Origin of the sequence: Rhizobium subbaraonis (assembly GCF_900220975.1) — a bacterium.
GTDB lineage: Bacteria > Pseudomonadota > Alphaproteobacteria > Rhizobiales > Rhizobiaceae > Mycoplana > Mycoplana subbaraonis.
The window spans coordinates 1-57370 of sequence record NZ_OBQD01000023.1 but is presented as its reverse complement, the minus strand read 5'-3'; the positions used below and the strand labels follow the sequence as shown (position 1 = coordinate 57370).

At 62.3% G+C, this 57370-nt stretch carries 48 protein-coding genes and 2 pseudogenes (1 of these 50 cut by a window edge); 22 read left to right on the top strand and 28 right to left on the bottom strand.

The features are described 5' to 3' along the window. The 5 genes from CRO48_RS26185 to CRO48_RS26165 form a co-directional block, all read right to left on the bottom strand. Positions 1-802 carry the 5' portion of an AAA family ATPase gene (locus CRO48_RS26185; protein WP_097142715.1) on the bottom strand. 221 nt of this gene lie to the left of the window's left edge, so 802 of the gene's 1023 nt are visible here — the first part of the coding sequence; the start codon lies at positions 800-802; its stop codon lies off the left edge, out of view. Between the two features lie 75 nt (positions 803-877). Beyond that, positions 878-2917 (bottom strand): transposase domain-containing protein, encoded by a 2040-nt coding sequence (locus tag CRO48_RS26180; protein WP_245423675.1) that lies wholly within the window; start codon positions 2915-2917, stop codon positions 878-880. Further along, the gene (locus tag CRO48_RS26175; RefSeq protein WP_097142714.1) at positions 2917-3375 is read right to left on the bottom strand and encodes a hypothetical protein; all 459 of its coding nucleotides are present in this window, start codon (positions 3373-3375) and stop codon (positions 2917-2919) included. The genes CRO48_RS26180 and CRO48_RS26175 overlap by 1 nt, the downstream gene beginning before the upstream one ends. Next, positions 3372-4193 carry a ParB N-terminal domain-containing protein gene (locus CRO48_RS26170; protein WP_097142713.1) on the bottom strand — a complete coding sequence of 274 codons (822 nt, stop codon included), beginning with the start codon at positions 4191-4193 and terminating at the stop codon, positions 3372-3374. The genes CRO48_RS26175 and CRO48_RS26170 overlap by 4 nt, the downstream gene beginning before the upstream one ends. A gap of 3 nt (positions 4194-4196) precedes the next feature. Beyond that, entirely contained in the window at positions 4197-4553 is a 357-nt protein-coding gene (locus CRO48_RS26165; protein ID WP_097142712.1) for a hypothetical protein, read from the bottom strand. A gap of 213 nt (positions 4554-4766) precedes the next feature. Here CRO48_RS26165 and CRO48_RS26160 point away from each other — a divergent pair, with 213 nt between their 5' ends. Beyond that, positions 4767-5123, top strand: a complete 357-nt coding sequence (locus tag CRO48_RS26160; RefSeq protein ID WP_097142711.1) for a hypothetical protein — start codon at positions 4767-4769, stop codon at positions 5121-5123. A 150-nt stretch (positions 5124-5273) separates the two neighbouring features. Here the strand turns inward: CRO48_RS26160 and CRO48_RS26155 are convergent, their stop codons facing one another. Beyond that, positions 5274-5606, bottom strand: a complete 333-nt coding sequence (locus CRO48_RS26155; RefSeq protein ID WP_097142753.1) for a helix-turn-helix domain-containing protein — start codon at positions 5604-5606, stop codon at positions 5274-5276. A gap of 127 nt (positions 5607-5733) precedes the next feature. Between CRO48_RS26155 and CRO48_RS26150 the strand changes: the two genes are divergently transcribed. Next, positions 5734-6246, top strand: a complete 513-nt coding sequence (locus CRO48_RS26150) for a helix-turn-helix domain-containing protein (protein ID WP_097142710.1) — start codon at positions 5734-5736, stop codon at positions 6244-6246. 957 nt (positions 6247-7203) lie between these two features. Here CRO48_RS26150 and CRO48_RS26140 read toward each other — a convergent pair. After that, positions 7204-7479 (bottom strand): annotated as a pseudogene (locus CRO48_RS26140) (tyrosine-type recombinase/integrase); the annotation flags it as partial. 259 nt (positions 7480-7738) lie between these two features. Further along, positions 7739-8686, bottom strand: a complete 948-nt coding sequence (locus CRO48_RS26135) for a DMT family transporter (protein WP_097142707.1) — start codon at positions 8684-8686, stop codon at positions 7739-7741. 86 nt (positions 8687-8772) lie between these two features. Here CRO48_RS26135 and CRO48_RS26130 point away from each other — a divergent pair, with 86 nt between their 5' ends. After that, positions 8773-9252 (top strand): Lrp/AsnC family transcriptional regulator, encoded by a 480-nt coding sequence (locus CRO48_RS26130; RefSeq protein WP_097142706.1) that lies wholly within the window; start codon positions 8773-8775, stop codon positions 9250-9252. Between the two features lie 183 nt (positions 9253-9435). On the opposite strand, the gene CRO48_RS26125 is transcribed toward CRO48_RS26130, so the two are convergent. After that, the gene (locus CRO48_RS26125) at positions 9436-10341 is read right to left on the bottom strand and encodes a LysR family transcriptional regulator (RefSeq protein WP_097142705.1); all 906 of its coding nucleotides are present in this window, start codon (positions 10339-10341) and stop codon (positions 9436-9438) included. Positions 10342-10501: 160 nt separating this feature from the next. Here CRO48_RS26125 and CRO48_RS26120 point away from each other — a divergent pair, with 160 nt between their 5' ends. Then, positions 10502-12181, top strand: coding sequence for a GMC family oxidoreductase (locus CRO48_RS26120; protein ID WP_097142704.1), 1680 nt, complete (start codon positions 10502-10504; stop codon positions 12179-12181). 32 nt (positions 12182-12213) lie between these two features. After that, positions 12214-14718, top strand: a complete 2505-nt coding sequence (locus tag CRO48_RS26115; protein ID WP_097142703.1) for a CoA transferase — start codon at positions 12214-12216, stop codon at positions 14716-14718. A 104-nt stretch (positions 14719-14822) separates the two neighbouring features. On the opposite strand, the gene CRO48_RS26110 is transcribed toward CRO48_RS26115, so the two are convergent. The 3 genes from CRO48_RS26110 to CRO48_RS26100 are packed head-to-tail and all read right to left on the bottom strand — an operon-like array spanning position 14823 to position 18304. Continuing rightward, positions 14823-15188, bottom strand: coding sequence for a cupin domain-containing protein (locus tag CRO48_RS26110; RefSeq protein ID WP_097142702.1), 366 nt, complete (start codon positions 15186-15188; stop codon positions 14823-14825). An 11-nt stretch (positions 15189-15199) separates the two neighbouring features. Continuing rightward, positions 15200-16834, bottom strand: a complete 1635-nt coding sequence (locus CRO48_RS26105) for a N,N-dimethylformamidase beta subunit family domain-containing protein (RefSeq protein ID WP_097142701.1) — start codon at positions 16832-16834, stop codon at positions 15200-15202. 12 nt (positions 16835-16846) lie between these two features. Beyond that, on the bottom strand, positions 16847-18304 hold the full coding sequence (locus CRO48_RS26100; RefSeq protein ID WP_097142700.1) for an APC family permease: 1458 nt from the start codon (positions 18302-18304) through the stop codon (positions 16847-16849). 99 nt (positions 18305-18403) lie between these two features. Here CRO48_RS26100 and CRO48_RS26095 point away from each other — a divergent pair, with 99 nt between their 5' ends. The 3 genes from CRO48_RS26095 to CRO48_RS26085 all read left to right on the top strand — a co-directional run bounded on the left by CRO48_RS26095 (position 18404) and on the right by CRO48_RS26085 (position 19929). Next, positions 18404-19024, top strand: coding sequence for a TetR/AcrR family transcriptional regulator (locus tag CRO48_RS26095; RefSeq protein ID WP_176526906.1), 621 nt, complete (start codon positions 18404-18406; stop codon positions 19022-19024). 370 nt (positions 19025-19394) lie between these two features. Then, positions 19395-19811, top strand: coding sequence for a DUF3604 domain-containing protein (locus CRO48_RS26090; RefSeq protein ID WP_097142698.1), 417 nt, complete (start codon positions 19395-19397; stop codon positions 19809-19811). Then, the gene (locus CRO48_RS26085) at positions 19747-19929 is read left to right on the top strand and encodes a DUF3008 family protein (protein ID WP_097142697.1); all 183 of its coding nucleotides are present in this window, start codon (positions 19747-19749) and stop codon (positions 19927-19929) included. Before CRO48_RS26090 ends, CRO48_RS26085 begins: the two co-directional genes overlap by 65 nt. Positions 19930-19978: 49 nt before the next feature. On the opposite strand, the gene CRO48_RS26080 is transcribed toward CRO48_RS26085, so the two are convergent. Then, positions 19979-20236 carry a hypothetical protein gene (locus CRO48_RS26080; RefSeq protein ID WP_097142696.1) on the bottom strand — a complete coding sequence of 86 codons (258 nt, stop codon included), beginning with the start codon at positions 20234-20236 and terminating at the stop codon, positions 19979-19981. Between the two features lie 201 nt (positions 20237-20437). Here CRO48_RS26080 and CRO48_RS26075 point away from each other — a divergent pair. The 4 genes and pseudogenes from CRO48_RS26075 to greA form a co-directional block, all read left to right on the top strand. Continuing rightward, positions 20438-20653, top strand: a pseudogene (locus CRO48_RS26075) (low affinity iron permease family protein); the annotation flags it as partial. A gap of 157 nt (positions 20654-20810) precedes the next feature. Then, complete coding sequence (locus CRO48_RS26070; RefSeq protein WP_097142694.1) at positions 20811-20993, top strand: hypothetical protein; 183 nt, start codon at positions 20811-20813, stop codon at positions 20991-20993. 623 nt (positions 20994-21616) lie between these two features. Continuing rightward, positions 21617-23113: an ATP-grasp fold amidoligase family protein gene (locus tag CRO48_RS26065; protein WP_097142693.1), complete on the top strand. Its 1497-nt coding sequence runs from the start codon at positions 21617-21619 to the stop codon at positions 23111-23113. Positions 23114-23264: 151 nt separating this feature from the next. After that, positions 23265-23747 carry a transcription elongation factor GreA gene (gene greA / locus CRO48_RS26060; protein WP_097142692.1) on the top strand — a complete coding sequence of 161 codons (483 nt, stop codon included), beginning with the start codon at positions 23265-23267 and terminating at the stop codon, positions 23745-23747. A gap of 89 nt (positions 23748-23836) precedes the next feature. Here greA and CRO48_RS26055 read toward each other — a convergent pair whose 3' ends face one another. The 5 genes from CRO48_RS26055 to asnB form a co-directional block, all read right to left on the bottom strand. Beyond that, positions 23837-24805, bottom strand: coding sequence for a thioesterase domain-containing protein (locus tag CRO48_RS26055; protein WP_176526905.1), 969 nt, complete (start codon positions 24803-24805; stop codon positions 23837-23839). Between the two features lie 21 nt (positions 24806-24826). Continuing rightward, entirely contained in the window at positions 24827-25822 is a 996-nt protein-coding gene (nadE, locus tag CRO48_RS26050) for an NAD(+) synthase (RefSeq protein WP_097142690.1), read from the bottom strand. After that, complete coding sequence (locus CRO48_RS26045) at positions 25819-27372, bottom strand: class I adenylate-forming enzyme family protein (protein WP_097142689.1); 1554 nt, start codon at positions 27370-27372, stop codon at positions 25819-25821. The genes nadE and CRO48_RS26045 overlap by 4 nt, the downstream gene beginning before the upstream one ends. A 67-nt stretch (positions 27373-27439) precedes the next feature. After that, entirely contained in the window at positions 27440-27715 is a 276-nt protein-coding gene (locus CRO48_RS26040; RefSeq protein WP_176526904.1) for an acyl carrier protein, read from the bottom strand. Next, positions 27712-29688, bottom strand: coding sequence for an asparagine synthase (glutamine-hydrolyzing) (asnB, locus tag CRO48_RS26035; protein ID WP_097142687.1), 1977 nt, complete (start codon positions 29686-29688; stop codon positions 27712-27714). Before asnB ends, CRO48_RS26040 begins: the two co-directional genes overlap by 4 nt. Positions 29689-30129: 441 nt before the next feature. Between asnB and CRO48_RS26030 the strand changes: the two genes are divergently transcribed. Beyond that, the gene (locus tag CRO48_RS26030; RefSeq protein ID WP_407071960.1) at positions 30130-30756 is read left to right on the top strand and encodes a N5-glutamine methyltransferase family protein; all 627 of its coding nucleotides are present in this window, start codon (positions 30130-30132) and stop codon (positions 30754-30756) included. A 69-nt stretch (positions 30757-30825) separates the two neighbouring features. On the opposite strand, the gene CRO48_RS26025 is transcribed toward CRO48_RS26030, so the two are convergent. Next, the gene (locus CRO48_RS26025; protein ID WP_097142752.1) at positions 30826-31608 is read right to left on the bottom strand and encodes a helix-turn-helix transcriptional regulator; all 783 of its coding nucleotides are present in this window, start codon (positions 31606-31608) and stop codon (positions 30826-30828) included. Positions 31609-32170: 562 nt separating this feature from the next. On the opposite strand from CRO48_RS26025, the gene CRO48_RS26020 reads away from it, so the two are divergent. The 7 genes from CRO48_RS26020 (at position 32171) to CRO48_RS25990 (ending at position 41260) form a co-directional block, all read left to right on the top strand. After that, entirely contained in the window at positions 32171-32845 is a 675-nt protein-coding gene (locus tag CRO48_RS26020) for a sugar transferase (protein WP_245423674.1), read from the top strand. A gap of 4 nt (positions 32846-32849) precedes the next feature. Then, entirely contained in the window at positions 32850-33758 is a 909-nt protein-coding gene (locus CRO48_RS26015; protein ID WP_245423673.1) for a glycosyltransferase, read from the top strand. Positions 33759-33870: 112 nt separating this feature from the next. Then, positions 33871-35232 (top strand): GumC family protein, encoded by a 1362-nt coding sequence (locus CRO48_RS26010; RefSeq protein ID WP_141402128.1) that lies wholly within the window; start codon positions 33871-33873, stop codon positions 35230-35232. Continuing rightward, on the top strand, positions 35229-36662 hold the full coding sequence (locus tag CRO48_RS26005) for an O-antigen ligase family protein (protein ID WP_097142684.1): 1434 nt from the start codon (positions 35229-35231) through the stop codon (positions 36660-36662). The genes CRO48_RS26010 and CRO48_RS26005 overlap by 4 nt, the downstream gene beginning before the upstream one ends. A gap of 1 nt (position 36663) precedes the next feature. Beyond that, positions 36664-37758, top strand: a complete 1095-nt coding sequence (locus tag CRO48_RS26000; protein ID WP_097142683.1) for a glycosyltransferase family 2 protein — start codon at positions 36664-36666, stop codon at positions 37756-37758. Further along, positions 37755-40040, top strand: coding sequence for a family 16 glycosylhydrolase (locus CRO48_RS25995; protein ID WP_176526903.1), 2286 nt, complete (start codon positions 37755-37757; stop codon positions 40038-40040). The genes CRO48_RS26000 and CRO48_RS25995 overlap by 4 nt, the downstream gene beginning before the upstream one ends. Continuing rightward, positions 40037-41260, top strand: coding sequence for a polysaccharide biosynthesis/export family protein (locus CRO48_RS25990; protein WP_097142681.1), 1224 nt, complete (start codon positions 40037-40039; stop codon positions 41258-41260). Before CRO48_RS25995 ends, CRO48_RS25990 begins: the two co-directional genes overlap by 4 nt. Before the next feature lie 16 nt (positions 41261-41276). On the opposite strand, the gene aguB is transcribed toward CRO48_RS25990, so the two are convergent. The 7 genes from aguB to CRO48_RS25955 all read right to left on the bottom strand — a co-directional run bounded on the left by aguB (position 41277) and on the right by CRO48_RS25955 (position 49072). Next, positions 41277-42149 (bottom strand): N-carbamoylputrescine amidase, encoded by an 873-nt coding sequence (aguB, locus tag CRO48_RS25985; protein ID WP_097142680.1) that lies wholly within the window; start codon positions 42147-42149, stop codon positions 41277-41279. Positions 42150-42160: 11 nt separating this feature from the next. Beyond that, complete coding sequence (locus tag CRO48_RS25980; protein WP_097142679.1) at positions 42161-43831, bottom strand: amidohydrolase; 1671 nt, start codon at positions 43829-43831, stop codon at positions 42161-42163. Positions 43832-43850: 19 nt separating this feature from the next. Then, on the bottom strand, positions 43851-45032 hold the full coding sequence (locus CRO48_RS25975; protein WP_097142678.1) for a serine hydrolase domain-containing protein: 1182 nt from the start codon (positions 45030-45032) through the stop codon (positions 43851-43853). Between the two features lie 149 nt (positions 45033-45181). Continuing rightward, positions 45182-46216, bottom strand: a complete 1035-nt coding sequence (locus CRO48_RS25970) for an extracellular solute-binding protein (protein ID WP_097142677.1) — start codon at positions 46214-46216, stop codon at positions 45182-45184. A 22-nt stretch (positions 46217-46238) separates the two neighbouring features. Continuing rightward, on the bottom strand, positions 46239-47051 hold the full coding sequence (locus CRO48_RS25965; protein WP_097142676.1) for an ABC transporter permease: 813 nt from the start codon (positions 47049-47051) through the stop codon (positions 46239-46241). Continuing rightward, positions 47044-47970, bottom strand: coding sequence for an ABC transporter permease (locus tag CRO48_RS25960; protein WP_097142675.1), 927 nt, complete (start codon positions 47968-47970; stop codon positions 47044-47046). The genes CRO48_RS25965 and CRO48_RS25960 overlap by 8 nt, the downstream gene beginning before the upstream one ends. Before the next feature lies 1 nt (position 47971). After that, positions 47972-49072, bottom strand: a complete 1101-nt coding sequence (locus CRO48_RS25955; protein WP_097142674.1) for an ABC transporter ATP-binding protein — start codon at positions 49070-49072, stop codon at positions 47972-47974. A 250-nt stretch (positions 49073-49322) separates the two neighbouring features. Here CRO48_RS25955 and CRO48_RS25950 point away from each other — a divergent pair, with 250 nt between their 5' ends. After that, positions 49323-50021 carry a GntR family transcriptional regulator gene (locus CRO48_RS25950; protein WP_245423672.1) on the top strand — a complete coding sequence of 233 codons (699 nt, stop codon included), beginning with the start codon at positions 49323-49325 and terminating at the stop codon, positions 50019-50021. Between the two features lie 274 nt (positions 50022-50295). Here the strand turns inward: CRO48_RS25950 and CRO48_RS25945 are convergent, their stop codons facing one another. Both CRO48_RS25945 and CRO48_RS25940 read right to left on the bottom strand, forming a co-directional pair. Further along, complete coding sequence (locus CRO48_RS25945; protein WP_097142673.1) at positions 50296-53487, bottom strand: efflux RND transporter permease subunit; 3192 nt, start codon at positions 53485-53487, stop codon at positions 50296-50298. Beyond that, a complete protein-coding gene (locus CRO48_RS25940; protein WP_097142672.1) occupies positions 53484-54653 on the bottom strand; it encodes an efflux RND transporter periplasmic adaptor subunit in 1170 nt (389 codons plus the stop codon). Before CRO48_RS25940 ends, CRO48_RS25945 begins: the two co-directional genes overlap by 4 nt. 965 nt (positions 54654-55618) lie before the next feature. On the opposite strand from CRO48_RS25940, the gene CRO48_RS25935 reads away from it, so the two are divergent. After that, a partial coding sequence (locus CRO48_RS25935) for a cadherin domain-containing protein (RefSeq protein WP_210202028.1) occupies positions 55619-57370 on the top strand: 1752 nt, incomplete at its 3' end.

Sequence of the window (57370 nt, the reverse complement as noted above, 5' to 3'; positions counted from 1 at the left end):
GATCGCGTTTTAGATTCTTGTCGATACGGCTGAGGATCTGGTCACGGCTGGCGGTCTGGTCGATCGCCTGCGACATCTTCTTGCGAACTTCCTCGTTGCCCACCAGGGCGATGCCGACACGATAATTGTCGGAGAAGTACCGCAGCTGGTTGACGCTCTCAGCACTTGCGTGCTGCGCCTCATCGATGATGAGAAGCGCGCGATCGCCTGCCCGCGACAACCGCTCGCCGACCACATCCACGAGTTCGGCCGGATTGTAGACGCGCACCCCGAGCCGGCGGGCGAGCAGACTCATGACGCCGTGAACCGACTTCACCTTCGGGTTGAGGGTGACCATATGCACATGCGGCTTGACGCGATGATACTCGCGGCATGCTGTCGTCTTGCCTCGCCCGGCGACCAGGGTAATGGTCACGAATCCGGTCATGGTCTGCGCCAGAAGCAAGGTGGCGTGGATTTCCCGCGCGGCCAGCGTCCGCAGGAAGTTCGGCCCTTCGGGCATTGCAGCCTCGACCGCGGCGCTTTCCTCGACCGCGTCGAGCCAGCGCTCGACGATGCTGTTCTGGTTGTCGAGGACGCCCAGGAGGGTGCCCGACAACCACTGCGAGAACGAGCTTTCCGCCATGCCGATGCGTCGGCCCGTCTCGACTTTGGTCCAGCTATTTTTCGCTGCTATGGTGGCAACGCTCTCGCGCAAGCGTTCCCAAGTGGCCACTTCCTCGGCCGAGTGCTTGGCGACGAACTTCGCCACCGGTTCAGGCAGGTCCCATGTGGCAGGGATTGCATTTATAAGATCAAGCATTACAAAGGTTCCTATTGAGCTATCGATTGGGCGGGTTTCACGGACCCGCCCGATTTTTTGTCGGAACCGTACTCACTACTTTTCGGTTCTGCGCTTGCGGCCGGACGCGCGACTTGCCGGCCGATCCCCTTGCGGGAATGGTATGATCGAGCTGTCGCCCGAAATCAGGGAAAGGCCGCGGGCAAGCCCGGCCTCGTATTCGTCCGCCGTCATGACATCGGTATCCGCGATCGCCTCTACGGCGAGGTTTCCGGTCACGAGGCGGGTGATGGTGGGGCGGATCGGCTCGGCCTTGGCCGGCGTCTCGTCCATGTAGAGTTCGCCGAGTTGCGATGGCGTGAGCTGCTTGTGCAGCTTCGCCTTGGCCTTGTTGAGCTTGACGAGGTTGCGGCGGTTGCGCTCATGGCGGGCGGCCGCGGCCTGCTCGTTGAAGCCTGCTTTCTCGGTGCAGGGCGCATCGCAGATGAAGCGGCCGTCCGGATCATAGACCTTGACCGGTTGGTGCAGCTTGTCGGGATCGAAACGGACGGTCACATGTCGGCCCATCCATTCGTTCAACTCCGGCGCCCAATAGACGTTGCGCTGGAAGTGGATTTCTCCGTTGCGCGCCCGCGTCTTGATGACCTTCGCGGCAAGCATCCAGAGCGAGCGCTGCGCCTCTGTCGCCCGGCGCACGATCGTGGCGGGATGACGCATGCTTTCTGCAAACGTTTCGTCGAAGCTGCGGCCCTTCGCCGTCTCAGACCGGCGGCCGGGGCGGGCGTTGTGCTCGGCGATCCGCTCGGCCACATGCCGTTCCAGAACGTCGAGAGGGACGGCCCACTGGCGATAATTTTCGGGCTTGTTTTCCGGCTTGTTGCCCGTATAGGCGCCGGACATGGCAGGGTGCTTCGAGATCTCCTCGGCCAGATCCTTCCAGGCGCGCTCGATCGGCTTCGATTGGCCCGAATACGGCTTCGTGAAATGCGGCTCGATGTCGAGCGTCTTCAATAGACCGGCTACTTCGCCTTCGATCTTCTTGAACCGGTTGCGGCTGGCGGCGCGGCCCGAAATCATCTTCGACGCGAAGGCCCGACCGTTGTCCATGTAGAGGTGGTCGGGAATGCCGTAGTCTTCGACCATGTCGCCGACGCAGGCGCGCACGACGTCCCACGTCTCGGCCTCGCATAGCCGCCAGGACAGGATCTTGCCGGAGTAAATATCCTGAATGCCGAGCAGGATGACGCGATCCGTCACCTTGCCCGACGCTTCGGCGGACTTCCACGGCACCTGCACAAACAGGTCGAGCTTGTGGCCGTCGGTGTTGGTGATCTCCATCGCGTGCAGGTGCGACTTGGTGCGGATCTGGCTCGGATACAGCTGCTCGGCGCGCTTGCGGCCTTCCCGTGTCAGGATCTGCACCGCACGCGGCACTTCCGCTTCCATGCGACGGCGAAGTGTGCGCTCTTCGGGGATTGGGGCCCAGCCGTTTTTCTCGGCAGCAGCCTTCATGCGCCGGTAGCAAGACGAAAACGTCGGCTTTTCTGAGCGCAGGTAATCGGACTTCAGCGCAGACCATGCCAGTTCGTGGCAGGGTGCGGTGTTCGAAACGGTGCCGTCCTCGGCATAGGCAGGCGCGAGGGCAGGCAGCCAGTCTTCGCGAGGGACCGCAGAAAGCTTCTTCCGCAGGTCGTAATAGGTCGACGAAGATACCCCGAACTTCCGCAGAACCGGTGCCAAGGTCTCTTCAACAGTCAGCAGCGAACCGGCAGCTTCACGCTTTGCCAAGGCGTCTTCGGCAGAAATGATCAGCGCGTGGCGCTGATGCGCCACCTGCCGGTGTTCTTCCGTCATGGCCTCGAAGGTTTTCCAATAGAGAGCCCGGCGCGCCTCGCGCGTTTCGGCCAGCGTGGCGTCACGCTGCGCCATCTGTGCAAGCTTCGCCTGGGCAAGGCTAGGAAGCAGCGAGACATGATATTCCCACGCCGGCTTGGTGCTGGTCGGCACCTGCCGGGCAAGGTCCGGCCGGCTGCGCCAACCGGCCTCGTTCACGAGGCGCTTCAGGCTGGAAATGCTGGCGGGCAGACCCGGCAGGCGCAGATCGAACAGGGCATCAATCGTAAACCAGCGATCCATCAGCGCTTGCCCCGCGATTGCAGACGGATCGGTTTCGCCGTGAGCCGCTTAAGCTCCGCGTCGAGGCGCCGCCGCTCCTGGCGGCAGAAGGCAATCTCTGCGAGCACGGCCTCTTCGCCGATCAGCACCGTGACGCCCTGAAGGGATGCGGCCTCGTCCCAAAGCCACAGCGCATCGGTGGCGTGAGCAAGGGCGGCGAAGCGCGGCAAGGTGATATCGTGGTTCTTGCTCTCGGCGGTGTAGGCGTCCAGGCTGGCCTTGTTGATCGACGGGAGGCCTAGATATTGCGCCATGCGGGCGGCGATGGTCGGCCTGTCATAGGGGCATTCGCGGATGGCGCGCGCCATCGCCCGTTTCAGTTTGGCGCGGTAGCGGTCGAGGTCGAGTTTCTGCGCCGGGTCGCGAACCGGGAATACCGGTTCCAGGAAGAAGTCGAGCTGGGTGTGATCGCGCTTCATGCCGCGGCCTCCAGGAAGGAAAGGTCGGAGGTCTCGCCGATATGGTCGAGCACGCGGCGGATCGTGGCGTCGTCGGCCTTTTCGAGCAGCTTGCAGACCTTGGCGAAAATCGCCTCCTGCGCATCGACGACGGCCTTCGGAGCCTTGTCCGTCGCCAGAACTTTCTTCAGGTCCGGCTCGAATTTCAGCGCGGCGGCAATCCCGGTTTGCTCGTGAACTGGCATGCCGGCCAGCTTCAGCAGAAGCTTCTGATCGTGCTCATAGCCCGTGCCGCGCAGGGCGGCGCGCAGCATGGGGTGCAGCTTGAGGCCGATCTTTGTGACGTTCTTGTAGGTGCTCGCACCAAAGCCGAGGCGGTCTTGAACCCTCTGTGAAAGCTCCTTGCCGGGAGCGAAAATAACTGGCCAATCGTTGGCCTGTTTTTTCGGCCGCCCGCCCTTCGGGTCGATCCTGCCGTGTTTCTCTTCGAATATCTCGCGGAACTTCACGACGAAGATTGCGCGATCGAGTTTCGATAGATCGTTTCGAAATATGTTCTCAGAGAGTTCGATCAACTGCGCCTCGGCGGCGTCGGCCGAGACCACAATCGCCTCGATCTCCTCCCAGCCGTTCATCCGGGCAGCTTCCAGGCGGTGGCCGCCGGCAATCAGCGTATAGGGCGTCTTGCCACCACCGGCGGCGGGCGTCGCGCGTACGGTAATCGGGTTGATTAGGCCACGGTCGACCATGTTCCCGGCGATAGCCGCCGCGTGCTCTAGGTCCACCGGACGAGCACGGTCGCCGACAAGAATTTGGGTGAGGGGAATGGACTTAAGCATGGCTTACGCTGCTTCCTCTTGCGATGCGATCAGTGCCAGCAGCGAACGCGCGTGCTCCTTGATCGTCTGGTAATGGTTGGCAAAGCGCGGGTACTGCAGGCGGGCGTCGATGGTGCGCAGCGCTCGGTTGATGGCCTCGCGGGAACGCTCCTCCATCTCGACGACGCGCCGCTTCGGCCAGCCGCATTCCCGGATCATCAGGTGCATGACGACTTGGCGGGCGAGGGCGGCATCGAACCACTCGTGCGGCGGGTCGAGAATGTCCGCGGCGGACAGATGCGGGAAGCCATCACGCACCGCGACGGTGCAGACATGCATGCAGGCCTCATAGAGCGCCTTCTGGTCGTAACGGTTCACCATCACATCACCCGCATCACAAGAGAGGTGATCGCGGCCACAAGACCGGCCAGGGCTACGCAAAACAAAAGCACCTGGTCGGCTACCCGGCACACGGGTGAGCGGGATGGAATGAATGGGTTGCGGTTGTCTATTTCCGAGTGTCGTTTCGACATTGGCGAAGGCCCTGAAATCGGGGAGGGTCGGGGGACAGACAGCAAGTGAAAGGAATCGGGAATGGATGAAGATCGGCTGACGCGGGAGCAGATGTTGGAGGCGCGGATAGCCGGCCTTGAGCGCCGCATCGAGCAGTTGGAGCACTGGACGGGCGCTGATGAGGACGGGAACTGGACCGGAGCGGATGCGACTGTGGCAGATCGCTTGGAGATCCAGCAGATGATCATCATGCATCTGCTGCAGCATTTGCAGTATCTGATCCCCGAATTCACCGTTGAGAAGCTTAAGCGCGGCATCCACCTCATTGAGGACGGCATCCAGGCAGGCGCGTCGGCTGCTACCGATGCCCCGCCGGAAATCGTGCGATCAGTGGCTGAGAAGAGGCGTGAGATCATTGATGACTACCTTCCGGACTAGCCGAGGCAGCGGCGACCGCGGCCGAATAAAGCGCGGATATATCTTCGCCGGTGATGGAGCGGGCAGCGGCTTTTGCTGCGGCGGCATATGCTCGCCGCGCGCGCTTCTGGCGGGCGCTTGCTTCTCGTTCGTCGAGGTCCGCGCGGTCCATCACGCGGCCTCCTGCGCAGCATCCAAAGAACGACGGCGCGTATGGCGATAGTTCTCTGCCGGCTGGGGCGTGATGCGGCGGCCATCGGCGTGATAGCGCGTGCGCCAGAGATACTCGGGGCGGGTCTTAAGTGCCGCGGCGATGGCGCGCTCGCCCGCAAGATGGGGCTCGTGGACGGCATTGCCTGCCGTCCCTGCCGGAAGATTGTAGGCCTTGTCGATACCTGTAAGGGTGAGCTTCGCAAGGGTAAGGCGGCCGCGGATGCGGGCAACCTCTTCAAGACGGCGGCGTTCGGCGCGGCTGGTCTTGTCGCTCGTGGAGGCACGATGCATAAATAAATCCTTGATCCAGATGGGGAGGCCCTGGCCGGCCTCCTTTTTTGGGGTGATGTAGTCTGCGAACACAGAAAGGAGTAACCCAAAATGGGTGTCATGACAACACCCAAAATGGGTTCATTGAATGGCGACAGACAGGGAACTTTGGAAGGCTGCCGGCAAGCGCCTCGCTGCCGCGCGAAAACACGCCGGCTACGACCGACTGGCCTTCGCCAATGAAGTCGGGTTGGCGGAGCCGACCATCGCAAAGTATGAGCAAGGTGCTCGTGAAATACCGATTTCGCTGCTCCACTGGCTTTCCGAGAGCCACGGAGTGAACGGCAATTGGGTCATCACCGGGCATGGCAACATGCTCGGCGATCCGTCTAAGGGACCGGCGCCGAGCACCGGCGTCGATATCGTCCTGCTCCAGCAGCTCCACGACGCGGTCCAGGCCGTCTTCGTCGAGTGCAAGCAGACGCCGCCGCCTCGCGCTGTGACCGCCGAGGCGGGCGAACTCTACAATCAGCTGCTGGGGATGGTCGCGGACATTCGCGACAAGGCGGTGGTGACGGCTTTGATACCGGTGCTGCGCCAGCGCTTCAAGGAACGGATCGCTAATGCCGCGCCTGGTACTGGGAAACGCGAGGCCTCATGATTGTAAAACCATGTCTGAACGTTCGCGAATCTGGCGCAGAGCCGAGCGTTCCCGGTTATGCGAACCGGGTGAAATGCATCGACGAGATGGAAAGGGAAGCGTGAGCTTCCGAATGACTGGCGTATGCTGGTTATGCGATCAACTCTGAAATGCCCTCAAATGCCCATTAAGTATCTGTTAAGGCTAAGGTCTGGGCCAAAAGCATTCAAGAATGCTCTTAACCTCGTGGTAAACGCGGGAACTCTGGAGATTTGGACGCGTCGCCCTGGCCTCACTGCGATACCGGCAGTCGGCGCCGGAGCCGGGGGTTTATCACGCGCTTCACAGACACGCCGATGCGCTTTTAGCCGGAGCCTGGACATGGCACATCGCCCCCGGCCGAAAGGCCACGGCGAATGCGCCAGCCGCCAAGCTGCGCATGTGTTCGGCCGCCGCTACGGCGGCGCGCCTATGTGAAGTCAGGGTGTTCAAGCCCAGCACTTTTATGGAGGGCGGCCGCAAGCGAGCAAACCGATAAATCGGCTCCTGCGAGATTGCGGTTAATGGAAGCCGTGAACTTTTCTCTTCAGCCTCCGAACGAGGGTAAGGGACTGATTTTCCTATGCAATGTCGCTTTTCACATGGAAAAGTTCAGGTTGGGCTTTTCTAAATTGGAAAATCTGCCGGATTTCGGCGTTCAAGCTGCCCCGTGGACAAAATCCTTGATGCCGGCGAGTTCTATAAAAATCAATGCTTTGAAGACGCGTTGAAGGGCCTTTAAGGGATTTTCATGCCCGCGCTGGCCGGTTGCCAGTCTCCGCCTCGACGAGCGGCGATTTTGCCGCGTTCGGCCGCTCCTGGTGTCAAAGTCGCGATCTGGCGTGCCACGCTCCCTTCGCTGCAATCGTCTGATTTCTAAGGGTTTACCGGCTGTTCCCGCATATTCTCGGATATTCCCACGAATTCCGGAGATCAGTGTCAAACAGCACCACGTGGCTTTTTGAGTTGCAGGCTGCGGGTGAGGCGGGTCATGGCGTCACGGGCGAGTCGTTGCTGCTCAGCCTCGCGGCTGTAGAGTTCGGCGTGCTCGATATTATCATGTCCGAGCGTCTCCATGAGCTGCCGCGTGGTCGAGCCGGTCTCGGCCAGCATCTTGCCGAGCGACTTGCGCAGGCCGTGCATCGTGCAGCTCTTCGGCATGCCGGCGCTCTTCGTCCAGTCTGCCATCCGGCCCGTCAGGGACTTCTCGGAAAACTCTAGCCAAAATCGGTCCAGTTTGAAGGGCTCAGATCGCATTTACTCGCCTCCGATCTGATTTGATCGACGGTGAGCTTCGCCCATTTATCTGTGGATTGAAAGTTCGTTACGGTTAGCGTGACCTGCCGTTTGAATTCCATACTGTGAATGCGGTGTTTTGCCATGGGTTCCACTTTCGGAAGCCCGGCAAGCCCGGTCAATTCATCAAGCTTATCTGTCCACTCTCAGGGGCGCACTCCAATATCAGGCGCAAAAGTCAGATTTGTGCGACTGACATTTGCGACAAACTGGACGGCGCACGCGGTTTGCTGAAAACTGCGATGGCGGAACAGACGCCGACGAACTGCATAGCCGCTCCAATAGCCTCGGCGGGAGAAGGAAACCGGCCCTCGAACATGAATCCATAGGCGAGGCCGAAGACGGCTTCGGCAACGATAAGCTGGGCGGCGAGCGCCAGCGGCAGGCGACGGGAAGCGATGACCCAGCACCAGGTTGCAAACCACGAGCCGGCCAGCCCCATCACCAGCGCCCATGCGGCGAAGCGGGCGGTTTCTAAGGCGGATGCAGTGTCCGCGATGTCGAACGAGGCAAGCGGTAACAAGAGTAGGCTCCCGATCGCCGCGCCAATGCCTTGCAGCCCTGTCCATTGCAGACCGTCCGGCGCGTCGGCCGACCGCATGACAGCCGCGTTTGCCATACCGTAGGCGATCCAGATCACCAGCGCCGCCGAACTGGCCAGAACACCGAGGAAGATCGATGGCGTAGCCGCAGCGTCGGCCGTGCCGACCGTCGCGGCGTTTACGATCGCCACGCCGATCGCGACCAGCGCCAGGGGAAGCGCGAGCGCCTTCCATGGTGCGGATCGGTCCCGAATATTGGCGATGATCGCCAGGAACACCGGCATGGTCCCGATGATGACAGGCGGAACGGCCGCGCCGGCGAGCTGGACGGCAAAGGCCGTACTGATGAAGTATCCGACATATCCCACACCTCCCAAGATCAGTCCGAGTAGAACCCGTGAGGGGATAATCCCGATTGGCCGGAAACGTCGGTCGGCCATCAACAGCAGGCAGGCCAGGCCGAAGATGCCATAGCGGGCTATGGTCAAATCCCATGCCGTGAACGGCGCGATGGCGCGCGGTGCGATGAAAGTCAGCCCCCAGAGGGCGCAAGTGGTGAGGCCGGCGACAATTCCAAGCAGCATGATGTTCTCCTGTTGGAGCCATCATGCAATGCCGCTCGTCTCGATTTATATGGAAGGGTAAGAGCAAATCGCTTAGTTTGACCGCTATGTCGAAGGCAAAATCACCACATAACTTACAAACTGCAAAATCAACGCTGGACGCGACGGACGCCCGGATTCTTGCCGCACTCGATGCCGATGGTCGCCTATCGATGAGCGAGCTTGCCCGCCTTGTCGGCATGTCCGCGCCGAGCGTGTCAGAGCGCGTGCGCCGGCTTGAGGCCGCTGGCATCATCCGGGGCTTCACCGTCGATGTGGACACGCGCGCCATCGGCTACCAGATCAGGGCGATGGTGAGAATCCGGCCGCTACCCGGCAAGCTCCACCTTGTCGAGCGGCTTATTCAGGAGCGGCCGGAGTTCGTCGAATGCGACAAGATCACCGGCGACGATCCTTTCCTTGCTCGCCTCGTGGTGCACACGATCGAGCAGATGGACGATGTTCTCGAAGCCCTCTCCGAGCACGCGGTCACTAGCACAGCGGTCATCAAAGGGACGTCCGTCAATCGACGCCTGCCGCCCCTGTAGCAAAAGTCAGGATTTTCGCTACCATTTTGCCGACTGCGAATGACCGGTTTGGGCCAAGATGAGCCGTTTTTCCAAGTCTCTGAAGCGCCAATAGGAGACGTCAACGACGCATTAGCGGTCGGTCTCCACTGCGGCCCTATACCAAATTGGAACGAATTTCGAAGGCGGTGAAGGCTACCACTGCTATTGTGCCGAAGTTGGCGAAACTCTCGCAGAAATAGCCGTCAGAAGTTCGGCCGCGAGACGCGAATTGATGAAGTCTTCAGGTGCGACGAGATAGTAGCCGCGCTCTGATATCAAAGGCTCTTGGTCCAATTCAACAAGTAGCCCATTCGACACCAAGTCATCGATGACCCCCCGCCACCCAAGGGCCACCCCGTGGCCCATCAGTGCCTCGTGGATGGCGATGCCGTGATTGGACACTTCGATGCCATTCGCGCCACGGCTCGCTTTTGGAGCGCGGCGCAACTTCCAATCATCCCAGTTGAACCATCGCCTTTCCGGGTCATCGAGATGGATCAGGGGCCCCTGTGCGAAGATGTCTTCTCGCGAGAGGAAGGCGAGCTTGGTGGCGACCGACGGAGCCGCGACAGGCACGACAACTTCGGGGATCAGCATTCTGGCTTCCATGCCGTTCCAGCGGCCATCACCAAAGAGGATCGCGCAATCGACGCTGTCCAAGGAGATGTGCTCGTCACGCTCGGCGGTCACGACCCTGACGGACAGCTCGCTATCGCTGCTTCGCAGGTTCGCGAGCTTGGGCATCAGCCAGAACATCGCCAGACCAGGATAGGTGCCGAGCGTCAGGCTGGGGCCTTTGGCTCGTTCGCGCAACGATCGTGTAGCCATCGCAATGTCGGTCAGGGCGGACGCGATCCTGGCATGATACGCAAGCGCCTCGGCGGTTGGTTTGGTAACCCCGCCATTCCTCTCGAACAGCGTCAAGCCGAGGTCATTCTCGAGCGTTTGAATCTGGTGGCTGATCGCGGGTTGGCCAACATTCAATTCGCGCGCCGCGGCGGTGAACGTTCCCAACCGGATACACGCCTCGAATGCACGGAGGGCTTTGAGAGGCGGCAGACCACGCATGAAAGCTCCAAGAAGGCGAAGACACTCAAGTCCGACTTTACCATCGAAAAAAGTAATGGCGACATGATATTTTCCGACATGCCGCGGGGAGGTGTTTTATGGCAGATATTGCCCATGAGGAGGCCGCTTCTTCCGCGGTGGAAATCCGGATTTGCCTATAATGATCGAGGACTCATTCGATTACATCATCATCGGCGCGGGAACGGCGGGCTGCCTGCTGGCCAATCGCATCAGCCGTGATCCTTCAAAGCGCGTCCTACTTCTCGAAGCAGGCAGGAAGGACAATTACCCCTGGATTCACATACCCGTCGGGTACCTCTACTGCATCGGCAATCCAAGGACCGACTGGCTCTATAACACTGAAGCCGACCCGGGGCTCAATGGCAGGTCCCTCCGCTATCCGCGCGGCAAGACCCTCGGTGGATGCTCATCGATAAATGGCATGATCTACATGCTTGGACAGGCCCGTGACTACGACACCTGGGCCATGGCGACGGGTGACGACGCTTGGTCGTGGGACAACGTCGTGCCCGACTTCAAGGCGCACGAGGATCACTACCGGATGGACTTCGGTGCCGATCCCGCCACAGGAGGCAACAGCCGCTTCTCCGACATGCATGGCCATGGCGGCGAGTGGAGGATCGAAAAGCAGCGCCTGAAGTGGGACATCCTGGAGGCCTTTGCGGAGGCCGCCGTTCAGGCGGGTGTTCCGCGTAGCGATGACTTCAACAGCGGCGACAACGAGGGTGTCGGCTACTTCGAGGTGAACCAACGTTCCGGTTGGCGCTGGAACGCTTCAAAGGCATTCCTCAGGCCAGCGCGAGGCCGCAAGAACCTGCAGATCGTGACCGAAGCTCATGTCTACGGGCTGATTTTCGAAAGAGCTGCGTCGGGTCGCCCCGTCTGCCGCGGGGTGAAGATCGTCCGCGATGGTCGCGCGACGAAGTTCAAGGCCCGCTCCGAGGTGATCCTTTCCGCTGGCGCGATCAACACCCCCAAGATCATGCAGTTTTCGGGTCTGGGTCCGGCGGCCCTTCTCCAGGAACACGGTATCCATGTGCTGCGTGACATGGCGGGAGTGGGCGAGAACCTCCAGGACCACCTTCAGATCAGAACCGTCTACAAGGTCGATGGTGCCCGAACGCTGAACACCATGGCAAACAGCCTCGTCGGTAAGGCGATGATCGGGCTGGAATACGCCCTGAAGCGGACTGGCCCCATGAGCATGTCGCCTTCACAGCTCGGCGCGTTCACCAAATCCGATCCATCCCGACCGCACGCCAACCTCCAATATCATGTCCAGCCACTGAGCCTGGACGCCTTCGGCGAACCGCTGCACAATTTCCCGGCCCTGACTGCCAGTGTCTGCAATCTCAATCCGACGAGCCGAGGGTCAGTGCGGGTGCGCTCGAGCCGGATGGAAGACGCTCCGGCGATCACGCCCAACTATCTCAGCACGGACGAGGACCGCAGCGTCGCCGTGGCAAGCCTTCGCCAGGTGCGACAGATCGCCTCCCAGCCTGCTTTGGCCAGATATCGGCCGCAGGAGTGGAAGCCGGGGCCTCAGTTCGAGAAGGACGCGGAGCTTCTCAAGCTCGCCGGGGACATCGCAAGCACTATCTTTCATCCGGCCGGTACTGCCAAGATGGGGGTCGCCTCTGACAACACCGCGGTGGTGGACAGTCGGCTCCGGGTCTTCGGCGTCGACGGCCTGAGGGTCGTGGACGCGAGCGTTATGCCGACGATCGTAAGCGGAAACACCAATTCACCCACCCTTATGATCGCGGAGAAAGCGGCACGCTTCATCGTCGAAGACGCCCGCGCCGCGCGCCGTGCCTGATCACATCATCACGATTTCGAACGAGGCAGAGGATGAAACGCGAGGCTCTTCCCTTTTACGGGGTCAAGGTCGTGGATTTCGGGCAATATATCGCGGGTCCGGCCGTCGCCATGATCCTCGGCGATCTCGGCGCGACCGTTGTTCATATCGATCCGCCAACAGGTTCCCTTTGGGACAGTCCGGCCAACGCCATACTGAACCGAAACAAGTTGCTGGTGCAACTCGATCTGAAGTCGGAAGACGGTCGGGCAAGAGCCCTTGCGCTCATCGCGGAGGCCGACATCGTCATCGAGAACTTCCGCCCCGGCGTCATGAAGCGCCTCGGCATAGACTTCGCCGCCCTGCAACAGGCGCGTCCTGAGCTCATCACCGTGTCAATCCCGGGCTTCGCCTCCAATGATGAACTTCGCCGCGAATGGAGAGCATTCGAATCCGTCATCGCGGCATCCTCCGGCGTCTTCACCGACATGGGGCTGAACCGGGTGCTGATGGGTGTGAACCCTTCCTTCTCACCGCTGCCGCTGGCTTCCGCCTATGGCACGATGCTGGCCGCGTCAGCGGCGGCTCTCGCCCTTCAAGCGCGGGCACGGACGGGGCGAGGCGACCAGATCGAAGTCCCGCTCGCCAGCGCCGTCATGGAAGGGCTTTGCTACAATTCGATCAAGATCGAGGACTATCCGCTGCGCTATCAGACGCAGCGCGAGCGGGAGATCGAAAGACGGCGCAGCGAAGGGCTGCCGATGGACGTCACATATGACGCCCTCCAGACATTCCTCGACCCCTTCTATCGAAGCTATCCGTGCAAGGACGGCCGCAGCTTCTATGTCGTCTGCCCGAGCCATAAATTCCATGCCAAGCGCTGCCTCCAGACGCTCGGCATATACGACGAACTCGTCGCCGAAGGGCTTCATGAAGAACCAGACACCTATCTCCCGGCTTCGAAGTGGTCATCGGATGTCTCGCTCGGGGTTTATCCCCTGCCCAAGTTCTGGGCCGACAAGATTTCCGAGCGGATGAGGGCCGTCTTCCTCACCCGGACGGCAAAGGAATGGGAACGCATCTTCGGCAGGGGTCAGTTTCCCGGCGCGCCGCATCGCTGGCTGCAGGAATGGATCAGCGACGACCATGCCGAGATGGCGGGCCTGATGATCGAAGTCGACGACCCAGTCTACGGCCGCATGATCCAGCCGGGCCCGATGGCCTGGCTCGAGGAGAGCGGCGAGGCCATGCTGACGCCGACGCCCCGGCGGAACGTTGAATTCGAAGAAGCCGTTTCGACCTTGCGCGCGGTCTCCTCCTCCCTTCCAACAAGCGTTGCGACAGGCGAAAAGAAATCGGGTTGGCTTGATGGAGTGAGGGTTCTCGACCTTTGCAACGTCATCGCCGGACCGCATTCGGTCTCGTATCTCTCGCGTTTCGGTGCCGAGGTCATCAAGATCGATCCGGCGACGCCGCTGTTCGACTGCTGGAACACCGTCATCTTCGGCATGACCCATATGCGGGGAAAGAAGTCGGTGCTGCTCGACATTGGCTCACCGGACGGGCGCAAGCTGTTCGAGGAACTCGTCCGTTCGGTCGACGTCGTGGTCTGGAACGCCACCGACCGCCAGGTGAAGTCGAAAGGCCTCGATGCCGAAGGCCTCAGGAAGCTCAATCCCGATGCCATCTTCTGCCAGATGGATTGCTTTGGCGGCATTCGCAAGGGACCAAGGACGAACTACCTTGGCTATGACGATCTGGTACAGGCAGCGACGGGGATCATGCTCCGTTTCGGGGGGGGCATGAAGACCCCCGAGGAACACGCCCATGTCGGCACGATCGACGTGATGTGCGGTTTCGGTGCCGCGCTTGGGGTGGCCGCAGCGCTCTACCAGAAGCAGATGACTGGAAAGGTCGGTCGTGCGAGGACATCGCTCTCCGCCTTGAGCGGGCTGGCCCAGATACCGTTCTGCTTCGACTACCAGGGCCGTGCTCCTTTCAATGAGCCCTCGGGTCCTGCCGCTCGCGGATACCACGCGCTTCATCGCCTCTACCGCGCTGAGGATCGTTGGATCGTCATCGCCGCGTCTGAGAGGGACCTGCCGCGTTTCAAGGACGTCGAAGGCATGGAGGGACTGGCCGAACTCGCCGAGACCGAACGCGTCGAGGTCCTGAGCGCGATCATCGCCGGCGCTCCGGCTGATGTCTGGATGGAGCGGTTTCAAAAGGCGGACGTAGGAGCAGCGATCTGCGAGAACATCGAGGCGATCCGTGCAGCGACTGCTCGGCCTGCCGACGGCACATCGGGCACGGAGCGCGGTAGCTATTCCTTCTCGGTCTACGCGGACCATCCGAGCGGCCATACGGTGACGCATCTCGATCCGTACGCAGTCAGACCAGCCCACAGCAAAATATACGCGCGGACGTCGGCGCAGAAATACGGTGCCTCGACACGGGAAGTCATGAAGGCGCTAGGCCTAAGCGACGCAGCGGTCGATGAGCTCATCGCTAGCCGGACGCTTAGCGAAAGCTGGAGCGGAGAATATCTTCCGAGTTGAACTCCACCCTGATGCAAGCCATCAGCCGGGAGTTAGGACACGACCGCTATGGGCCGAGAGGCGTCTGCCGCTCAGCGCCAATGACGGTCGTCGACTAATATTTGCTACCGAGGAAGCGCTATGAACACCTTGGTCGATGGCTCTATGGTCTCCCATGCGCCGCTGAACCCCTTGGGCACGAAGAATGCCTGTCCCGCCCTGAAGGTGCGGCGGCCGCCCTTTGCATCCACGAGCGCGACTTCCCCCGTCAGCATCACGCACACCTCATCATAAGGGTAGTCATCCAGTTTCAATGTGCCTGGCTGACCCTCCCATGCCCCGCCGTAGGGTTCCTGCTCGCTGTCTCCGAATGCCCGCCATTCCGTTTCCCGCCAAGTCGGGCTTGCATTGTCGCCACCCCATTCGGGGCTGACGGGCTTTCCCTGACCGACACGGATGTCGACGATGTCAGTTACGTCAGGAATTCTCATATGGACCTCCTTCATTTCCTGGACCCAAACCGGTTCAGAACGTTGTGGGTGATTTTTTCAGTGAACGGATCCGCGTGAATCAGGCCGTTGACCCAATCTGTCGTGCCGGCATTGAAGACCGAGCCTGCGCCCCGCTCGAACGTTGCAATCATTCCCGAGCCGTAGAACTCGCCGGTAAAGCGGTCGGGTATCTGATCGCCGAACAGCATTTCGATAATGCCTTTGACCTCGTCGGCCGGCGCTCCGATCGGAACGGCTCCATTCCATTTGTCGATCTCGCCGATAACAGCCGGAGCCATGGCAATGATCTCGAGGTTCGCTGGAGCACCATCACTCCCGGTCGCGTAAGGGAGCCCCTTGCGGAAGGTGTAGTCCACACCATCCAACTCGAAGGCCGCGACGCAGATGGGCGCATTGCCGAAGACGTCGCCGTAATAGAGATCGGTATCCTCGAAGGCCCAATGGCTTGGCCGGAAGACAGTGAACCCGCCTGACGATCGAGGCGTTGTCGCTCCATAGCGGTTGTAACACCCCGCAAGCCCGGTAAGGCCCATGGTTGCCGCTCCCGGCCGTTCCAGGAATGGCGCATCCCAGGCGGTCGTCGTCCTGGTCGGTTCGGCCGCAAAGATTGGATCGAGTGTCGGGTCCTTGTAGCAAATCTGTCGGGTACCGTTGTCTTCAAGCCGCACCTGCCAAAGGAAATTCCCAGCAAAGCGTGCTACGTGGCCGCCGTGATCGACGAAGGAATCCACACGGTCCCGCATCTCAGATGTCCAATATTCGTCATGCCCCACAAATATCGCGCACGAGTAGCCCGAGAGACAGTCAGGGGATTCATGAAGGTCCTGCTGGGTGAGAAAGTCGAGGTCGTAGCCTTGTTCCTCGGCCCAAACGACGAAGGGACGTTCGTAGCTCGACCAGAACGCATCCGAAGCATGCCGTGAATATCCATGAACATGCGCCCATTCATAGGCTGGATGTCGTGGCACATATCCGGGACCTGGCGTGGTCGGATTGGAGGCCCTTGGCGTGCCTGGCGGCTGCCGCAGCATGCCGCGCGCGACAGGTCTCTGCGTCGAAAGACGTGGGGCGGCGATATCGGTATAGGGGTCATCTCCCAGGCCCCGGTAGTGGTTCGCACCGCCCCAATCGTTATACGCAATCATAGTGCTCGTCGTCAGAACAAGAACGTAAGGTTTCGGGTGCGAGGATGCCGCCCGCCGAAGAACGAAGAAGCCCTCGCGTTCGTAGATACGGCCTTCGAATTCCATGGATAGGATGACCAGGTAGAATCCCGAACGCCAGTTGTCGTCGATCGGGATTGAAAAAGAAACCCGCCAGCCGCATCCAGCCTCATATGCGTTATCGGGCGTCTCCTGTGTTTGTCCGGGAAGGCCTTTCGCCTCCCACACGGCCGTCGGATTGGCACCGTCGCGCAGCACGCGAACGTCATACTGTACCGCCGTCGTGTGGACATGGACATTCACGACATCGCCGGGATCGTAGCTGAAGCGGTCGGCATAGCACCACAGCTCGGGTTGGGCAGGATCGCCGCTTGGCCGTTCGATGGCAAAGTTGGGAACGGACCACGCATAGCGTGCGCGCAGGGTCTCGGTCGACGGTCCGGGAAGAATTCTATCGTTCATACTCTTTGGTCCTTATGCCTGGCCCTGGCCGAGCGCGATCCAGGCATTCGGATTGTTGCGTCGGAGCTGGGACGCCCTGAACACGCCCAACACGAAGGCAAGGATCAGCGGGAGGTTGATCAACAGGTTTCCAACATTGCCCAGCGCCGTCAGCAGGTCCATCTTGGTGCAAACCAGCCAGAGGACGACGATCAGGGCGATAGCGGCGAGACCGGGGGCCACCAGTCGGTGCCAGGGGCTTTCATGGTTCGAATTACGGGCGAAATAGAGAATCACCGCGATCGATGTCAGAATCTGTAGGAACAGAACGCCCACCAACGTTGGGGTGTTGGTCCACACCACGATCTGGGTATAGGGATCGAGACCGGACAGACCGAAGGCGAGGAGCGAAACGAGCAGTATTGCCGACTGGACGATCACGGCCGTGGTCGGGCTGGCGGTTTCGGCACCAGTAGTGGCGAGTTTTGCTGGCAAAAGGCCTTCGCGTCCAAGAGAAAACAGATAGCGCGAACCGGCATTGTGCAGTGCCAGAACACCTGCAACGAAACTGGTGACGATCAGCACCTGCATGACATCTGTCATGAACGCGCCGGCAAACGTCGTGTTGATCCCGAAGACCAGCATGGACGGATCGGCTCCGAGCGCAGCGGTGAGGTTGGAGGGCCCAATCGCCATCAGAAAAATCCAGGACATGAACGTGTAGAGGAATGTGAGGACCGCGACGGCGACATATGTCGCCCGCGGAACTGTCTTCGAGGGATCGGCGACTTCCTCGCTGTAGACCGCGGTCTGTTCAAAGCCGATATAGACCACGAAGGTCATCACGAAGAGCGGGCCGAGGAGCGACCAAGACCAGTTGGCCGGCGAAAAGGCCGCCGCCGAGTAGCCCTCGGGGACGCCCGCCCAAAGGATGGCGAAAGCAAGAACCAAAAGGATACCGATTTCGGCCAGCAACAGAATGGCGAGCAGTCGAGCGCCTGCCTCAACCCTGCGATAGGCAACGACACAAACCACGACGCCCAGCAGCAAGGCGCAGACACTCCAGGGCACGGCAACGCCGGCCAGCGATCGGAGCGTGGTGGACGCGAAAAGCCCGGCCGCCGCACAGAAGCCGATCTCTCCCAATGTGTAAGCTACATAGGCCACGAGCGCCGAACCCGCCCCCGCCGATCTGCCGAGACCTTGAGTGATGTATGCATAGAATGCGCCAGCGTTTCGGACATATCGGCTCATGGCAGTGAAGCCGACGGCGAAGAGCCCGTAGACCACGCCCGCCAGAAGATATCCCGCTGGTGCAATGTCGCCGCCCACGAGGAATGCAAGCGGCGCAAACCCTGCCAGCACTGTCAGCGGGGCAGCGGCCGCGACCACGAAAAACACCAGGTGTCGCGCCTCGATAGCCCCTTTTCGCAGCGTACCCTTGCGTTCGGCTAGTCCATCGCCAGCCGTGGCGGTTGTATTGCTGTTCATTGGAACCCCTCTTGTTTTTAGCCTATCGATAGATAGGGAGAGATCGAGACATGAGGATGTGATGCGATGGAAACTCGGGGCAGCCCGCTGGATGAGACAATGGCAATTGTCGAAGGGTCTACACCCGACATCATTTTGAAAGAGGCCGGCCGGCTTTTTTCGTTACGGGGGTACCACGGCACGTCGACACGCGAGATCGCCAACGCAGTCGGTATCCGCCAGCCCTCGCTGTTCCACCACTTCGCATCGAAGGCGGTGATTGCGCAGCACCTTCTCGAATACGACCGACTTCGGTCTCCGATCTTGCAAGGACATCTGGGTTCGATATCGGCGACGCCGTCAGTCAGGATGTACCAGACAATTCGAGCGGAAATCCTCGTCGAACTGACAAGTCGATATGAACTGAGGGGCCTTTACCTCACCGACGCTCTGGACGAAGAGGAATTCGTCTTCTGGAAAACAGAATACGATCGAGCCATTGCGAACGCGCGTCTATTGATCGTCGAGGGCATGGCTTCCGGAGAGTTCATAGCCGCAAATCCGGAGATCGTCGCACGCCTGTTCGACGCTGCTCTCATGGGCGTCGTCCGGTGGAACAGGGGTCAGACCAGCGATGTTGATCCTGACGAAATGGCATCGCTATTGATGCGGTCTATTCTGGCAAGGACGGATGACCTCCCAGCCATCAGGACCGCGGCCTCGAAACTGTCTTTCGACTGATCTCATGCAACGCTTTCGACCGCTTTGGGCCAAAGGCGGAAGTCGTGTCTCCTTTGCGCCGTCATTCCGGCCATTCAAGCGACCCTGCGGGCTCCTGAAAGCTTCCCGTCTGCGTGGCTTGAAAGGAGAGGTAGAACAGTTTACGCGCCGACGGAAGACGTTGAGCCTTGCGTATCCATAGTACGTGTTGTTGCTCCCTGGCTGTGCCTTGATGGACGTCCCCGCACATCCGTAATGCACTTCAACCGACTTGCGAAAACGACATGCATGACACCCAGTCCAGGGAGGGGGGAAGTCCAAGCAGCTTGCCTATACCGTTTCTCTTCTGACCATTTTCATCGCCACCCCGCTTCCGGCCCAGGAAGCGCTGATGGAAGCGGGCGAGATCGATTCCGCGACTGTTGCGAAGCTCGGTGAAGAGGTCACGTCGAACACCGGCCAGCCCGTGCGCCTCAGCCGGCCGCTGGAGTGGATTGCCGTCTCCAACCATTCCGACGGCATGGGCGCGATTTCCGAGCTCACGGACGGCAATCCGGAGTTGATGGCCGACGCGGTCATGAAGCGATGGGACGACATGATGCAGCAGGGCCCGGAGCAGGCCGCCGCGGCGACGATGGAACTGATCAGTTTGGGAAGGCAAAAGAGTCGAGGTCAGCGAGGCCACCCGGAACAAACGGTCCTATCGAGGCTTCCCCTTTTCTCGCTTGATGAGGAACGTTGTCATGCCAGCGAAGTCAAAGGCGCAGCAGAAGGCTGCCGGTGCGGCGCTCGCCGCCAAGCGCGGTGAGATGAAAAAGAGCGAGTTGAAGGGCGCCTCGAAGGAGATGGAAAAATCCATGACCGAAAAGGAGCTTCGCGAATTCGCCACGGGGAAGCACAAGGGCAAGCCCGATCACGTCAAGTGACAAGCCGGGCCACGTCAGATGAACACCTTCGGATGCTGTCGTTCGTTCGTCAGTGCAGCACGCTGCCGCGTCTGCAGATATCCATCGAATGGTCGGCACCTTTGTGTTCGGTGTGGATGATGGCAAGATACGCCGCCTTGTCACGCACGCCGGCCCGGTAGAGCAGCATGATGCGCCTGGCGACCTCGTCGGCCACGGCGGAATGGCGCGAAATATGGCCCTTCAGGCACAACGTCTCGAACAGTTCCTGCAGCCTGGCGAGATCATCCGGCCTTGCAGAGGCGGGTGGGCAGGGGAAATCTGACATCCTATTATCCTCCCGACGGAGGAGTGTGCTCCTCCGAAGAGCTGGCGGCAACCAACCAAAGCGATAATCGGGCTACCTCCATCCCTGTGGGCGCCGACGCGCGGAACCGCACGGCGTCATTGCAGTTCATCCCTGAAAGACAGGCCTTAAAGAAAGACCCCAAAGAAGGGCGCGAAAGAAGGGCTTGAGATCGGGTGAGCCATGAGCGCGCATGCCGAAGCAGGTGTATTTGCGAAATTCGCCACCCGGTTCGCCGATTGGGCGGGGCATCCGACCGCATTTGTCGGTGCGGTCGCGTTGGTGCTGATCTGGGGAATCTCCGGGCCGTTCTTCGGCTTTTCGGAGACCTTGCAACTCGTCGTCAATGCCGGAACCACCATCATCACGTTCCTGATGGTGTTCATCCTCCAGATTTCGCATCGGCTACCTTCTGGAACTGATCGACAAATTTCCGTCCGCGAGCGGAAGCTGACAATTGCTCGGAATTGCCGCGCTATGGAAATAGCGGCATGTCAGAATTTATAGCCCCCTAATTTAGACTTTGGTATTAGTCCTCGTGTCAGGGAGGACAAATATGCATCAGATCAACCGTTTGGCGATCGCCGCTTCGGCCACGCGCGTGCTGTCGGTCGCGGATTTCTGCAAGGAATACAAGATCGCAAAGCCGGAGGAGGCCAAGCTGCTGCGCCTGTTCGGCCGCTATGCGACGGAATGCGAACTTCGATACAACGTTACGCGAGAACCGCGCGTCCATTGAGGACGGAGAGTTTGCGGGCGAGGCCCCCCCCGGCTGGATGGATGGAAATGGCGTTCGGCCGGGAGCCTTCCGATAGAGGACATTGCAAAAATGTCGACCGAGGACCATCGGTCCTGTGAGCGCGACCCGTCGCGTGCGTGCCCGATCCTAGCTTGCGATCGCAGCACGTCGGCAGCAACGGGCAGACCTACAGTCTAATAAAGAAAGCACCCGCCAAAAGGGTGAGAACTGCCGCCTGCAGCAGGAACATCGGTAGATCCTCGGCCATGGGTTCCTCCTTTGGCTCTTGGATGTATGTAGGGCGGTTGAGGCTATTCCCAAGTAGCCATCCGGTACCAGCGTTCCCCTCCTTTTGGCTGCCTTCTTGCGGACGACGCTCCTTGGGCGACCACCGCGCTTCGCGGCTTTCGGGACACCTGTTTTCTTCTTCACGATAGGGCCGTTTTCTCCTGTGACCAGTGAACCTCGGGACGTGCCCCTCGCTACGCCCTGCCTGCTGGCACGTGGATGGAGATCTGCAGCGCTCTCACCACCGTTCCTGAATTGCATCCGGCCGAAATTCACCCTCTGGCTAAAGCTGCAACTTCTGATATTGCAAGTAAAAGGCATTTCGGGGGTATTCGATGCGCGAGGGTCTTGATCGGGCGAAACTGGTGGCACGGGTCATCACATGCGAGGGCGGCTTTGACGGAGCGGCTTCGCGCGGTGCCGTTGCGTCGCTGGCCCGTTCCTTGGAACTTTCCGGCTGGGTTCGCGATCTTGCGTCCGGAGCGAGCTTGCAGATCCACGTCGAAGGCGAGCCCGAACGAATCAGAACCTTTGTCGACAGCTTGCTTTCCGGCGGGCTCATCGGAGAGCTCGCCCACGTTCATATCGCCAATGTCGCATGCCATGGTTACACGGAGTTCTTCCTTTCCTCCGCCGGCCAGCAGCGGCCGCACAATTCGTTGGTTTCCTCGCTCGAAAACACCATACCGTTCCTGCGGCGCCAGTTCGGAGAGGTTGTCGGCACCATGGTCCGGGTCGCCTGGAAGGCGGATGACGACAGGTTGAGGCGGCTTGTGGAAAAGGTGCCGTCGGAGTTTATCAGCCAGCGCCTGCTGCAGTTTCCCGGCATTCGCACGCAAGACGCCGTCGCTTCCTTCTCTTCGTCCATGTGGACCCAGACCCTCATCCGGAAAAAGCAATCGGCCCGCATCGGCTACGCGCCGGAGGACGTTCTGGCGGACAAGCAGCGGGGGAAGGAATTTGCGCGTATCCTCGGCATGCGGTGTCCGGCAACGCCCCAGTTCAACCAGCCGCTTGAAAAGCTCGAGCTTCGGCCGGGGTTGGCAGTGAAGCCCAGCAACGCGGCCGGCGCACGCGGTGTTTTTCTGATCCATTCGGAAGACAGGATCTTTTCGGTTCGCGACAAGAGCGTGATCTCGTCCATTGCCGAACTGCGCACCGAGGCGGCCGCTTTTGTCGCACAGAAGAAGGAGAAGGACCGCTGGAACACTGAGGAGATCGTCTATGGCCCCAATGAGGAGCCTGCGAGCGATCTGAAGTTCTACTGCTTCTATGGCGAAGTGCCGCTCGTGCTCGAAGTCATCCGAACCGGTCGCCAGAACGTCCGCTATTGGTATGACGGCAAGGGTGCCCCGGTCAGGACGGGCAAATATGACGATACCGTTCTTGCCGCATCGCCGATCGACCGGGAATTGCTGGAGTTTGCCGGAAACTTCAGTCGCAAGATCCCCGCTCCCTTCATCCGCATCGATTTCTACCGCTCTGGGGATGGTCTGGTTTTCGGCGAGTTCTCGCCGCGCCCGGGTGGATTTCACCAGTTTGGCATTGAAACCGACAGGCTGCTGGGTCGCCATTTCGTCGAGGCGCAGGCGAGGCTGTTTGCGGACATGTTCGAAGGGGATGAGCGGTTCCCCGAATTCCGGCAATTCGTCGCGCAGAACGTTGCCCTGAAAAGCAACGCCGAGGCTTCGTGGACCGATGTCCGCAAAAGGGTCACTTCCGGTCTGTTCGCACTGGTGACGGCGGGGGCTGCGCTTGCATTCGCATCCGAGGCCGAGGCTTCGTCCCTGGTGCCGGCACCACGCGCTGCGGCGGCGTCGACGGCGCGATAGCCACTCGCGTTTGGCCAGTTTCACGGCGCGTCCCGGCGCACTTCGCGGCCGCGTTCGGCAACGAAACTGGACATTGTCATCTCGAAGTCCCAGTTTATGTATCGGCCCCGCCACCGAAGCTGGTGCCCGTCGCAATTGAAGGAGCCACGGTTTGAGCGTCGCCTTTGTCAAGGAAGAGAGTGCCGAAACGGCCGCGGAAACCGTTCTGCCGGATCGTCCGATTTCGCCCCATCCCAACCTTGTCACGCAGACGGGATTGAGCGCGCTGGAGCGCGAACTGCAACAGGCACGCGCGGCCTATGAGGCGGCAAATGTCGTGGAAGACGTGAACGAACGGCGGCGGCAGATGGCGGGACCGTTGCGCGATGTGCGCTACCTTGCCGAAAGGGTGCGCACCGCCCAGCTCGTCGCGGATCCGGAATCGCGCGAGACCGTCGCATTCGGAAGCACTGTCACCTTCAGCCGCGACGACGGGCGTATCCAGAAATATCGCATCGTGGGGGAGGACGAAGCCGATCCCAAAACGGGGTCGATTTCCTATGTATCGCCGGTGGCGAGGATCGTTCTCGGAAAAGCCGTCGGTGACGTGATGAGCGTCGGGGACCGCGAAATCGAGATTATCGAGATATCCTGAAGCAGGTCCTGTCGCTGTCGTCGGCTTCAGACTCTTGCGCGACACGCTTCCGCGCTTGAGACTGCCGCCGCGTGCATGGTTTCGTCTTTTCAAGCGGACTGCGCCGGATGGGCGGCGAGGATCGAGCGCAGGTTCGCGACCAGTTCCCCGGCATGGACCGACAGGCAGGTCGAGTGGTGGCCCGGCATCTGTATATGACGGAAATTGCGGGCAAGCCTGCCCCATTGCTTTCCGTCGTATAACCCGCATTGCCGGCCCTGGCCGTCGCGCCCGGTGGAAAGGACCACGACCGGGACGGTGGAAGGCTGGGGGACATAGGAGGCGAGCGCTGCGGTATAGACGTGGATCAGCCCGGCATAGCGCTCCTGGAGCTGTTTTTCGCTCGAACTTCTTGACTGCAGGTCTTCGGCCAGGCGCTGGCGCTCCTTGAGCCGCCGCTCCTTCATGCTGCGGGCGAGAGCGGCGATCTCGGCCGGCGACAGATGGGCAACGCGGCCGGCATTCCACACCTTGCGCATGATCACGCCGAGCCGTTCCTGTGCCTTGTCCGAGCGCTCGGCCGGCGGGGGGAAGAAGGACGACAGCGCGCGATGGATCAGCCGGTATCCCGGGCGCGCATTGAGGGACGAAGGCTCGATCATGATGACGAATTCTACCGTGCAGCCCCGCTCCTGCAGCAGGCGAGCACATTCATAGGCCACCAGCGCGCCGTTGCAGTAACCGGCGAGGCGATAGGGGCCGTTCGAGCGCACCGCGAAGATGTCGGCAAGGCGTTCGCGTGCCATCCACTCGATGCTGGGCTTGACGTTGTCGTCGTTCATGCCGTGCGGCGCGAAGGCGATGAGGGGATGGGCGCAGTCGTTGGCGAGCTTTCGCACATAGACGCCGCCCATGTCGAAGTCGCCGTGGAACAGAAGCAGCGGGTTGCAGCCGGGCTCGAGATTGTAGGATTTCAGTTCGAGGCTTTCGTCGGCGCAGGCCTTGCGCCAGTGCCTGAGCTTTTCGAGGCGGCGGGCACGTTTTTCGTCCGGGTTCTCGTTTTCGACCTTTTCGTTCATCGCGACATCGCTCCCAGGCATTCAGAAGACCTGTTCCACGAGGAGCGGCGCCAGGTGCAGAGGCCGTGTCGTCTTGCGCTTCGACTGGATATCCTGCCAGACGCGCTCGATCTGATCGGGCGACAGGCCAGCAGCTTCCGCGGCTTCCCGCGCCGGTATGTTCTCGTTGAAGGCGAAGAGGCACAGGTCCATCCGGTCGTAGGGCAGGGCGAAGTAGAATTCCTCCTGCGTCTGGGCGAGCGACCAGGTGTCGGTCGTGGGCGGGCGGGCGACGACGCGCTCTGGCACGCCGAGATATTCGGCGAGCTGATAGACCTGGGACTTATAGAGATGGGCGATCGGCTTCACGTCGGCAGCACCGTCGCCGTTCTTGACGAAGAAGCCCTGATCGTACTCGAGCCGGTTTGGGGTACCCAGAACCGCATAGTTGAGCCGGTCGGCGTGATAGTATTCCATCTGCTTGCGGGTGCGCTGCTTCATGTTGGTGGCGGCCACGATGCCGAGATAGACCGAGGCCGGCATGCGCTTGCGGTGGATGGAGCCGTCGGGCGCCTGCAGCACAAGGGTCGAGATGGCGAAGTGATCGCTTTCCAGCGGGCTCGATATCGAGACCTTGCAGGCCCAGCCGGGGCCGTAGGCGGGCTCGACCTCGCGGATGAAGGCGTCGCGGCGGCGATAGCAGCCCATGGCATCCAGCGTCGGGCCGATGTCCTCCACTTCTCCGGCAATGCCATAGGTGTCGGCGACCTCGCGGGCGATCGACAGGCTTTCGGGGTCGGAATCGCGTTCGGGCATATAGAGGGCAAAGACGTTCTTGGCGCCCAGCGCGTGTACGGCGATCGCCGCGCAGACGCTGGAATCGACGCCGCCGGAGAGGCCCAGCACCAGCCCCCTGCGACGCATCCGCGTGCGGACCTGATCTCGCAGCGCTTCTGCTATGCGGGCCACCTCGCGGGCCGGATCGAGCTTCAGCGCTTCGGCGGAGAAGGCGGCGTCCATGCGTGCATCCGGTCTCATTTCGCCATCTCCGTTTCTTGTCTGTTGAATTCGTCTGCCGCCAGCCGGCGGCTCAGCTTGCCGGTGTCGGTTCTCGGCAGCTCATTCGTGAACGAGACCGAGCGGGGCACCATGAAATCCTCGAGGTTCTTCTGGCAGTGGCGGATCACGACCTGTTCGCTCAGCGCGGGATCGTTCACCACGACAACCGCATGCACGGCCTGTCCGAGAACCGGATCGGGAATGCCGAAGACGATCGCCTCGGACACGCCGGGGCAGGCGTGCAGCGCTGCCTCCACCTCCTTCGGCGCGACCTTCTCGCCGCGCGACTTGATGATGTCGTCCTTACGGCCGACGAAGTAGAGAAAGCCGTCGCTATCGGTGCGAAAGAGGTCGCCGGTGTGAAGCACGCGCTCCCATGGATGAGGACCGGGTCGAAGCACCCGTGCGGTCGCCTGCTCGTCCTCCCAGTAGCCCTGCATGACGTGCGGCCCGCGGATGACGAGTTCGCCCACAACGTCCGCACCAACCTTGCGGCCTTCGTCGTCGACCACATAGGCTTGGGTGTTGGGAATGGCGATGCCGACGGAGCCGGGCCGGACGTCGAGCTGCGACGGCGGCAGCCAGGTGCAGCGCTTGCACTCGGTCAGCCCGTACATGGAATAGAGCGTGACGCCGGGAAAGAGCCGGCGCAGGCGGCCGATATGCTCCACCGGCAGGGCGGCGGCCGTGTTGGTGATGTAGCGAAGGCCCGGCAGGAAGCCCGGGCGCAGGTCGCGCATGTTGAGGATCATCGCCGCCATCGTCGGTACGAGCGGAAAGCCGGTGACCTTTTCGCGCAGTATCGTGTCGAAGATCGCCTGCGGGAAGGCGAAGGAATTTTCGAGTACGATGGTTGCGCCGATCTTGATTGCCATGAGGACTTGGTACAGACCGTAGTCGAAGGCGATCGGCAGCACGTTGAGGACGATGTCGTCGGACGTATTCTCCAGATAGGTGGTGATCGAGGTCGCTGCCGCCTCGACGTTGCGATGGGTCATCATGACCCCTTTCGGCCGACCGGTGGAACCGGACGTGTAGATCAGCATGGCGAGATCGATATCAATGCCGCCGTGACGGGGCGTGGCTCCAGGATCTGCGATGCAGTCCGAAAAGCGCATGACATCTTTGCCGCTCTCACCGGCGGCGCCGGCCACAATGACGCAATCGACGCTCGAGCCCGGCCTCGCCGCCTCCACGATGCCTTCCAGTTTCGCTTGAGTGATGACGGCGCGGGCGCGGCAGTTGCGCAGGATGTAGGAAAGCCTGTCCGGTTTGGTGGAAGAATTGATCGGGCTGAAGACGCAGCCGGCCTTCAGGATCGCGAAGATGGAGACCACCGCCTCCCAGCAATTGTCCATGAAGACGAGCGCGCGGTCGCCGGGCTCCAGACCGGCCCGCTGCAGCGCTGCAGCAAGGCGGTCGGAAACCGCGTCGAGCTCGCCAAAGCTCAACCTGTTCGCGCCTGCAACCAGGGCGATCTTCTCGCCGTGAAGACGGGCGCTGTTGCGCAGGAACTCTTCGACGCGCATGCCTGATCCTCGCAAGGTTATCGTTTCGGCCGCGTTCGGCAGGAACGCTGGACCGCGGGTGCCTTGATCAGGCCGCGTCGTCCTGCTGGAGCCCGCCGCGCTTGGACGTGACGAAGGCTGCGAGCTTGGCGATGGAATCGAAGTTGGCCGGCAGGATCTCCGCATCGGCGACCGGAATTCCGAGATTGTCTTCGACAAAGGCGACCAGTTCGAGGATGCCGGTCGAATCCACCACGTCGTTCTCGATCAGGGAATCGTCGTCGCCCGGTGTTCTGGACGTGTCGCCGAAGAGGAAGCTCTCGACGATGAACGCTCGGATTTCTTCATTCAGGGTCGCCATCATGCGTCTCCATATTGGATTGTTCGTGACGGTTCATGGTGTCCGGGCTGCCAGGCAGACCGTTTCGTGAAGGCTTCGTGCCAGAGTTGCGTCGAGAGGACGCCGACGAAGGCCGTGTTGTCGCGGAAGCCGTTGGCCTGCCGCCGGCATTTGGAAAGCAGCTTTTCCGTGGCGAGCGGATTGAACAGCCCGGTCTTCTCGACCGCCGTCCGGTTGAGGAGACGGCCGACATAGTCCGGTTCGGCGCCGGTGAAGAAGGAGGCGCTGTCCGGGGCGCGGTAGGGCTGCTTGACGCGTGTGTTGATCGCTGGCGGCAGCAGGCCCTCCGTCGCCTTGCGCAGGATGCTCTTCTCCACGAAGCCCTTGAGCTTCATGGCGGGCGGGATCCGGGCGGCAAGCTCTACGAGCCTGTGATCGAGGAACGGGAAGCGCCCCTCGACGCCATGTGCCATCGCCATGCGATCCCCCTGGCTCGACAGGATGTAGTCCGGCAGGAGAAACTTGGTTTCCAGATACTGCGCCTGGTGCAGCGGGTGCCAGCGGGCGAAATCGGCCGGTATGCGCGCCAGCAGCTCATCGGCCGCATCGTAGCCGGCTAGCTCTTCGCGAAGCGCTGCGGAGAAGAAGATCTTCGCCGCACCCGTGCTGCGAAAACGCGGTCGGTGCGAAAACAGTGGGTCGGCGGGGTCGTCGTCATGCGCGCCGAAATAGGCGGCAAGCGCATCCGGCGATTGCTGCTGCAGGCCCGGCAGATAGGGATAGAGGCGGCGGAACAGCTGCCAGCGCCGCTGCGAGCCGGGCTGGCGGGCGCAGAAGCGCCGGACCCTCGCTTCCTTGAAGATATCGTAGCCGGCAAAGACCTCGTCGGCGCCTTCGCCGGTCAGGACCACCTTCATCGCCTCGTCGCGGACGTGGCGGGAGAGGAGGTAGAGCGGGGCGGGCGCGGTGCGGACCACCGGCTTTTCCGTATGCAGAACGACAGAGGGAAAGGCTTCGGCGATCTCGTCCGATCCGCAGAAAATCGAGGAATGTTCGGTGCCGAGGGCACGGACCATTTCGCGCTGGTAGGAACTCTCGTCGTGCTCCTGCGAGCCGAAAGTGACCGAGAAGGTGCGCAGACCACTTTGCGCATAGGGCTTGGCGAGCGCGCAGGTGATGGAGGAATCGAGGCCGCCGGAGAGATAGGCGCCGACCGGCACGTCGGCCCGCATGCGGATCGCCGTGGCATCGTCGAGCAGGGCCAGCACCTCGTCTGCGACATCGGCCTCCGCGCGACCATCCTCGCGCTCCGCCGCGTCGGGGAAGGCAATATCCCAGTAGGGCCGCACCGTCATCCCGCCGTCGTCTGCAGTGAGAAGGTGGCCGGCCGGCAGTTCCGAAATGTCCTTGAAGATTGTCCGGGGCGGGACGGGGGCCCAGAAGGTGAAGACCTGATCCAGAGCGAAGGGATCCATTTCTGCGCTCAAGCCCGGAACGCCGAGCAGCGCCTTTACCTCCGAGGCAAAGAAAAGCGTATTTTCGCGGCGGGCATAGAAGAGCGGGCGCACGCCCATCCGGTCCCGCGCAATCAGCAGGCGGCGGCGCGAGGCATCCCAGAGGGCAAAGACGAAATCGCCGTTCAGATGGTCGACGCATTCGTCGCCCCTGTCGGCATAGAGGTGCAGGATGACTTCCGTATCCGACGTGGTGCGGAAGCGATGGCCACGCGCCTCCAGCATGTCGCGCAACTCGACATAGTTGAAGATTTCGCCGTTGAAACAGACAACGAGCGATCCCTCGACATTCGCCATGGGTTGATGACCGTCGGCGATGCCGACGATGGAGAGCCGCCGGTGGGCGAAGCCGATGCCGTCGCCAATGTAGAATCCGGCATCGTCGGGCCCGCGGTGCTGGACGGAAACGGCCATGCGATGCAGGAGATGCCTCGCCTCTTGGGTCGGCACTCGATCGCCGAAATATCCGATCACTCCGCACATAGCGGTCCCTTCGTGCTTTTTGCTTCGCGATGCTCGGTTTTCCCGGCGCGTGTTCTGGGCACGATGTTGTGGATACAGGTGCCCCCGCACCTGGCGTCCCTCACGCCTGGCGTTGGAGTGTTGTCGATGCCACCTGTCCGAGCAACGGCGCAAACGGGCTACCCAATGAGAGCGATGCCGTTTCCGTACGGGTTAACCCTGATGCCCCGGCGCGGCCGTCTTTACGCTGGTGATGCCCGGTATGAACATCGGGCTGGCGCCGGATGCCTGTCCCAGACGGGACCATGGCTGGAAACCGGCAAGCCCCGCCACCAGACGCTGGCACTAGGAGGATTGCGCATGTCGTCACATCACACGATGGATACCGGGCCGGCAGGCGCGGGTGCAGGCGCCGGAGTTCCCTTCGGTGCAGTCGACGCCGGTTCCGGCCTGATCCGGTTCATGGGGATGGATTTCGAGCTTGGGCCGAACGTTCTGGCGCCGCGCGAGGAGACGGAGCTTCTGGGCAATGTCTGCGTGGAGCACGTGGCGCAGGGGGTGGCCGAACCCGTCGTGATCGACATGTGCTGCGGCAGCGGTAATCTTGGTATTGCAATTGCCCGCAACATTGAAGGAGCGCGGGTCTACGCCTGCGATCTGACGCCGGAAACGGTGGAGGTTGCGCGCCGCAACGTCGCGCGCTTCTCTCTGGAGGACCGGGTCACGGTCGTGCAGGGCGATCTGTTCGAGAACATCCGGCACCAGGGCCTGGAAGGCATGGTGGACATGGTCGTCTGCAATCCACCCTATATTTCCAGCGGCCGGTTGACGGCCGATCGCGCCCACCTTCTGGAGCACGAGCCGCGTGAGGCTTTCGACGGCGGCCCCTACGGCATCGCGATCCACCAGCGGCTGATCTACGACGCGCTCGATTTTCTGCGACCCGGTGGCGCGCTGGCCTTTGAATTCGGTGAAGGGCAGGAGCGCCAGACCCTGGCACTGGTCACGCGGACCACCGGCTATTCCAGCGCCCGGTTTTTCTTCGATGCCTCGGGCGTCCCTCGCGCCGCGCTCTGCGTGAAGCGCTGAGCCGGCCGAGCGTCGCAGCGGAAGCGATCGCCCGTCCCTTACAGCAATGATCGATGAAGAGGTTTCAAATCATCGATCATTGGTGCTGTCGCGTGTCCACGGTTCCGAGTGCTTTGCAGCCAGCGCCCAGATGGCAGCCTGTGTGCGGTTCTTCACGGCGATCCTGCGCAGGATCGCCTTGATATGCACCTTCACGGTGCCTTCGCTGATATCGAGATTGCGCGCGATCTCCTTGTTGGAGGCGCCTGCGGTTACAAGCTTCAGGATCGCCTTCTGGCGGGGAGACAGGCCACCGCGGCCATCGCCGAGCGGTGGCGGTGGAGCGTGTGCGTGTTGCGGCGCAGCGCCGAGATCGGTCTGCAGTGCGAATTCGTCGAGTGCGGTTGCAACGGGGGCATCTGCTGCCGGAGGCGGCGATGCGGCTTCCACCCTCGCGTCCGCTTCCGGGGTGATGTTCCTGCTACCGGTCCCACTGCCCGAGACCACCGAGCATTCGTCAGCAATGAGCTGCAGGGCCTTGATGAAGTTATCCGCCGACAGGCCTTTGTGCAGGTAGCCCTTGGCCCCGAGCATGACGGCCGTGTCGGCGGCCTCGGGGTCGTAGTTGTCCGCGAGAACGACGATCCTGGCCCTGGGATTGAGATTCAGAATGGCCGCTATGGCATCTGATGCGGTGGCGTCTTCGAGCGTACCCACGATGAACAAAAGGGATGTGCCGGCATCCGGCAACTTGCCGATATCGGCTAGCGTCTCTCCCACGCCGACGACTTCAAACGCAAACGAATCGAGCAGGATACGTGTTCCCTCCCGAAATAATCGGCATGTCTCAAGCATATAAATGTGATGCGTCATGCGTCTCTCCAAGATCATCACGTATGGCGCGACATTCGCTCGCCTGAATTCTCCCGAAGTCAAACGCAGAACGATATAGTTAACGAGAGAAGTTAAGTTGCGTAGAAGTTATACATAATCAAAAATATACTAAATAACAAACTTTATAGATACCTAATGTGGGTGTTTCTATTTGTCTGTAGAAAAATATTTATAGCATGCGCCCATTTTTGCATCAATTGTTTTTTCCTAATGTATCGCGCAGGCCCATGCTCCCCAAAATTTGACCGAAGCTATACCTAAGTGGGAGGACGGCCTCGACGAGGTTAGATCCTGCCTGATGAATTCGGCGTACCAGGCTTGGTCATGCCGTACCAATTTGGTTGAGGTTCCCTGCGCGGTTCTCAATCCGCGATGCTCGAACTGGTTATGTCCCGAAATAAGTATATCTCCCGCTCCCCTCTCAAGGGGTAGCCCTTCTGTTTCCTTGCAAAGCGACAGGCGCGAGTGGTGTCCTTGGGGCGCTCGAACGCGGAGACGCATCTCCGCAGTACCGCTTGAAAAACAAGAAGGGGAGGGTGCTTTGAACGAGCTGCGAAAACTCGCCTATGCGATGCCGGCATGGCGAAATGCCGGTTTCTTCGAGACTGCCGGCCAGGCCTTCAAGCGCACGCTTGATGTGGTCGTCGCCGGAATGCTGATGGTTCTGCTTGCCCCGCTCTTCGTCCTGATCGCCATGCTCGTGGCGCTCGACGGCGGCCCTGTACTGTTCAGGCATACAAGGATCGGAAAGCAGACGAAGCCGTTCGGCTGCCTGAAGTTCAGGACCATGATCGTCGGGGCGGAAGAATGCCTCCAGGAATATCTCTTCCACCATCCACACGCTCGTTTCGAATGGAAGGAGCGCCAGAAGCTCGGCTTCGATCCGCGCATCACGCCGATCGGAAAGTTCCTCCGCTCTACCAGCCTCGACGAAATACCGCAGATCTTCAACGTGCTGCGCGGCGAAATGAGCCTGGTCGGGCCGCGGCCGGTGACCAACGCGGAACTGGCGCACTACAAACAGCACGTCGGCGAATATGCAAGCGTCCTGCCCGGGATTACCGGCCTGTGGCAGGTTAGCGGGCGTAACGATGTCAGCTACGACCGCCGTGTCGAATACGACCGCGAATATGTGAAGAAGCGCTCGATCCTGCTGGACCTGAAGATCCTCTTCAGGACACCGGGCGTGGTCTGGTCTCGCAGGGGTGCTGAGTGAGCTCATGCACAGGAACCTTCCCGCGCAGCCGGAGAATGAGGGCGGATGCGCCTCCGGCAGGCATCACGCCAAAAGCACCGCGATGGTCACTGCGGCGGTCTCCGTCCTGATCGCCACCTACATGAAGGAAAAGGCGGCCAACCTGGCCGCCTGCCTGGACAGCCTGCGGGCGCAGACGCTGCCGCCCGCGCAGATCGTCCTCGTCGTGGACGGCCCGATCGGGGCGGACCAGGAGCAGGTGATCGAAGGCTTTGCCGCGATCGGAAGCGCCTGGGAGTTCCGCGTCGTGCGGCTTTCGAAGAACGGCGGACTGGCCGCCGCGCTAAACGCGGGCCTCACGGCCTGCACGATGCCGGTGATCATGCGCATGGACAGCGACGACATCTGCCTGCCGGATCGCATCGAGATCGAGTACCGCTACCTCGACGCTCATCCGGAGGTGCATATCGTCGCCGCCTGGGCCGAAGAGTTCGATGACGAAAGCCCGGCGGTGCGGCTTCGCATCGCGCCCACCGTGCACGATGCGATCATCAAGGCGCTGCGGTGGCGCAACGTCATCGTGCACCAGTCGGTCGCGGTCCGGGCCGACCTGCTGCGCTCCGTCGGGGGCTACAGCTCGCGCTTCGGGCTGCTCGAAGACTATGATCTCTGGATCCGGCTGGCGCTTGCCGGCGCGCAATTCCACATCATTCCGAAGGTGCTGGTGCGCGCGCGCGCCGGCGCCGGGCTGAACGAGCGGCGAGGCGGATTCCGCTATCTGGTCAACGACGTCCGCTTCCGCACGCACGTCTTCAGGGCCGGCTTCCTGACGCTGCGCGAATTCCTGATGGTGACGACGCTCTATTCCGGCTTCAGGCTCATTTCGGGGCCGATGCGTAGCAGGCTTTATTCACTCGTAAGAAGCAAACCGTGAGGGTGCCATGGAAAGGCGAACCCGCAAACCCGCAAGCCAGCGTGCTCCGTCAAACGGCCCGGAGTCTCTGCCGGAGCTGTCCGCGCCGATGCTCTTGGCGCCGGAGGCTCACGTGAACGAGCCCATCGAGGCGAGGCCGCGCTATTCCGTCCGACGTTTCTTCGACGGGGCTGCTTCCGTGCTGGTGATGGCCGCGGTCGCCTGGCCGTTCCTGCCGCCGGTTTTCGAATCGACCGCCACGCTGGTGCTGAGGCCGACGGATATGGAAGGGCAGGCGAACTATCCCCAGGCCGTCCGGCAGCCGCTGGACGAAAGCTTCATCCTGTCGGAGCTCGACGTCTTCCGTTCGGAGGCCATTTCGGATGCCGTGGTCAACACCCATCGCCTGGCCTTCGATGACGAATTCATGTCCAAGCCCGGCGTCGCGACGAAGGTCGCAGGGTTCGTCTCCGGAATGTTCGGAAACGTGGTCACCGAGAGCATCGCCCGGGAAGACCCGAAGATGCTGCCGCTCGAAACCGACCGTTCGGGCGGCGAGGTTGTCCTGATCGGTGTGAAGGAAAAGCTCCTGGACAAGATGGTGCTTCGCCGCGACCGGCAGTCCTACACCGTTCGCGTCGGCTTCCGCTCGAACGATCCGGACAAGGCCGCCGCGATGACGAACACGCTCGTGCGCGCCTTCCTGGCCTCGCAGGTCGAGCGCAAGGCGCAGAATGCGGACGCGATGAAGGCGCTGCTGAAGGATCGCATCGACGAGGCGCAGCGCGAGGCCGACCACTCGTCGGCGGCGGTGGAGCAATTCATGATCAGTTCTGGTCTGATCGATCAGGGCGAGCAGATCGCGCTCGAGGCGCAGTTGCGTGCCCTCAGCGACGAACTCGCCACAGCACAAGCCCGCCTCATCGATGCCCAGACGCGGGCGGATTCGCTGGCGCGGATGCAGGCCGACAACACTCTCGATAGTGCGCCGGAGGTGCTTGCTTCGCCCACGATCCAGCGGCTCAACCAAAGCCTGACGGAGAGCATGTCGCGGCTCGCGGTGATGTCGACGGAGTCCCGCAACATTCTCAAGCAGGCTGCCGACGAGCGCGATCGCATCGTTCGGAGCGCCCGCGTGGAGGCCGACAACTGGGTCGAAAGGGAAAGCCGTCTCATCAGCGAGGTCGCGCGGATCCGGCGCGCCATGGTCGAACGAGAGAAGGCGACGTTCCAACTGGCACAGCTTCGGCGCCAGGCCGCCATCGATGCGGAACTGCTGAACGACGCCCATACGCGTGCAGCCGCCCGGGCCATGGCCACGGGGGCGCTCAAGCCGGATGCCGAGGTCATCTCTCAGCCGATTGCGCCCGACAAGCCAGTATTTCCGAACGTGATCCTCTATGGCATCGGGTCAATGGGGTTGGCCGGACTTGCCGGTGCCGCCATGAACGCATCGGCGATCCGGCGTGATCTGAACAGGCTGATGAAGTCATGAACGCAACCGGATACGGCGGCGGAATGGAGCGGCGTGTCCCCGACATCTTGTTTGGCGCGATGCTGGTGCTGGGCGTCTTTCCGGTGTTCATTCTGGCGCAGCTTTCGGCCAATCAGTCGATCGCGGCTGTGCTTCCCTTTGCGCTCGGTGCGGTCGCTTTTGGTTCGGTCGCCGTGGTCGCAGCCGCAGCCGGACGGAAATGGGCGATCACCCTGCTCTTCGTCTTCGCCTTCTTCGGATTGAGCTTCGGCATGCGGATGGATGGTTATGCCCGCACAGGCGGCATGGACTGGCAGAACATGACGAAACTCGTCGCCTGGCTGCTGGTCTTCCTGATCTTCCCGTTTCACGTTCGCCGGCTGGTACCGTTCCTGCGGGAAAAGACCATTGTGCTGGCACTGATATATGGCTGTGTGGCCTTTGCGTCCTCCGCCTGGTCGCTGATCCCCGCCTATACCGCTGCCAATTCGCTCGGCCTGATCTCCTACCTCATCCTGGCATGTATCGTCGTCTCAGTCCTGGGTGCGGAGGCGACGATACGCCTGCTGACGCAAACGCTGCTCGTCTTCCTGACGATCGGGCTTATATCCGGGATCGCACTGCCGGACATTGCATGGCTGCCGCCTTCGGCAGAAGAAAGCGTCTACCGTCTGCGCGGTTTCTCCGGACATCCCAACGTGCTGGGGGCGCAGGCTGCCCTGCTGGTCACGCTAGCGGTGGTGCTTAGACGGCACCGGCGTCTGCCGGCCATGCTGTTTCTACCCGCACTTTTGGTGGGATTTGCCGCGATCATAGCCGCCGACAGCCGCACGATGCTCGCGGCGACGATCGTCGTGTGGTTGGTGATATCGCTGCGCGAGCGGAAGCTGCTAGGCCCGATGGCGGCCCTCGGCGGTGCCGGCCTGATCTTCGCCATGGCACTTCTCGCCGTGGGCGAGTTTCCGGACCTGACGTTTCTCCTGGGACCGCTGGCGCGTACGGGATCCATCAGCGAGGTCGTGACGCTGACCGGTCGAACCGAGCTCTGGATCGTATCCGGAGAGCTGATCGCACAAAAGCCGGTTCTCGGCTGGGGATTCGGCGGAACCGAAGCGCTTTTGATCGAAAGCGTCGGGCGCGCTTTTCAGGGGGCGCCGGTCAATGCCCACAACATGTATATTCAGGCGATCTTCAATCTTGGCTTTCTGGGTGCGTTGCCGATCTTCACCCTTCTTGGCGTTCTCGTGTCGCGGATGTGGACGAGGCCGGATGCGATACGCGACCAGCCCGTTCTGCTGATGATGGTGATGGGGCTGACCGAAGTCAGCATCCTCGCATTGCCGGTCCTTTTGACTTTCACCTTCTTCCTTGTTCTCGCTCGCGAGGCGCAGCCCGACGTTGTCGGCGACGCGCATGCGCCGTCGAGGCTGAAAAAGATGAGGACTGCCTGACATGGAGCCAAGGCTTGCGCGTATCGACGGACGGCAATCACAGGACGGCGGCGGCGTGATCGGCGCCTATCTCGTCGTGCGCAACGAGGGCGACCGGCTGCCGCACCTCCTCGACTATCACCGCCGGCTCGGCGTCGAGCGCTTCTTCGTCTGCGACAACGGCTCGGACGACGGCTCCACGGAATTCCTGCTCTCGCAGGGCGATTGCGTCGTCTACCACACCAAGGATTCGTTCGGAGAAGCCGGCTGCGGCATGAACTGGATCAACGCGATGGTGGCGCGTCATGGCGAGAGCGGCTGGTGCCTGTTCATCGACGCGGACGAACTGCTGGTCTATCCGCATGCCGAAAGGGTCGGGCTCGGGCAGTTCTGCCGGTATCTGGAAAAATCCGGCCATGAGGGCATGTTCGCCACGATGGTGGACATGTACGCCGATGGCCCGGTCGCCGACGCCGTCTATATCCGGGGGACCCCGTTCGTTGAGACCTGTCCCTATTTCGACGCGGAGTACGTCGTCAGGCGGAAGGCCAGCCTGCCGTTTTCCAATCGCTTTCTCGACGTCGAAGCCGTCGGCGGGCCGCGGCTTCGGGTGTTTTATCCGCGCTACCGGCGGATGAGCACCTGGGAGATGGCGGTCGCCCGGGCGATGCGCAATCTTCGGCAGCATCGCCTGGGCAAATTGATCGGCATGCAGCGTTCCAGCCTCGGATCGCTGCCGCCGGATATCACCAAGGTACCGCTTATGCGCGGCAGGCCGGGGCGCCGGTGGGCGACGAACCATCGGACCGAACCGCTGGCGGTGGCGCCCGTCACCGGGGCGCTTCTGCATTTCAAGCTGTTTTCCACCTTCGACGAAAAGGCGCGCAGCGAGGTCAGTCGCGGCGAACATTGGGACGCCGGCGTCGAATACCGCCGCTACGCCGCCTTGCACGAGACATGCGAAAGCGTTTCGTTCATGTACGAGAACAGCAGGCGCTATCGTTCCAGTGCCGACCTGCTGATGTGCGGCATCATCCGCTCGACCGAGGCCTTCGACCGATATGCAGCCGCACCCGTTCCGGCCGCTCGTCCCCGTATCGTATCGGTGAACCCATGAGCGCGCTGCCGGACACCTGCCGCGCAGGCGGGCCGCCGCAGTTCGTGGCCGGCCGGGCGTCGGCTGTGATGACCTGGCTGAGTGGTTTGCAACGGGCGGCCTGGATCGGACGACCCTCCACCTATGCGCTGGGTGCGCTCGTGCTGACCGTGCTCGGCTGCGGCACGACCCTGATGGCGCCGCGGCTGCTGGGGCCCGTCGAGTTCGGCCGCTTCGCGCTGCTGACGACGCTTTTCACCTATGCCGGCCGGGTCGATCTCGGCCTGTCGCAACTGGCCGACAAGCAGATCGTGGGCAAGGCCGGGCCTGCTGCGACAAAGGCTGCGCGCGACATTCTCGGCGCGCTCTGGCTCGTCGGCCTTCTTGCGATGGCGGTGACGGTGCCGGTCGCGCTGCTGATGGCGGGAGCGGAGATCGCGTTCTCGCCGCTCGATACAGTCCTTGCCGTCGGTGGCGGGGTGATGGCCATGATCGCGAACGGCCCTGTGACGGTCTACCGGGCCGCTTCGCGGCTCTGGGAATTCACGGCGCTGGCGCTGATCCTGCAACTCGGCATGACGGCGCCGCGACTTGCCGGCCTCCTCTATGGCGGCGTGACGGGAACCTTCGCGGTGCTGGCGGTCTACTACGCTATCCTGGCACTGCTCTTCGCTCGGCCCGTGTCGTCGCTGCCTGGTCTCAAGTCGCTTGCGGCCATGGCGCGGCTGTCGTTGCCGCTCTTCGCCTTCACCGCGGTCTGGGTCTTCTATCTCGGAGCAAACCGCTGGATCGCGTCCGCCCTGTCATCGCCGCACGATCTCGGCCTGTTCTCCTTTGGTGCCAGCCTGGCGATGATCGGCCTCGGCCTGCTGTCGACGATCGCGCAGGTGCGCTATCCGAAGCTGCTCGTGCAGATGGGGCAGATCGGGGAAGGGCGGTCCAGTACCATTGACGCCAGCACAGCCGGACCCGGCATTGCCGGCGCCGTCACACCTGGGGCCGGTGCGATCGTGGAAAGGGAATTGCTGGCCTTGACCGGACTTCTTGCAGCCATTGCGCTTGCGGCGATTCTGTTTGCCCGACCGGTCATCGGCTTCGCCTTCCCGGCGTTTACGGAGGCGACGCCCTCGACCATCGCATTTGCGGCCGCCTGCGTTCCGCTCGGCGTGATGACCTGGATGGTGCCGATGATCGTCGTGCGGTCGCATCGTCCGATGGCCGACGCGGCCATGCTCGCAGCCGTCGGCTTCCTGTCGCTGGCGCTGGCAATGATCGCGGGCAATCGGCTCGCCGGGATCGAGGGGCAGGCGTGGGGCAATGCTGCGGCGGCCTTCGGTCTGCTGGTCGCAATGGCGCTGATCATGTTCCGGCTCGGCATGCTGGGTTGGCCGGTGCTTTGCCGGATCATAGGCGTGCAGGCGAGCGTGCTGGGCGTGCTCGCGTTGATCGTCGCGGTCGCCTCGCCGGCCCCGGCAAGGGCTCAGACGGCGGCAGTCCCCATATCGACCGACGGATGGAAGGTCATCTTCGAGGACGATTTCGACCGGCTCGATCTGCAGCTCGGTGATGTCGGCATCTGGCTGCCGTACTATCCCGGCGGCGGGCGGAGCAATTCCGGCAACAACGAGCTGCAATATTACGTCGATCCGCGACCGGCTGGCGATAGTCCGGAGGTCCAGGCGCTGGAGCCTTACCGCGTGGTGGACGGCGTGCTGGAAATCCGCGCGAACAAGGTTCCTGACGCCTTGCGGGCACAGAGCGGCGGCTATGCCTACGCCTCCGGCCTGCTGACGCCCTACCGCCGGCTGAGTTTCCTTTACGGCGCGGTCGAAATCCGCGCGAAGGTGCCGCGCGGGCGCGGCCTGTGGCCTGCCTTCTGGCTGCTTCCCACCGACCGGACGTGGCCGCCCGAGCTGGATGTGCTCGAGGTGCTCGGACACGACACCCACACCCTGCATGTCACCGCGCACAGCGGCATCGCCATCCCCGCCGGCGACAAATCCGCGCGAACGGGAGCTACGGTGCCGACGGTTGACCTATCGGAGGATTTCCACGTCTACGGCCTGATCTGGACCGCGGACAGGCTGGTCTGGACGCTCGACGGGCAGGCGGTGTTCGAGACGCCGACGCCGCAGGACCTTCACAAGCCGATGTTCCTGCTGGTCAATCTCGCGGTCGGGGGCAACTGGCCGGGATCGCCGGATGCGACGACGGCCTTTCCGGCGACCTTCCACGTCGACTGGATCCGGGTGCGTCAGCCGGTGTCCGAAATTCCGGAAGCAGAACTGGAGACCAAGCCATGAAGCCGTTTGCCTTTCGCGCCGTCAGCCTGGCGACGATGCTGGCCGTGATACCCCTTTGTGCCACAGCTACCGAACGGGCGCCCTACCGGCTGGCGCCGGGGGATATCCTGCAGATCGGCGTCTTCGGCGTCGCCGATTTCGGACGGCGGGTCACTGTCAACGTCGATGGCGACATCTCCGTGCCCTTCCTGGGCGAGGTCGAAGCGGAGGGGCTGAGCATTCGCGACCTGCGTCAGTCGTTGGGCGATAGGCTTACGAAGGATGGCCGCATCGAGGCCGCCGACGTCACCGTCGAGCTTCTGGAGTACCGGCCCTTCTACATCGCAGGTGACGTGTCGCGACCAGGGGCCGTGCCCTACAGGCCGGGGCTGACGGTGCGCCATGCCGTGGCGCTCGCCGGCGGGTTCGACGCCCTCCGCTTTCGCACCGAAAATCCGCTGATGACGGCACCCGATCTGAAGAACGAGAACGAGGAGCTGTGGATCGACCTGGTGCGCCAGGAGGCGCGCGCGATCAGCCTCAGCGCGGAACTGGCCGACCAGGACACGTTCGACCTCTCGCCAGCCTATTCTGCGCCGCTTTCCCGCAAGTCCATCGACGAGCTTGCGGATTTCGAACGACGGGACTTTGCCATGCGCAGGTCGGCTTTCGTGACCCAGAGGGCATTCCTCGAAAGCTCGCTCAGGCGCGTCGACGATGAACTTTCGACGCTTGCGGAAAGCCGCAAGCACAATGCGCAGGCGCTTATCCTGCAGCAGGCTGCCGTCGACCGGATGGAGGGATCTGCCACCAAGGGGCTGGTGATGGTCAGCCGTGTCGACGACGAACGGCAGACGCTCGCCGAGCTGCGAGGCCAGCAGGTGGACATCCAGTCGCGGCTGGTGATGGCGCAACGCACGCGCGCCGAACTCACCCGCAATATCGAGCTTCAGAAGGAGCAGCACCGTGCCCAGTTGAACGAACGACTGCGGGAGGCGACGATCGAGAAGGAAAAGCTCTCCAGCCGGCTGCGCGCCTCGGGCGAGAAGCTGCTTTATACCGGCGCCATCAAGGCGCAGCTACGCGACGACAACTCCGGCCTGAGCGTGGTGGTCCACCGAAAGGTCGACGGCGCGCTGACCGGAATCGAGGCGGACGAAGACACCGAGATCCTGCCGGACGACGTGGTCGAGGTCACGCTCAGGCCGGAGCAGATGATGCTTGCGCCCAACAGCAACTGACGGCCACAACGCAGGCTCAGTGCCTGCCTTCCAGGGACGAGATCGGCGTGTAGAGGTTCGGCCTTCTGTCACGATACAGACCCCATGCGGCGCGTTGCCGCTCCAGTGCATCGAGGTCGAAGGTGGCGGTGATGACGGTCTCGCCAGTGCGACCGGCCTCGGCGACCCTCGCTCCCGTCTGGTCGGCGATGAAGGAGGAGCCGTAGAAGGTGATGGAGGTACCGTTGAGCCCGTCCTCCCTGCCAATGCGGTTCGACGCGACGACCGGTATCATGTTGGCGGCGGCGTGGCCCTGCATCGCCCGCTGCCAGTGGCCGGCACTGTCGATCGTGGGGTCGTGCGGCTCGCTGCCGATGGCCGTGGGATAGAGCAGGATCTCGGCGCCCATCAGCGCCATGCTGCGGGCGGCTTCGGGAAACCACTGGTCCCAGCAGATGCCGCAGCCGATGGCGCCGAACCGCGTGTTCCAGACCTTGAAGCCGGTATCGCCGGGGGAGAAGTAGAACTTCTCCGTATAGCCGGGGCCATCGGGGGTATGGCTCTTGCGATAGTTGCCGAGCACGCGCCCGTCGGCGTCGATGACTGCGAGCGAATTGAAATAAGCGCGACCCGCCTTCTCGAAATAGCTGACGGGCAGCACGACGCCGAGGTCCGCCGCCAGACGCGCGAAATGGCCGATGAGGGCGTTGCCCCCGAAGGGACTGGCCAGTTCGAAGAAGTCGGCATTCTGGTCCTGGCAGAAATAGGGCGTCTCGAACAGTTCCTGTATGAGTACGACGTTTGCGCCTTTTTCAGCCGCCTGGCGGACGAGACTGTCCGCCAGAGCGATGTTTGCATCCGTGTCCCAGGTGCAGGCCATCTGCGTGGCTGCGACGGTAACGTTTCGCATCGCGCTCGTCCTCAGGCCTGATACGTGACGCGACCGTCGCAGATCGTGGCGACCGGACGGATGGCGGCGAGATCCTCGCTTGCCGACGCTTCCACGTCCCCCGACAGAACGACCACGTCCGCGAGATATCCGGCCTTGAGCACGCCTTTCCTATCTTCCATGAATTCGAGCCAGGCGCTGGTCCTGGTATAGGCGGCGAGCGTTTGCTCCAGCGACAGCCGCTGGTCGGGAAGCCCCTCTTTCCATGGCTGGCGCGACATCGCATCGCGGATGCAGCCCATCGGATCGAGCGGAGAGACCGGCCAGTCAGTGGCGAAGACGATCTCGGCGCCGGCGTCGACCAGCGTCTTCCATGCAAAGGCGTAGGGCCAGCGCTCCTCTCCGATGAACGACAGGTAGGGTTCGAGCGGCAGCCCGGCGCTGCCCGGCGGGTGCGTCGGCTGCATGGATGCCACCGTGCCAAGGGAGGCAAAACGCGGGATATCGTCGGGATGGACGACCTCGATATGTTCGATGCGGTTGCGGCTGTCGCGCTTTCCGTTCGCCGCGATCGCCGCCTCGTAACCGTTCAGCACCATGCGCACGGCGCCGTCGCCGATCGCGTGGACGGCGACGGGCAGGCCGAGCCGGTCGGCCTCGACGGCGATGCTGTCGAAATGCTCCTGGCTGAACAGCGGATCGCCCTTCCAGCCGGGCTTGTGACTGTAGTCGTCGACGAAGACGGCGGTTTCGCCTTCCGTAACGCCATCCATGAACATCTTGACGAAGTCGCAGCGCAGCCGGTCGCCGGTGAAGCGCTCGCGCCACTTCGCCGCCTTCTGCTCCAGGTCGGAGAGAGGCATGAAGTTCTTCATGTGGTAGGGCATGCGCACGCGCACCGGAAGCCCGGAGGTCTTCTCGATCTCGTCCAGCATTTCGAGCTGGTAGAGGTTGCCGTCCATGTTCTGGATGGAGGTGATGCCGAGCGACGCGCAATAGGCAAGGCCCTGCTTCAGGACCTCGATATCGCCGGCTCGTTCCTCCGGCGTCACGTTTTCCGGTTCGCCGCCGGTGCCGACGCCCAGCATTTCACGCCCGCCGGTCTCGCCCAATGCGGAGACCGGACGGATGGCGTTGCTTTCGCGAAGCTCGCCGTTCGCAAGGCCGTCCTCGCCCATGACGATCTCGTTTCCGACGCCGACATCGCGGCCTTCGAGGATGCCCGCCTGCTTCAGGGCGATCGTGTTGGCCCAGGCGACGTGATGGTCGGGAGCGACGATCAGCAGCGGCCGATCGGGCAGAATCCGGTCGAGATGATGGCGGGTCAGCCGTTCCTCGTCGGACAGGATGGTGTAGTCGGCATGCTGGGCGATCAGGAGGCGGCGGTCGGGATTGGCGGCGGCGTAGGCCTTCACCGCCTTCTCCAGAGCCTCGAAGCCCTTGACGCGATAGAGCGACAGTTCGGTCAGTTCCACCGATCCGCCGAAGATGTGCATGTGCGCCTCGTTGAAGCCGGGCAGCACGGTTGCGCCGCGCGCGTCGATCACATGCGTGTCGGGACCGGAAAAGGCATCGATCTGTGCCTCCGAACCGACCGCCAGGATGCGATTTCCGGAAAGCGCGATCGCTTCGGCGCGCGGGTTGGCCTCGTCCATGGTGAGGATGCGGGCGTTACGAATGATGAAGCTTGCTTCTTTCTGCATGGTTTCCTGGTCCTGTCTATCAGAACGCCAACTGGCATATGGTTCGGAAGAAGCCGAAGCTGTCCTGGTTGGTCTCGTCGCCGAGCGGGTCGGGCTGCGAGGAAAGCTTGACGATCACGGTCGCTGTCGAAGGGTCGACATAGAGCCACTGGCCGTGGATGCCGATCGCGCAGAAAGCGCCGTCGGCCTCGCCGGACTGGTACCACTGGCTGCGATAGCGTCCGTTCGGCAGATCGACGTTGCGGCCGGCCTGCCACGCGTCGCGGTCGCCGTTTGCCGCCATGTCGTCGATCCAGGCCGCCGAAACGACAGGGCGGCCATCGACCCTGCCGCCCTGGCGCAGCATCTCGCCGACACGGGCGAGGTCGCGTGCGGTGACGCAGATGCCGCCGGCGGTGCGCGCGGTGCCGATCGCGTCCACCGCGACATAGGCGTCGTTCTTCGCGCCCATCGGCCGCCAGAGCAGTTCCGACATCAGTTCGGGGAAGGGACGGCCGGTTACCCGGTCGATGATGACGCCGAGCAGATCCGAGTTGGGCGAGGCATAGTAGAAGGGGCCGCCATGCGGCCGGTCGGCCTTTTGCAGCGTCAGCAGGAAGTCGGCGAGGTTTTCGGGCTGTTCGCCGGGCTCGGGCGGATTCCAGAGCATGGCCCGGCGATAGCGGGCGAAGGCGCCCTTCGGATCAAGGTAGGCCTCCTCGAAATCCAGGCTGACGCGCATGTCCAGCACGTCGCGATAGGTGCAGTCGCCGTAGACGCTGCCCTTGGCTTCCGGCAGGTAGTCGGTCACCGGATGGTCCGGGTCGATGACGCCCTCGGCCTCTAGAATGCCGGAGACGATGGCTGTGAGAGATTTGGAAACGGAAAAGACGATGTGGCGGTCGTTCACGTCCGAATGCGGCGCGTAGTATTCGCAGACGACGCGGCCTTCCCGCATGACCACGAAGCCGTTGGTGTGGGCGTGCTCCAGCATGCCCCTGATCGTGTCGACGCCTTCGACGTCGGTCTTGATCTTCGTCGCAAGCAGGTGGCCGCTTTCCAGCGCCACCTCCCGCTCCGTGCTCGCGCAGCTTATCTCTGCCGTTGGAACGAGGCTCCTGAGATTGTGGAACGCCCATCGGCTGTAAGGGGCGGTTCGCCAGTTGGCGAGCGTAACGTCACGACGGGCGAAGCCGTTGTCGTCCTTGAAGGTGGGGGTCATTTTCAATATGCGCCGGCCCTTGCGGACTGACCGAGCCGCCGGCGTTCCTCCTCACGGCAGCACCGTTGCATCGCGTGAGGCGACGGGCGCTGCGACAGATTGATATTGCCGCACCCCCGGAAGGAATTCCGGGGGTGCGGGAGTGTTTCTCACTTCTGCAGTTCGGTCCAGATCTTCGTGTAGAGTTCCTGGACTTCCGGCGCGCAGGCGAGGTTGAACTTGCCGGCGGCCTTGAATTCCTCGGGGATGACGATCTCGGGTGCGGTCTTCATGTCTTCGGGCATGAAGGCTTCGGAGCCCTTGATGCCATTCGCATAGCGGGCGAAGGAGGACAGCATCGCGGCGTTTTCCGGATCCATGACGAAATTCAGGAAAAGCTTGGCGTTGTCGACGTTCTTGGCGTCGGCGAGGATGGCGGCGTTGTCCATCCAGATCGGGTAGCCTTCCTTCGGGTAGCCGTAAACGACGTCCGGGTTCTGCAGGCGGGAGCGGAAGGATGCGCCGTTCCAGTTGGTGCCGGCCGCAATGTCGCCCTTGGCGTATTTCTCGATGTTACCGTAGTCCATCGAAAGCCACTTCGGCTTTGCGGCGATCAGCATGTCGCGTGCCTTCTTCAGCACGGTCAGGTCGCCGGTGCAGGGCTCGCCGCCGGCATAGGTCACGACCATGTGCATGACGTCGGACATTTCAGGCAGCACGTTGACCTTGCCGACGAGCTCCGGCGGCGGGTCCATGAAGATGGTCGAGGTGTTGATGTCGCCGGAGTAGACCGACTTGTTGACGGTTACGCCCGTCGTGCCCCACTGCCACGGAACGGAATATTTGCGGCCCTGATCGAAGGGGACGTCCACCCACTGCGGATCGACGTTCTTGAAGTTCTCCATCTGGTCGGGGCGCGACTCCAGCAGCAGCCCTTCGGAGATCCAGATCGGCATGACGCTTGCGGAGGGAACGACGATGTCGAAGCCGTGGCCGCCCTGGCGGACCTTCGCCAATGCCGTGTCGTTCGAATCGTAGTCGGTAATCGTCACCTTCACGTCATAGGCCTGCTCGAACTTCTTGATCATCTCGGGGCTGGTGTAGTTGCCCCAGTTGAAGATGTTCAGTTCGCCGGCGGCATGCGCGATGGCGGTGGAAGCCATCAGGCCGGCGGCGAAGGCGGCAATTCCCAGTTTCAACTTCATGCTGTTCTCCTGTGGTGCGTTGTTATCTGTCGTCTTTCTGCGGATTTCGGCTGAGGAAGAAGAAGACCGTGACGATGGCGAGCGACAGCATCAGGAAAACGGTCGAAATCGCGTTCATTTCCGGCGTGACCACACGGCGCAACTGGCCCAGCATGTAGGTCGGCAGCGTGTCCTGGCCGCCGGACTTGACGAATTCGGTGATTACCACGTCGTCCAGGGAAATGACGAAGGCGAGCATCAATCCGGCGAGGATGCCGGGCCACAACAGGGGCAGCGTGACATAGCGGAAGGTCTGGAAGGCGTTGGCGTAGAGATCCGCCGCCGCACGCTCCAGCGACAGGTCCATGCTTTCCAGCCGCGCGCGGATGGGGAGATAGGCGAAGGGAACGCAGAAGGCGGAGTGGGCGAGGATGAGGTAGCCGAGGCCGGAATATCCGGTCCACACCTTGATCCGGGAGAACAGGATGAGAAGGGCGACGGCGGTGACGATCTCCGGCACCAGCAGCGGCATGTTCACCATGGAATACTTGAACGTCAGGCCGCGGTAGGGAGCCGTCCGCGTCGTTGCGAGCGCCGCCAGCGTGGCGCAGGCCGTAGCGATCACCGCGGCGATCGAAGCGATCTGCAGCGAGCGGATCGACGCTTCGATGACCTGCTGGTTCTGCCATGCGCTCTGGAACCAGCGCAGCGAGAAGCCTTCCCAGGTGGCGATCGAGGTGCCGGAGTTGAAGGCGTAGACCACCAGTGTCGCGATCGGCAGGTAAAGGACGAAGAAGCTGAACATCGCGAGCGTGGCGAAGCCCGGCTGCCGCCGGATGGAGAAGTTCTTAGCCATGGGCGCTGCCTCCGCTCTTTCCGGCGTTTCGGACGTAATAGAGCATGGCGAACAGCACGATCACGACCAGCGTCACCGAGAGCGCGGCGCCGAGCGGCCAGTTTCGTCCCTGTCCGAACTGCAGTTCGATGAGGTTGCCGATCATCAGGTTCTTGCCGCCGCCAAGCACACGGGGAATGACGTAGGACGAGAGCGCGGGGATGAACACCAGGATGGAGCCTGCGATGATGCCGGGCTTCACCAGCGGCACGATGACCTTCATCAACACGTTGAAGCGGGAAGCGTAGAGATCGTAGGCCGCCTCGATCAGCCGGAAATCGAGCTTCTCGAGGCTCGCATAGAGCGGCAGCACCATCAGCGGCAGATGCACATAGGTCATGCCGAGCAGGATGGCGAAATCGGTGAACAGCATCTGGATCGGCGCCTGGATGATGCCGAGCTTGATCAGGAGCGTGTTGATCAGGCCTTCGCCGCGGATCACTTCCTGGATAGCGAAGGCGCGGATCAGCATGTTCGTCCAGAACGGAATGGTGATCAGAAACAGCCAGATCGAGCGGTTTTGCGGCGGGCGCGTGGCGATGAAGTAGGCCGTGGGGAAGCCGAAGATCAGGCACAGCACTGTGGTCGCCAGCGCCAGCCGGATCGATCGCCAGAAGATCGTGAAATGGGCGTCCGCCAGCGAGACGGTGTCGTCGAAGATGTCGCGGGAGAAGAAGACGTTGAACCAGCCGTCCGTCGAGAACGCCCACTTGACGTCGCCGTAGTTGCCGGGCGCCAGAAACGAATAGAGCAGCACGATCAGCAGCGGTCCGACGCTGGCGACCCCGATGAGGATAAGGGCCGGAGCGCTCAGAAACCAGCGATCGCGAATGTCTTTCCTGTGCAGTTTTTCATTCAGCTCCGCGGCGTCGACGCTCATGTCAGTCCCTCAGGATCTGGGCGACGTCGTCGCTGATTTCGATGCCGATCTCCTCGCCGACGGAATATCCGCAAGGACCGCTGCGGGCATTCTGCAGGCGGATCATGAAGCTGCTGCCATCGGCGAGGCGGACGTGCAGGTGCGTATCCGTGCCGAGATAGACGATGTCGTGGATGGTGCCGCTCAGCGGCGCGGTAGCGGCCGATGCCGTGGCGCTGGCATGTTCCGGGCGGATGACGATCGTGACCTTTCCGCTCGGCTGCGTTCCGGCCGGGAACGTCGCCGGGATCTCGGCACCGGAGGGCAGGCGCACGAGTGCCCGGTCGGTCCCGACGGAGACGACGTCGACGTCGATGAAATTGGTCTCGCCGATGAAGTCGGCGACGAAGCGCTCGGCCGGGCGGTCGTAGATTTCCCAGGGCGCGCCCACCTGGCGGACCTCCCCCTGCGACATGACCGCGATACGGTCCGACATCGTCAGGGCCTCTTCCTGGTCATGGGTGACGAAGACGAAGGTAATGCCGGTTTCGGCCTGCAGGCGCTTCAGCTCGATCTGCATCGACTTCCTGAGCTTCAGGTCGAGCGCCGACAGCGGCTCATCGAGCAATAGCACCTTCGGCCGCGGCGCCAGTGCGCGGGCCAGCGCCACGCGCTGCTGCTGGCCGCCGGAAAGCTGGGTGACGAGATTGTTGCCGCGTGCCTCGAGGTGCACGAGCTTCAGCATCTCCGCGACGACGGCCTCGATCTCCGCCTTCGGCTTTCCCAGCATCTTCAACCCGAAGCCGATGTTTTCGGCGACCGTCAGGTGCGGGAAGAGCGCATAGTTCTGGAAGACCGTGTTGACAGGGCGCTGGTTGGGCATGAGGTGCGCGATTTCGGCGCCATCCAGCCTGATGCTGCCTTCCGAGGGCAATTCGAAGCCCGCAATCATGCGAAGGAGCGTGGTCTTGCCGCAGCCGGAAGGGCCAAGGAGGGTGAAGAACTCGTTAGACCGGATTTCCAGGCTCACATCATTGACGGCCTGGAAGTTGCCGAACCATTTCTTGATGCCGTGCATACCTATGGCGCCGCCATGGGATGCAGTCGCGCTGGACTGGTCCATCTGATCCCCTGTCTCATCCGGACTGCGGTTTCCTCGCCGTCGTCCGGTGGTGGCATTCGGCCGCTTCTGCGGCTCTTTTCGATGTTGTGATAGTCTTTTCTTGAATATGATCACAACAAATCATAATTTGATCAAAACTGCAAAGGGCAAATATTGTGCATGCGTGAAAAATAGTCAGGGGATAACGCACCTTCAGCTCTGGAACTTCACTAGATCGTCTGCAGGCTTGCGTTGCAAGAGGGGCATCCACATGATGGTGATCGAAGGGCGGCAGGCGACGGAGTCCATCAAGCAATGGGTGTACCGCACGCTGCGCCATGCCATCATGACCGGCCGCTTCAGGCCCGGGCATCCGCTGACCATCAACGGACTTGCCGAAATGCTCGATGTCAGCGCCATGCCGGTGCGGGAAGCGCTGCAGTTCCTCGTTGCAGACGGCGCGATCGAGCTTCTGGATAACCGGCGGGTTCGCGTTCCGCTGATCGACCCCGACAGGTTCGATGAGATTCTGTCTGCCCGCATCGCGCTCGAAACGGTCGCCGCCGAGCGGGCGCTGGCACATATCGATTTTATCCGGCTCGCCCATCTGCAACACCTCGATCGCCTGGTCGACGAGGCCTATGGGCGGGGGGATATAGAAGGCGGGATCGCCGCCAATTTCGACTTCCATCGCTGCCTCTACGAGGCGCGCTCCAGCGCGGTGCTGCTGCCGCTGATCGAATCCCTGTGGCTGCGGCTTGGTCCGTTCATGCGGCTTGCGGCCGAAAATCTCCACGACCATTATCTGGTCGATCGCCATGCCGAAGCGCTCGAAGCGATCAGGACGCAGGACGCCGCAGCACTGAAGGCGGCAATCGCGGCCGATATCCAGGACGGGGCAGGCGATATCGGACGCGCGCAGTTTCTGGAGACCGCCGCGCAGGAATTCGCTGCCACCCATCGCAGCTAGTTCCTGCGGTTGCCGTGCGCTGGCAGGTTTGCCTGAATCTGGCCGGATAGTAGGCCCGAAGCGGCGTGCTCGTCCGTTGCCGACGCAATCGATCGGGCGGCGGAGCCAAGGGCCGCCGCCCGCTAACTTCCTGGTGCTGGTTAGAACTCCTGCCATTCGTTCGCAGCGAGCGCGGTATTGCCGGAGAACGCGCCGGCGAGTTTGCGGCCCAAGGCACGCGCCGGCGAGGCGGCCGCAAGCGAGCGGCGCCGGAAGATCCGGCGCCGCGCCTGTATCAAAGGTCTGCCGCCTCCAGGGCCGCGTCCTTGCGTCGTTCAGCCACCGCCTCGGCCTTGTGGCGGCCCAGCGAGCGCAGCGCGACGAAGAACACCGGCGTCAGGAACAGGCCGAAGAAGGTCACGCCCAGCATGCCGGAGAAGACGGCCGTGCCGAGGGACTGGCGCATTTCCGCGCCGGGGCCGGTTGCGATCATCAGCGGGACCACCCCGAAGATGAAGGCGAACGCGGTCATCAGGATGGGGCGAAGGCGAAGCCTTGTCGCTTCCACCGCCGCCTCGACCGCCGTCTTTCCTTCGCGCTGGGCCTGGCGGGCGAACTCGACGATCAGGATCGCGTTCTTCGCCGCCAGACCGATCAGCACGATCAGGCCGATCTGGGTCAGGATGTTGTTGTCCATCCCGCGCAGGTGTACCCCGATCAGCGCTGCGAGCACCGCAAGCGGCACGATCAGGATGATCGCGAGCGGCAGCACCCAGCTTTCATATTGCGCCGCAAGTGCCAGGAAGACGAAGATGACGGACAGGGCGAAGATGTAGACCGCCGTGTTGCCGGTCGCCCGTTCCTGGAATGCAAGCTCCGTCCATTCGAACGAGGTGCCGGCTGGCAGCATCTCCTTGGCCAGCGCCTCCATCTTGTCCAGCGCCGTCCCGGTCGACACACCGGGGGCGGGATTGCCCTGCAGCGGAACCGATACGTACATGTTGTAGCGCTGGACGAGCGTCGGCCCGCTGGCGTCGCGGATGTCCACCAGCGTGCCGAGCGGCACCAGCGCGCCCGTTGCCGAGCGCACCTTCAGCGCCAGGATGTCTTCCTGGTCCAGGCGGAACTGCTGGTCCGCCTGCGCCCTGACCTGGTAGACGCGACCGAAGGCGTTGAAGTCGTTCACGTAGGAGGTGCCGAGGTTGATCGACAGCGTCTCGAAGATGTTCGGGATCGGCACGTTCAGGGCGCGTGCCTTGTCGCGGTCGATGTTGAGGAAGTATTGCGGGCTGGAGGCGGAGAAGGTCGTGAAGACGCCGGTTAGCCCCTCGGTCTGGTTCGCCGCTCCCATCATCTGGTAGGCGAGACCCAGCACGCGGCGCATGTCGGCGCTTTCGAGATCCAGAAGCTGCATCTTGAAGCCGCCGGAATTGCCGATGCCGCGGATCGAGGGCGGCGGGACGGCGATGATGAAGGCCTCCTGGATGCTCTGCAGGCTGCCGTAGAGCTCCCCGATGATCCGGTTGGCATCCTCGCCATTCTTCAGCCGCTCCTCGAAGCTCGAAAAGCTTGCGAAGATGACGCCCGCGTTGGAGGCGTTGGTGAAGGTCGCTCCGGAAAAGCCCGAGAAGGCGACGGCGTTCTGCACGCCCGGCGTCTTCTGGATGATCTCGGATGCGCGCTGCACGACGGCATCGGTACGTGCCAGCGAGGCGCCTTCGGGCAGTTGCACGACGACGATCGCATAGCCCTGGTCCATGGTGGGGATGAAGCCGCGGGGCACCACCTGGCCCATGTGCCAGGTTGCATAGAGGAGGCCTGCAAAGACGAGCACGCTGGCTGCGATCGCGGTCCAGCTCTTGACGAGGTGGCGGACGATCCAGGCGTAGCCTTCGCTGAGCCGGTCGAAGCCATGGTTGAAGCCGTCAGAGAGCTTTCGGACGACGCGCGTCAGCGGATTGCTGCTGTGCTTTTCCTGGGAATGCGGCCGCAGCAGTATACCGGCCAGCGCGGGCGACAATGTCAGCGAGTTCAGCGCCGAGATCGCGGTTGCGACCGCGATGGTGACGGCGAATTGCTGGTAGAACTGTCCCGAAATGCCGGGGATGAACGCAGTCGGCACAAAAACGGCGATCAGCACCAGCGAGATGGCGATGACGGCGGCGCCGACCTCGTTCATCGTCACGTGTGCTGCCTCCTTCGGCGTCATGCCGAGCGCGAGGTTGCGTTCCACGTTCTCCACGACGACGATCGCGTCATCGACGACGATGCCGATCGCAAGCACCAGGCCGAACAGCGTCAGCATGTTGAGCGAGAAGCCGAAGGCAAGCAGGAAGGCGAAGGTGCCGATCAGAGACACGGGGATCGCGATGATCGGGATGAGTGCCGTACGCCAGGACTGCAGGAAGACGAGCACGACGATGGCGACGAGAATGGCCGCCTCGATGATCGTCTTGTAGACCTCGTTGATCGATTCCGAGATGAACTCGGTCGGGTTGTAGACGATGCGGTATTCGAGGCCCGGCGGGAAGTCCGGCGATACCTCGTCCATGACCTTCTGGATGGAGGCGGCCGCCTCCAGCGCATTGGTGCCGGGACGTGAGAATATTCCGATCGCGACGGCGGGCTTGCCGTCGAGATAGCTGTTGGAGACGTAATCCTTGGCACCGAGTTCGATGCGGGCGACATCCTGCAATTGCACCAGGCGTCCTGCGTCGGTGGACTTCACGATGACGTAGCGGAACTGCCGCGGATCGGAGAACCGGCCCTCGGTCGTGACCGTGTACTGGAAGGCGTTCGTGCCCGAGGTCGGCGGTCCGCCGATCGCGCCGCCGGAGACCTGCACGTTCTGGTCACGCAGCGCCTGGACCACGTCGCTGGCGGTCATGCCGTAGGCGCCGAGCTTTTCGGGATCCAGCCAGATGCGAAGCGCATATTCGCGTTCGCCGAACAGGGTGACGTCGCCGACGCCGTCGAGGCGCACCAGCCGGTCGCGGATGCGCGACTTGGCGTAGTTGGATATGTAGAGCTGGTCGTAGCGGTCGTTCGGCGACAGCAGGTGGACCACCATCATCAGGTCCGGCGAGCTTTTCGCCGTGGTGATGCCGATGCGGCGGACCTCTTCGGGGAGCCGGGGCTCGGCGATCGCGACGCGGTTCTGCACCAGCACCTGCGCCTGATCGAGATTGGTGCCGAGCTTGAAGGTGATCGTCAGCGCCATAGAGCCGTCGGCGGTGGAGTAGGAGGACATGTAGAGCATGTTCTCGACGCCGTTGATTTCCTGCTCAATGGGCGTAGCCACGGTGTCGGCGATCGTCTGGGCGTCGGCGCCTGGATAGGACGTCCGGACGACGATCGTCGGCGGCGCGATTTCCGGATATTGCGCCACGGGCAGTTGGAAGTAAGCGATGCTGCCGATGATGAGCAGCACGATGGAGAGGACCGAAGCGAAGATCGGGCGGTCCACGAAGAAATGGGCAAATCTCACTGGAGTTGCTCCGCGCTGATCGTTTCGGGAACGTCGTCCTGGCGTTCGGGCGGAAGGGTGATGCTCTCGGCGGCGACCTTGATGCCGGGCCGGATGCGCATCAGCCCGTTGACCACGATCGTCTCGTCGCCGGTCATGCCGTCGCGGATGACGCGATAGCCGTAGAGGCGCGGCCCGGTGCGGACAGGCTTGGTGCTGACGCTGCCGTCTTCGGCCAGCACGTAGACGACACGCTCGTTCTGGTCCGATCCGATGGCCTCGTCGGGCACCAGGATCGCGCGGTAGGGCAGGGAACCGCCGATCTGGATGCGGCCGAAGAGGCCTGGCTGCAGGATGTAGTCGGGATTGGGTAGGCGTGCGCGGATGCGCATGGTGCCGGTCTGGTCGTCGACGCGGTTTTCGGCAAAGTTCAGCTTGCCGTCGAAGGCGGATTGCTGGAAGTCGCCAATGGTCACGGTCACCGGCAACTCGCTTCCGCCTTCCTGCAACTGCGTTCCCGCCGCGCGCGCCGTGTCGGCGTAGGAGAGCAGGCGGCGCTCGTCGACATCGAAGTAGAAGTCGATCGGATCCAGGCTGACGATCGTCGTCAGCACCGTCTGGTCCGTCTGCACCAGGCTTCCCGGCGAAATCAGACGCCGGTCCACGCGACCGGAGATCGGAGCGGTGATGTTGGTATATTCCAGGTCGAGCTTGGCGCGTTCGACGGCGGCTTCGGCGCCGCGCACATTGGCTTCGGCAGAAGCGAATTCGCGCCGGCGGTCGTCAAGTGTCTGGATGGCCTGGCTGCCACTCTTTACAAGGGCATCGGCACGCTTGAACTGGGCGTCTGCGAAGGTGAGCGTCGAGCGTGCGACCTCGAGTGCGGCATTGGCTTCGTTGAGCGCAGTCTGGAACGGTCGCTGGTCGATTACGAAGAGGAGATCGCCCTTCTTGACGATCGTGCCGTCCTTGAAGTGTACCTCCTGCAGGTAGCCGCCGACGCGGGAGCGGACGGCGACTTCGTCGACGGCGCGAAAACGGCCGATGAATTCATCGTTGTCGATGACCTCGCGCACGATCGGCTTGGCGACGGTCACGGAAGGTGGCGCATTCTGGGCGAAAGCACTGGCCGGGAGGACGGCTGCCAGTGCGATCAGGACGGTGGCGAATGCGAAAGGCTTCGTCATGGGCTTGCCTCGTCTCGAAGAACTTCACGGAATAGGGGTGCGACGGGGCGGGACAGCGATCGCGGCAGCGCATCCGTCATAAAAATGATGTCTCAGAATTTCGCAGGCGTATCATCGATCCGGCCCCGGCAACAAAGCCGGCAGGCGGGATACAGCATCATCGTCGCTGTCGCCCGAGCGGCGTGGCGACCCGGCTGCACCCGGGATAGACCATCCGGGGCCACAGCACCGCCACGAGCGGTTGTCCTCGGTTCATCGGCAGCGCTCGATGACCTCGCTACAGGTAGGGACCACAATTGCGCAACGTCAATACCGCGGTCGCATTTCCGCCAAGCTTTTGCCGCGCAAGTGATGGTGTGCTGGCAGGAAGCGCCCCGCCGCTTTCAAAGAAATGCTATTATATTCAAATGCGTAATTTAAATTTGTTTCTTGCGGTGAAAGCCGCGTCGGCGAAAGGCCCTGATGCTTTTTCGCCACATCGACAATTCAATTGCCGCCGTTTCCGGGCCGCGTGAGTCGGTCTTCAACTCCCGATGAACAAATGCCGTTCCGCCTGATTTGATACTTGACTACAAAATTCATGATAACTAATGGTTGTTTCGGCTCGGATGGTGCGCGATTTCGAGAATTGCTCACACTCGGGGCCGGAGAGGCGCGTCGCGCAGGCACGTTCGGCCACGGACGTTTTCTGACACGCTGCCATCGAAAGCATACATACGATTTTTGGTCTTTGCCGACCGCTTTTGCGTGTCGGATGGCGGAGCTTTGGCTTCTACCTACTTTTGGGGCGGGCGGATGAGGCTGGCTTTTCAGGGGGTTACATTGCTTTTCGACTGTCGATAGCTGCTTCGCCGGGCGGCGTCGGCAGCAACCTGATCCTTCGGCAGAGCAACCTTGAGCATTGTCGTCGCGGCTGGGCGCGGCGATCGCAACCGCCACCAGCCCTTTTCGATGAAGAGCCAGAGATGTCCGATTCCGCCACAGCCAACAGCAATTCCTCGAACGCGTCGCAGGCTTCCGAGCCCAGGGGAACGATCACGATCGATGCATCCGGCTCCAGCGGCATGGATCTGGAAGCATTCCTGCGCGGCGGATTCCTGGCTGATGCCGGTGCGATCGGCGGCATCGGCATGCCGGTCTTCGACAATGGCGGCCAGTTCAGCGGCGCCGAGATGCTGATGGGCTACGGCAGCACCAGCGCCTCCAAATATGTGCTCGCCCACGGCGATCTTGAATACTGGTTCGATACCCACACGGTTGCCGGCACCATCAACACGATCGAATACGGCACGCGCGGGACGGGCAGCTACGACAGCAATGGGTACTTCGTCGGCGGCAATGCGCAGCTGCGCATCACCGGCCTCGACCTTTACAACGCGGTCCCGTCCAGCAGCACCGAAGAAGCCGATATCGAGGCCAGCGGCGAGGTCCACAACTTCGCCATTGGCCACATGTACGGACCGAACGGCGATCAGAGCCGGCAAAACCTCTTCGCCGACCAGCTCGACCAGTACGCCCAGCATTTCATCGGCTCGACCGGCGACGACGTCTATGTCGGGACCCGCTTCAACGATACGATCGAGGGCAGGGGCGGCAACGATATCGTCGACGGCGGTCTCGGTGACGACACGATCATTTTCGCCGGAGCGAGCAGCGGCTACACGATCACCAACAACGCCAACGGCAGCGTTGCCATCCTAGACACGGCAAGCGGGGCGACGACGCTCCTGAACAATGTCGAGTTCGCGCGGTTCGGCACCAGCATCATCGATCTGAGCGAGGGGACGGAGACCGTCACCGGCAAAGCCCCGACCGATATCGGGCTCTCCTCGTCATCAGTGAAGGAAACCGCGGTGGTGGGGACGCAGGTGGCAAAGCTGACGGCCACCGATACGGACAGCGATAGCTTCACCTATACGCTGGTGAACGACGCCGGCGGCGCCTTCAGGATCGTCGGCGACAAGCTTCAGGTCGCCAAGGGCCTCGACTACGAAACGGCCAAGAGCTACGTCATCAAGATTAAGGTGGCGGACGATCGCGGCAACACCTTCGAGAAGCAGTTCACGATCGGCGTGCAAAACGTGAACGAGGCGCCGTCCGGCCTCGCGCTCAGCAAGAGCACGGTCGCGGAGGCTGCCAAGGTCGGCACGACAATCGGCCTGCTTTCGGCAACCGATCCCGAAGGCGGCAAGATCACCTACAGCCTGTCGTCCAATCCGGGCGGGATTTTCAAGATCGTCGACAACAAGCTGCAACTCGCCAAGGCGGTTGACTACGAAACGGCCAAGTCGCATGCGATCACCGTCGTGGCAAAGGACAGCGCCGGCAGCAGCATCAGCCAGGCGCTGACCATCAAGGTGACGGATGTGGACGAGGCGCCGACGGCGGCATCTTTGTCCAAGTCTTCGGTTGCCGAGAACATCAAGGCCGGCGCCACGGTCGGCACGCTCTCGGCCAAGGATCCGGAAGGCGGCGAGGTCTTCTACAGCCTGTCGTCCAATCCGGGCGGCATCTTCAAGCTTTCGGGCAACAGCCTGCAACTGGCCAAATCGGTCGACTACGAGAAGGCGAAAAGCCATTCGGTCACCGTTCTCGTGACCGACATCGGCGGCAAGACGACTTCCAAGACCTTCACCATCGGCGTCCAGGACGTCAACGAGGCACCGACCTCGCTGGCGCTGTCGGGCACCAGCGTCAAGGAGAACGTCGCCGTCGGC

Excerpts from the sequence above, each read along its gene's own strand:
- CRO48_RS26180 (WP_245423675.1), bottom strand. The coding sequence starts at position 2,917 with ATGGATCGCTGGTTTACGATTGATGCCCTGTTCGATCTGCGCCTGCCG.
- CRO48_RS26175 (WP_097142714.1), bottom strand. The coding sequence starts at position 3,375 with ATGAAGCGCGATCACACCCAGCTCGACTTCTTCCTGGAACCGGTATTC.
- CRO48_RS26170 (WP_097142713.1), bottom strand. The coding sequence starts at position 4,193 with ATGCTTAAGTCCATTCCCCTCACCCAAATTCTTGTCGGCGACCGTGCT.
- CRO48_RS26165 (WP_097142712.1), bottom strand. The coding sequence starts at position 4,553 with ATGGTGAACCGTTACGACCAGAAGGCGCTCTATGAGGCCTGCATGCAT.
- CRO48_RS26160 (WP_097142711.1), top strand. The coding sequence starts at position 4,767 with ATGGATGAAGATCGGCTGACGCGGGAGCAGATGTTGGAGGCGCGGATA.
- CRO48_RS26155 (WP_097142753.1), bottom strand. The coding sequence starts at position 5,606 with ATGCATCGTGCCTCCACGAGCGACAAGACCAGCCGCGCCGAACGCCGC.
- CRO48_RS26150 (WP_097142710.1), top strand. The coding sequence starts at position 5,734 with ATGGCGACAGACAGGGAACTTTGGAAGGCTGCCGGCAAGCGCCTCGCT.
- CRO48_RS26135 (WP_097142707.1), bottom strand. The coding sequence starts at position 8,686 with ATGCTGCTTGGAATTGTCGCCGGCCTCACCACTTGCGCCCTCTGGGGG.
- CRO48_RS26130 (WP_097142706.1), top strand. The coding sequence starts at position 8,773 with ATGTCGAAGGCAAAATCACCACATAACTTACAAACTGCAAAATCAACG.
- CRO48_RS26125 (WP_097142705.1), bottom strand. The coding sequence starts at position 10,341 with ATGCGTGGTCTGCCGCCTCTCAAAGCCCTCCGTGCATTCGAGGCGTGT.
- CRO48_RS26120 (WP_097142704.1), top strand. The coding sequence starts at position 10,502 with ATGATCGAGGACTCATTCGATTACATCATCATCGGCGCGGGAACGGCG.
- CRO48_RS26115 (WP_097142703.1), top strand. The coding sequence starts at position 12,214 with ATGAAACGCGAGGCTCTTCCCTTTTACGGGGTCAAGGTCGTGGATTTC.
- CRO48_RS26110 (WP_097142702.1), bottom strand. The coding sequence starts at position 15,188 with ATGAGAATTCCTGACGTAACTGACATCGTCGACATCCGTGTCGGTCAG.
- CRO48_RS26105 (WP_097142701.1), bottom strand. The coding sequence starts at position 16,834 with ATGAACGATAGAATTCTTCCCGGACCGTCGACCGAGACCCTGCGCGCA.
- CRO48_RS26100 (WP_097142700.1), bottom strand. The coding sequence starts at position 18,304 with ATGAACAGCAATACAACCGCCACGGCTGGCGATGGACTAGCCGAACGC.
- CRO48_RS26095 (WP_176526906.1), top strand. The coding sequence starts at position 18,404 with ATGGCAATTGTCGAAGGGTCTACACCCGACATCATTTTGAAAGAGGCC.
- CRO48_RS26090 (WP_097142698.1), top strand. The coding sequence starts at position 19,395 with ATGGAAGCGGGCGAGATCGATTCCGCGACTGTTGCGAAGCTCGGTGAA.
- CRO48_RS26085 (WP_097142697.1), top strand. The coding sequence starts at position 19,747 with ATGCCAGCGAAGTCAAAGGCGCAGCAGAAGGCTGCCGGTGCGGCGCTC.
- CRO48_RS26080 (WP_097142696.1), bottom strand. The coding sequence starts at position 20,236 with ATGTCAGATTTCCCCTGCCCACCCGCCTCTGCAAGGCCGGATGATCTC.
- CRO48_RS26070 (WP_097142694.1), top strand. The coding sequence starts at position 20,811 with ATGCATCAGATCAACCGTTTGGCGATCGCCGCTTCGGCCACGCGCGTG.
- CRO48_RS26065 (WP_097142693.1), top strand. The coding sequence starts at position 21,617 with ATGCGCGAGGGTCTTGATCGGGCGAAACTGGTGGCACGGGTCATCACA.
- CRO48_RS26055 (WP_176526905.1), bottom strand. The coding sequence starts at position 24,805 with ATGAACGAAAAGGTCGAAAACGAGAACCCGGACGAAAAACGTGCCCGC.
- nadE (WP_097142690.1), bottom strand. The coding sequence starts at position 25,822 with ATGAGACCGGATGCACGCATGGACGCCGCCTTCTCCGCCGAAGCGCTG.
- CRO48_RS26045 (WP_097142689.1), bottom strand. The coding sequence starts at position 27,372 with ATGCGCGTCGAAGAGTTCCTGCGCAACAGCGCCCGTCTTCACGGCGAG.
- CRO48_RS26040 (WP_176526904.1), bottom strand. The coding sequence starts at position 27,715 with ATGATGGCGACCCTGAATGAAGAAATCCGAGCGTTCATCGTCGAGAGC.
- asnB (WP_097142687.1), bottom strand. The coding sequence starts at position 29,688 with ATGTGCGGAGTGATCGGATATTTCGGCGATCGAGTGCCGACCCAAGAG.
- CRO48_RS26030 (WP_407071960.1), top strand. The coding sequence starts at position 30,130 with ATGGGGATGGATTTCGAGCTTGGGCCGAACGTTCTGGCGCCGCGCGAG.
- CRO48_RS26025 (WP_097142752.1), bottom strand. The coding sequence starts at position 31,608 with ATGACGCATCACATTTATATGCTTGAGACATGCCGATTATTTCGGGAG.
- CRO48_RS26015 (WP_245423673.1), top strand. The coding sequence starts at position 32,850 with ATGCACAGGAACCTTCCCGCGCAGCCGGAGAATGAGGGCGGATGCGCC.
- CRO48_RS26005 (WP_097142684.1), top strand. The coding sequence starts at position 35,229 with ATGAACGCAACCGGATACGGCGGCGGAATGGAGCGGCGTGTCCCCGAC.
- CRO48_RS26000 (WP_097142683.1), top strand. The coding sequence starts at position 36,664 with ATGGAGCCAAGGCTTGCGCGTATCGACGGACGGCAATCACAGGACGGC.
- CRO48_RS25995 (WP_176526903.1), top strand. The coding sequence starts at position 37,755 with ATGAGCGCGCTGCCGGACACCTGCCGCGCAGGCGGGCCGCCGCAGTTC.
- CRO48_RS25990 (WP_097142681.1), top strand. The coding sequence starts at position 40,037 with ATGAAGCCGTTTGCCTTTCGCGCCGTCAGCCTGGCGACGATGCTGGCC.
- aguB (WP_097142680.1), bottom strand. The coding sequence starts at position 42,149 with ATGCGAAACGTTACCGTCGCAGCCACGCAGATGGCCTGCACCTGGGAC.
- CRO48_RS25980 (WP_097142679.1), bottom strand. The coding sequence starts at position 43,831 with ATGCAGAAAGAAGCAAGCTTCATCATTCGTAACGCCCGCATCCTCACC.
- CRO48_RS25975 (WP_097142678.1), bottom strand. The coding sequence starts at position 45,032 with ATGACCCCCACCTTCAAGGACGACAACGGCTTCGCCCGTCGTGACGTT.
- CRO48_RS25970 (WP_097142677.1), bottom strand. The coding sequence starts at position 46,216 with ATGAAGTTGAAACTGGGAATTGCCGCCTTCGCCGCCGGCCTGATGGCT.
- CRO48_RS25965 (WP_097142676.1), bottom strand. The coding sequence starts at position 47,051 with ATGGCTAAGAACTTCTCCATCCGGCGGCAGCCGGGCTTCGCCACGCTC.
- CRO48_RS25960 (WP_097142675.1), bottom strand. The coding sequence starts at position 47,970 with ATGAGCGTCGACGCCGCGGAGCTGAATGAAAAACTGCACAGGAAAGAC.
- CRO48_RS25955 (WP_097142674.1), bottom strand. The coding sequence starts at position 49,072 with ATGGACCAGTCCAGCGCGACTGCATCCCATGGCGGCGCCATAGGTATG.
- CRO48_RS25950 (WP_245423672.1), top strand. The coding sequence starts at position 49,323 with ATGATGGTGATCGAAGGGCGGCAGGCGACGGAGTCCATCAAGCAATGG.
- CRO48_RS25940 (WP_097142672.1), bottom strand. The coding sequence starts at position 54,653 with ATGACGAAGCCTTTCGCATTCGCCACCGTCCTGATCGCACTGGCAGCC.